The organism is Bacillus sp. JJ1562, from assembly GCF_036962705.1.
Taxonomy (GTDB): Bacteria; Bacillota; Bacilli; order Bacillales; family Bacillaceae_L; genus Ferdinandcohnia.
The window spans coordinates 1-57,671 of sequence record NZ_JBALOQ010000004.1; the positions used below are offsets into that span (position 1 = coordinate 1).

The following is a 57,671-nucleotide window of genomic DNA, read 5'->3' on the forward strand; positions in this document are numbered from 1 at the left end:
CGGACTCAGTTCACTGAAAACATAAATTGTCAGTACGAATGAATACATTTTTTCGAACTAAAAAAAAAGGAGGCTGCCCTCCCCTTAGTTTTGACGTGTGTTTTTCGAGCATCCATCACGCGAGCGGTATTGCTGCGGTGCTCTTGTTGGGTAGCGTAATGGAAAACTGAACATATGTACGAGCTTTGTAAATGGAATCGATGCAAATAACAGAAACGACAGGATAACATGCATTTTAAACAGGGTTGGAACCCCGAGCATTAATTCAGGCTGTGGATTAAGTGTGAATAAGCTTCGAAACCATGGCCCAATTGAAATCCTGTATTCATAGGCTGCAACGGTCGTGTTGTAGACAATTGTCATATGTACCTAAACCAGCTACTAGGAGTAATAGGATAATCGTAAAATAACTACCCGCTGACGTATGGACATGGACACGTTCAATTACAAACTTTCGGATCAAAAATAAAATTAAACCGAGGACAACCATCAGTCCGGCAACCCCACCGCCAACTATTGCAAATAAGTGATACGTGTGGTCGTTAACTCCGATTGCATTGTAAAACTCAAGCGGAATCAACATCCCCATCACATGACCGAAAAAGGCAAAAATGATCCCGTAATGGAAGATGACCGATGCATAGCGCAGCCACTTTTTTTCAAAGATTTCCGTTGATGGTGCTGTCCAGCTTTTCCCCCGGAACACAAACCGATAAAATGTCCCTACAACAAGGATTGCTATACATATATAAGGGTATGCTGTCCACCAGAAATGTAATTCCATCCATTTACCTCCTTTCAAATTGATGACGCAAACATTACACTTATCCACATAAGAACATTTGTTTTCCACAACCTGTGGATGCTTTTGTGGATAGTGTTGAAAGTTTACTGAATATTTTTTTCCACAATATCCACGTTATCCACAGATAACCATCGCTTTTATCCACATTGCCCACATTATCCACAAAGTTATGAACATTTTATTTATAAAGCATCGGATATGGTAGCTCCTCTAAATCTGCTTCCTCACGCTGATTTTCTAGCAATGTGATTTCTTCTGCTTCTGGTGCTTCAAAGACAAACATCATTAATAAGTCTAAAATCCCGTTGTATGGATTCGAATCGATAAGGTTCTTATGAATTCGATCGACCGCAAAGGCTAAGCGCCGGTATAACCGTTCAAAGTTTTCGCCCTCTGGTGCATGTGCTAAAAGCTCGAACAGCATTGGGATATAATCCACAATTTCCTTGCCGTTGTAAGTTAAAACAGCCCTTGCGACAACGGCACCGATGCGGTTATATAATTCAATCCAGTCATTATCTTTAATTCCGATTTCAGCAGCATCATCTTCATATAACCAGACAACCTGCCAGCCTCTAAAAAGCTGAACCATGTTTTTAGTATCTGTGAACATTGTGTGGAAAAATGATAGTCGGAGCCAGATGCTGCTACCTAGATGACAATTGTCATTTAAGTTAATGACATTATCCACTAATCGAGATTGTTGCGTCGTTTTACAATGATGGTGGAGGTGTTTTTATGGAACCGATTATTGAGTTAAGACAGGTTAGTAAGTTATTTAAAAACAAAACTGCTGTGAATCAGATTTCTTTTTCAATTGAAAAGGGCGAGGTTGTTGCCATTTTGGGACCAAATGGTGCTGGAAAGACGACAACAATGATGATGATGTTGGGGCTATTAGATCCAACAGATGGAAGTGTAAAGTTATTCGGACAATCACCAAAGGAAAAATCAACCCGTGAAAAAATCGGTGCTTTGCTACAAGAGGTTAGTGTAATTGACGCCTTGAAGGTGCGAGAAATTATTCAGCTTTTCAGGAGCTATTATCCCCATCCTTTATCCTACGAGGAGCTAGTTGCATTCACTGGATTTACGAAGGATGAATTACAAAAACGTGCAAATAAACTTTCAGGTGGTCAAAAACGACGCCTTGGCTTTGCGCTCGCAATGGCAGGTAATCCCGATGTCCTTTTCTTTGATGAGCCGACAGTTGGCATGGACGTGACCGCAAGAAAACTTTTCTGGAATACGATTAACGAATTAAAAAATCGTGGGAAAACGATCATTTTTACAACCCATTATTTACAGGAAGCTGATGATGTTGCGGGAAGAGTGATCCTTTTTCATGAAGGAAAAATTATTAGTGACGGAACCCCTAAAAATATTAAAGCTAGATTGTTAAAGCAATCTGTTTCTTTTACTTTAATTTCCGCTCTAAACTTTGAAGAAATAAAAACCATTCCTTCTGTGACCGATGTCTATGAAAAGGATGGACGAATTTTTGTATTAACGGACAATACTGATGAAGTTTTAGCATCCTTATATAACCTAAAGCTTCCTGTCCAAAATATCGAAATTGAACGAGGTCGCCTCGAGGATGCATTTGAACAATTAGTAGAAAATAGGGAGGCTATGTAAATTGAATAGTTTTTTCATGCAGTGTAAGTTCGAGACTTTGAGGATTTTCAGAAATCCCTATTATGTATTTTGGTCATTGTTCATGCCAATTGCTTTTTACTTTGTTTTTACGAGAATTTTTAATTCAGGAATGGACGATCAACAATTGTGGAAAGCACATTATTTAATGTCAATGACAACGTTTAGCGTGATGGGCTCTGCGATTATGACACTTGGCATCCGACTAGTTGAGGAACGAAAACAAGGTTGGTCCATGTTTATGAGAATTACTCCATTGTCTGATCAAGCGTATTTTGCTGCAAAAATGATTGGTCAGACTGTGATTCATATTTTTTCAATCATCGTTATTTTTGTAGCTGGTGCACTTATTAATGGAGTTTCCCTCTCTGCATTTGAGTGGATCATGTCTGGTTTATGGATTTTATTTGGTTCATTGCCATTTCTTGCATTAGGAACACTTGTTGGAACAATGAAAAGAGTGGATACAGCTGCAGGTGTTTCTAATATGATTTATATGGTTCTCGCCATCAGTGGTGGTATGTGGATGCCGATAGAAATAATGCCAAACTTCATACAATCTATTGGAAAATGGCTACCCTCTTACCATTTCGGCAGCGGTGCATGGGAAATTGTACGGGGTGGTTATCCAGATTGGCTTAATTTTACACTTTTGATTGGGTATCTCTTCTTATTCATGGTAATATCAGGGTATACAAGAAGAAAACAGGAAGCGGCGGTGGTAAGCTGAATGCTGCAAAAGTTAAAGGAGTTTAGGGTCTTTCCTGCAAGGTATGGATTTTTTCCCTATGTTTTTTTGATTTATCTTGCCATGCCAGCATACTACGTTACAATTGAGCATGGATGGAAACAAATTGCTGGGATCGGGCTGCTACTATTGTTTCTCGTAACCTATCGGCAACTCTATAACTCATTTGATAAAAATTCCTACACATTTTGGTTTGTTGTGCAAATTATTATAGTTTTAATTCTTGCAATCTCTTATAATCTTTATAATATATTTTTAGGATTTTTTTCAGCCCATTTTATTGGGTGGTATAGGAGTAAGCTGTCATTTTATCGTGCGTTGGGATTGTTTGGACTTGCGATTATCATTCCACTGCTTGTTAAGTGGGATACTTTGATTATGGAGACGATTTACTTTTATGCAATTTTTATGATAATTATGCTCGTTTCCCCATTTGGTATTCGCTCAATGAATAGCCGAATGGAGTTAGAAAAAAAGCTTGAAGAAGCGAACGAACAAATTGAGGAGCTCGTGAAGCGAGAAGAACGAATGAGGATTGCGAGAGACCTTCATGATACGTTAGGACACACACTATCTATGATTACTTTAAAAAGTCAGCTGGTTCATAAACTGATTAGTAAGGATCTTGAAAAAGCAAAGTTTGAAACAAAAGAAATTGAACGAACCTCCCGCTCTGCGCTGAGACAAGTAAGAGAATTAGTATCTGACATGAGGGCTGTTACGATCGCGGAAGAACTCATAGAAACGGAGACCATTTTACGGGCTGCGGGTATTTCGTTTACATTCGACGGAGACTCAAAGCTTGAGGATATTCCATTGCTTACTCAAAATATCCTTAGCTTATGCCTTAAGGAAGGCATTACAAATGTCATCAAACATAGTGAAGCAAAAGACTGTGCCGTCCTGCTCTTGAATAATCCTGGTGAAATCGAACTATCCATCTATGACAACGGTAAAGGACTTGATGAAAAGGATGGAGACGGTAACGGGTTAAAAGGAATCAATGAAAGGTTACGTTTAATCGACGGTTTTGTCAAAGTCATTTCGGAAAATGGAACAAAACTAATTATTACGATTCCAATTATCGCTAAAGAGAAAAAGGCTGGTGTTGGCTCTTGATTAGAGTAATGATTGCCGAGGATCAAGGGATGCTTAGAGGAGCTTTGGGCTCTTTACTAGATTTTGAAGAGGATATTGAAATTGTAGGGGAGGCATCGAATGGCAAAGAAGCATTGAAGTTGATCCTCACCCTTAAGCCAGATGTTTGTTTAATGGATATCGAAATGCCTTATATGAGTGGTCTTGAAGTAGCCGCAGAAGCAAAAAAACGTTTTTCTACTTGTAAAATCATCATTTTAACTACCTTTGCTCGCCCTGGTTATTTTGAACAAGCAGTTAAAATTGGCGTACATGGGTATATGTTAAAAGATGGCTCAGTGGATGAGCTTGCCGAGTCGATTCGTAGTGTCATGAAAGGAAAACGTGAATTTGCACCAGAACTGATTTTCGGAAGCATGAAAGAAGACAATCCGTTAACGGAGCGTGAACAGGACGTACTTCGATTGGCTTCAGAAGGAAAAACCTCAAAAGAAATTTCTTCACAATTATTTTTATCACCTGGAACTGTCCGAAATTATATTTCTGAGATCATTAATAAACTTGGCGTAAAAAACCGCACTGAAGCAGTTACCGTCGCCAAAGAAAAAAGGTGGATCTAGGTTCTTTAAAATGGAGGATCGGCAATGAAAACAATGCAGTCTAAATGGCTATTCGTATTACTGGTCATTTTTCTTATCACATTGATAGGTCAAACCGTTATACATTGGGGAACAAATATGAAGCTCGTGTGGTTTAACGGAGTTTGCGCATTTATACTCGGATTTATGATGATCATGATTCGCAAAAAATTCCACAACCATTAATGGACAGTGGGACGCGGAACCTGTAACCCACAAAAAGGGACTCTTCCCTACTTTTTAAATGTCTTTTTAAAAAGAGAGAAGAGTCCTTTTTTTTCTGCCTTTTTTTGTTGTGGCAGAACTTGTTTTACTTTATTACTAATATAGATGTCTTCCTTATCAATCGCATGATCAAATGCGAGTACGAGTCCAAGGTCTGAATTATAGTCTTTGTTCGTGACAATGGTGTACTCAATGTGATTTGCACCCGCTAGCTTTACATATTTAGATAAAGAGGAATAATCCAGATGGCCATTCAAGTACATATGTACTTTGTTGCTCTTTTTACAAGCATCTTGTATCTCCTGATATACCTTATTCTCTCTGACCTGCGTCTGCGTAAGTGCAAATTCGACCCGTTCTCTAATGGTTCCGAGAAATTTTTTACGCTCTTCTGGCTTTATTTCCTTCGTTCCATGTATCCCCTGTTGAAGATATTCATCTACATTCGACTTCGTCATACCCGTCCTCTCCTTCATCGTTCATCTTAGTTATTCCCATTATAACAATATCTTGCTCCTTTTATGAGTATTCCTGCCTGCACGTCTATGTTCCCAGGCTTTACGAAAAGAAATAGAGCATCCCACAGGATGCTCCATCTCTTTAAAACCATATTAGATAATAGACTAACCCGAAAAGAATCGCCACCACTATTCCCGCAGCCCCTCTTTTCTTATTTTTCTCCAATAATACGATGCTTCCTAATAGCCAACCCGCTACTAATAAATAGGCACCGATATGCTTAACTACAGAAATACCCGCAATCATTCCAGTAATAAAAAGAAGTATTCCTATATTTCTCAAACCATCTACCCAAAAATCGAAGTCCTTAAGTTGTTCCAAAAGCCGATTCCTGTTATCTTTTTTAGACTTTTTGTATTTCTTAATTAGGTTGAATCCAAATATTCCCCATATAAAAACTAATACCGCAACTTCAACAAAATCCATAAAAACTCCCTTCAACCACTATATTTCCGATTGACGCAACTCTTTTATTAAATGTTCTTCTATTAATTTTGTATCGTCTGGATGAAAAGCATGGGCTGATTTCTCTAACCAAATCATGCGTTTCCCTTTTGGTGCTTCAAGCCGATTAACAAACTCCTCTACTAAACTTCCATTCACATGAAAATCATGTCTTCCATGGATAAAAGTAACTGGTAAAGGAAGCTTAGGTACTGATTCCATAAAATTATTCGTTGCCAGCTCCTCTATGAAACTTTGTGAGTAAATAAGCTTGAAACCTTTATAATATGTATGATACACATCCTTAAGCGAATACTCATCGGATCTCACCATATCCATTGTGAGCCCAATAAGCCCAGGTGCATTTTCAGTTTGATAGACCAATGTATTAAAAATACGCTGCCACTTTCGAATTAGACTCCATTGGTCAAAACTTTCTATGTAAGGGGGTTCGCCTACATTTTCTAATTCAACAATTGCTTTCTTTTTTCCACGCCTTTTCGCTTCTTTTTTTAGCCAATTCAAAGCTAGTCGATCATTTTCCGTCCAGCTAATTATTTGGGAAAATCCAATATACGAATAAAATTTTTCAGAATACATGGATGCGAGATTTAAACCAATGGTTGTACCCCAAGAATGAGCGGCTAAGAAAATTTTATCTTGCTTAAATCGTTCTCGCAAGTAGTCTGTTAATTCATTGGCGTCCGAAATAAATTGTTCAATCGTCATAGAATCTTGTGGAATTTCCTTATGATAAGATTTACCTGTCCCCCTCTGGTCCCAGAATACTACAACAAAGTTTTTCACCAGTTCCTTCGTATTTGTCACAATCGTATAGTCGCGACCCTTGGAAGAAACACCTGGCAGTGGCATAGAAGGGCCGCCATGAATAAACAAGAGAACTGGTTTTGAGACATCAACTGCTTGAATTAAAATAGTTTGCTTAATGCCCCCAAGAATAATCGTTTCAACGGATTGTAACCCACTAGAAGGAATCTCATAATCAGGCTTCTTCGAAAATATACCCACACAATCCACCCTCTCTAAAAATGGAATTTCTTAAATATCTAATTCTACAAATACTGGAAAATTCCTGTTTGCGGGTCAGAGGGTCAGGTACACTGTCCCATCAACAAAACTAAGTGGGACGCGGAATCTCCATCCTATCTAGCAATATGCACTTTTAGCTGTTTGCCTTTTACGGTTGTATGTTTCATCGCTGCTAAAACAAGCTGGCCTTTTCCGTTTAGGATATCTATATATGTTGCGTTCTCCTGGATAGTGATGATTCCAATATCCTCTGCCGTTACCCCGGGTATTTTCGCAATCGTACCAACAAAGTCGACCACTCGCAGCTTCTTTTTCTTTCCGCCATTAAAGTAAAGCTTTAAAATATTTTTGTTTACTTGCTCTGCTTTATCATGTTTAGGACGTGGCATAGTGTTCATTTTTTCTACAAATGCCATTTTTGCACGAGCAACCTCGTCATTACTAGGAGATTCGACCATCCTAATTTCCTCTCCAATGTAGTCTTCAATTTCTTTTATTAAATCCTCTTCTCTCGATGTTGCAAGTGTAATTGCTTTCCCTGTTTTACCTGCGCGACCTGTTCTACCGATTCGGTGAACATACCGCTCTTTGTCCTGAGGTATGTCGAAACTGATGACAAGAGAGATATCTTCAACATCTATCCCCCGTGCCGCAATATCGGTAGCCACTAGATAACGGAATTTTCCTTTTTTAAAATCATCCATAACGGCGAATCGATCTTCCTGAACCATACTGCCATGGAGCTTGTCACAGGAATAATTAGCTTTTTCCAGCTTTCGATACAAATCGTCCACACCCTGCTGTGTCCTGCAGAAAATGATACAACTATCCGGATTTTCAACAATCGTAATAGCCTTTAAAAGGGAGAGCTTGTCTTCTTCTTCCGTATGTAACAAAAAATGATTAATGTTTGCTTTAGAAACATTTTCTACATCAATATACGTTGCTGACTTCATATATTTTACCGAAAGATTTTCGATATCCTCCGGTAAGGTTGCCGAAAATAACATTGTAACTCGATCATCCGGCAGTGCTTTGATAATAGCCTCTACCTGCTCGATAAAACCCATATTCAACATTTCATCCGCTTCATCGATCACTAAAAATTTTAGATTATCCACATAAAGGGTACCTTTTTGAATATGGTCCAGTACCCTCCCTGGTGTTCCGACAACAACATGCGTCTTTTGCTTCAGCTCTAGCTTTTGTCGTTCATAAGATTGCTTCCCAAATATGGCGGTCGCTTTTATTCGCTTAAAGCGACCGATACTGATAACATCATCCTTCACCTGTGCAGCAAGTTCTCTCGTCGGAGTTAAAATCAAAGCTTGTGGCTTGTTTTCCTCCCATTCAACCAATTCACAAATTGGAATCGCAAACGCTGCAGTCTTACCACTTCCAGTTTGCGATTTTCCAACAATGTCTTCTTGCTTTAGTGCAACAGGAATGACCTTCGCTTGAATCTCAGTTGGGGTTGTATAACGCAGACCAGAAAGTGCTTTTACAATTTCATCACTTAAATTATATTTATTAAAACTATTCATCAGAACTACCTCGTTTTTTCTTAATATTATAACCCATTTCCCCAATATGCTTGTTTCTCAAAATTTTGTCGAATGATTGGTACTAATTCTCTTTGACAAATGCTTTAAGATGTAATAACTTAGTATAGTTCTTGAATAATAGGATTGAAGTTTAATGAATTAACTAATAGATAAAAAGAGGTGCATCGATGACGGCAGACCAACGAAAAAAAATGATCATTTTGATGATCAATATGTTTATTGCAATCGGGAGTTTTGGAATTATTATTCCCATTTTACCTGCTTATCTTGAATCGATTAATGAGGGTGGAAAAGCCGCCGGTCTCATGATCGCCATTTTTGCAGGAGCACAATTTATTTTTTCACCAATAGCTGGAAAGTGGACGGATCAATTTGGTCGTAGAAAAATGATTATCTACGGACTAACAGGTTTGACACTTTCCATGTTTATTTTTTATTTTGTGGATTCAATTTGGTTGCTGTATGCTTCTCGAATCGTAGGTGGGATAGGTGCTGCGCTTCTCATTCCAGCAATATTTGCCTATGTAGCAGATATCACAACGATCGAACAACGTGCAAAAGGCAATAGTTATATATCAGCTGCTATGTCTCTTGGAATTGTTGTGGGACCTGGGATTGGTGGATTTTTAGCTGACTATGGGTTGAAAGTTCCCTTTTTAATTTCAGCATTGGTTTCCCTTGTATCGGTGATTTTCTCCTTTGCAGTTCTCAAGGAAAGTCAACAAAAAGTAGAAGGCTTCATGCCTGTTGATGATGAATCAATGGCGAAAAAGCTAGTACGCTCAGTACGAATGCCATTTTTCATTCCATTGGTTATTACACTTGTAATGAGCTTCGGTTTAATGAATTTTGAATCGGTCATTGGTCTTTTTGTTGATAACCAATACAATGCAACACCGCAACAAATCGCAATGATGATCACATCAACTGGACTTGTAAGTGTGATTGTTCAATTATTTGTTGTCGATCGTATGGTAACACGCTTTGGAGAAGGAAAAATCTTAAACATTTTTATTTCAGTTGCTGCACTCGGATTCCTTCTTTCATTATTTGCGAACAGTTTCGAACTATTTTTTGGAATTTCACTACTCATCTTCCTTGCAACTTCCATCCTACGTCCGGTGTTAAACACATTGATTTCGAAGCTTGCAGGTAATGAACAAGGATTTGCAATGGGGATGAACAACGCATACATGAGCATTGGTAATATATTAGGACCAACACTTGCTGGTTTATTATATGACGTCCAGATCGTCTATCCATTTGTGTTAGGACTTTTACTTCTAATGGTCACTTTATTCATAACAATTCTTTGGCAAAAAAACGCAAAGACGAAAACTCGTGTAAAAGCAATGATATAAATAAAATATGCGCATGGATTCAGGGATTGGTTACTGAAGCCATGCGCTTATTTATTATTTATGGACTTTTGATCTGAGATTTTCTTTATAAGAGTGTATGATTGAATGTATTGTGTGTTGAAGGTCATCAGGATCAGATTCAAGGAATAACACCTCATGCTTTCCCGCTTGACTCGGATCAAATCCCTCTTCAGAGTTGAAGACTAACACGACCTTACCTTCAGGGAGATGATTTGATATAAACGAACCCACTTGATAAATATTGTACACATAGGATTGAGGCAAAAAGACAAGTGACTCCTTGTACATTCGAAGCTTTTCGTAAAGCTTTGCCTCGTGTGCAAGCCACTCAACCTGAAACTCGCTATCCTCCAAACTTAATTCAAATATTTCTATCATTTTATCGTTTTCTACTATTGAAAATATTCGCATCCTAATTCACACACCCTTTTTAATTAAAAATCGGCACAATACATTTTGAATCAGGTAAATTATTAATGGTCCCATGAGTACGGATGGATAATAAATTCCTAGTACCGCAAAGACACCCGCCAGTAAAATCCTCGAAAATAGAGTCGACTCGCCATTTTCTTATCAACAGCTGATTTTAGCTTGTCATTATACCGTTAATTAGACGTAACTGAGGTTCCTTGTGTTCCTTTTCCGGTAGCTCATTTTCAAAATCGGGACCAAAATAATGTTTGGTCCGCATCTCTATTATCTTCCTACTAGGTTTTAATCACTTCTTTTCCTCCAAAAAGTTGTTTTGGTTCGTTTCGTTCTTAATATTGAAATCAACTATATTTTATATCGAACGACCTGTATTAAAAACAAATAAAATTGGTCATTTTTTCTATATTATGACCATCATTCTCTATTTATCTCTCTTTTTCTCACTCTATCTCATTATCTTTTATTAAGAACAAAATAATGCTAAATAATGAACAATAAAAAACATCTAAAAAGAACAACTTAAAAATTAACGATCAAAAAGTTCTGTAAAAAGCACAAAAAACATTTGATCTCTTATAAAATAGAAAAGAAGATGACCACATTTTGGTCACCTTCTTCTATGAGTGAGACAGAGGGACAGGTTCACTGCCCCAGAAAAATTTGGTAGAACAAAAGATCTGTCCCACTAAATTTACAAAGTTTTATTTTTCTCGATAAAAAGTAAAAACTTAACTCTTATTCTTTCTCTTGGGAGCTACAACACAATCTTGAACAAGAATGTCGAGTGTTCTCATTCTTGGTATTTATTTTACTTAATTTTCCTTTTAGTGCATTTCTTTTTCTCACCAATTAGCTCAACACTACGATGTAAAAAATCTCTCTATTATTCATAATAAGAATAAAATGTATTCCAATTATGAATTTTACATATATTCAAACAAAATGTAAACTCTTACATAATAAACAGCATGTGGAGGTTATGATGTGAGCAAGGTATTGAATTTCAATTTGGAAGCGATTTCATGTATTCGTAATAGTATTTGGTGGCATGGTAGTCTTTGAAAATGGTGATCTAGCAAACTGGATGTTTCCGGGAAAAATGTTGAAATTGCATTCATACTATGAAAATTATTATCTAGTTTATAAAAAAATAATCATCTTTTATGGAAGGCGTGTGTCATATGGAGATAAAAAAAGTAAATGAAGAAAAAAAGTTAGTAAATAAAGAACAAGAAGGACTGTTAGCCCGCATGGGTTATTCTCTAGCAAATTGGAGTGAAAAGTGGTTCCCAGATGCCTATATTTTTGCTGCGGTTGCTGTTGTTATAATTGCTATTATTGCTTTATTCATGGGAAGGACACCTGTTGAAATCGGCGTCGACTTCGGAACTCACTATTGGGATCTTATTCCTTTCACAATGCAAATGGCCTTTATCATTATTACAGGTTACGTTGTAGCTTCTTCTAAACCGGTTCATAAACTAATTGCAAAGCTTGCAGAGATACCTAAAACAGGAAAAAGCGCAGTAGCTTTTGTAGCCTTTTTTTCCATGTTTACCTCTCTCATAAGCTGGGGTTTTAGCTTGGTGTTTAGTGGAATCCTAATTAAGGAAATTAGCAGTCGAGTAAAAGGGGTAGACTACCGGGCAATGGGCGCTGCAGGGTTTCTTGGACTTGGAAGTGTTTGGGCATTGGGATTATCATCCTCAGCAGCCTTGTTAATGGCAACGAAAGCTTCCATCCCTCCCGATTTGTATGAAATTAGTGGTACGATTCCTATGTCAGAAACTATTTTCACATGGCAAAATTTAGTGATGATTGTTGTACTTATCGCTTTGTCTGTTTGGATAGCTTTTGTGTCTGCACCGAATAAAGAAAAAGCGAAGACTGCTGAAATGGCTGGGATTGATTATGGTAGAATCGGAACTCTCGAGGAAAAGAAGAAAGCTCAAAGACCAGGAGAATGGTTAGAATATAGCCCAATCTTAAATCTCTTATTAGTTGCTATCGGATTAATTTATATTATTAATGTAATTTCAAATACAGGACCAATCGCTGCACTTAATCTTAATAATTATAATTTTATGCTATTAATGATCGGATTACTATTACATTGGACACCTAGAAATTTCTTGAACTCCGTCTCTAATTCAGTACCAGCTATTGGTGGCGTGCTCATTCAATTCCCTCTTTATGCAGGGATCTTCGGAATCTTAATGAATTCCGGACTGAATGATGTATTAGTAAAATTCTTTCTTTCAATTTCAACTGAAAATACATTTCCACTTGTCTCGGGAGTCTATTCAGCAATTCTAGGACTCTTCCTTCCTTCAGGCGGTGGAAAGTGGATCGTGGAAGCACCATACTTGCTCGTAGCTGCAAAAGAATTAAATGTGAGTATGGCCTGGATTGTCCAAGTTTACAATGCATCCGAAGCGCTTCCTAACATGATCAATCCGTTCTTTATGTTACCTTTATTGGGTGTCTTAGGCGTCAAAGCAAAAGATCTCGCTGGGTATTCTATGTTGCAATTGATTTTCCATGCTCCTGTTGTACTATTCTTAGTTTGGATATTAGCCAAAACAATGCCTTATGTGGCTCCAATATTTCAGTAATTAAAATGGGGTTGTTCCATAAGTTTCAAAAACTTATAGAGCAACCCCATAAATTAAGTTTATTCCAATTCGATTTGTTTAGTCTCTTTTTCCTAAATAGCATCCTACAAATTGACGACCAAATCGCTCTTTAAAAAGCATTATACTGATTGTTCTCCAATAAAAAACAAAGAAGGTGACCACATTTTGGTCACCTTCTTCTATGATGGAACACGAAAACCGTGTCTCTAATGCACACCACCCGAAAATTCGCTAATCTCATATAAACGTTCAATTCGGTAAATTACAATTTTATGGTCATACATTTCGACGATTCCTTCGCGTTTCCAGCCGTTTAAAAGGCGATTGACGCTTTCACGAGTGGTGCCGATGAAATCACCTAAATCCTTGTTCGTTAACTCGATTGTGATGAGGATTCCATCCTTACATTTGACACCATGTGTTGTTGTTAGTTTGATCAATGTCGATGCAAGTGCACCTTGTTTATTAAGGAACAAGAAATCGTATAATTTGTTTTGCATGATGCGTTGTGTCCAGCCAATCCAACCCATGAACTCTACTGCAAAATTGCCGAATTGGTATAATAATTTTTTTAAATCATTGATATGGATAATACCGACCTCAGTATCTTCTTCCACATCTGCACGATAATTATAGTATAGTTTTTCAGCGAAGCCGCCAAATTCTCCAATTAAACTTCCTTTTTCTTTAATAGATAACAAGAAGTCCTTCCCACTTCCTGATGACGCACGGAGCTTCACTCTTCCGGAGATCATATAGTACATTTTTTCTGCTTCCTCACCATCCCAAAAAAGGTGAGTTCCTGCTTCTACTTTTCGAATACGCATAATGCTTTTAAATTTATTTGAATTTTCTTCAGATAAAAATTGATCGATGCTTTCATTAACTGACTCTATGTGAGGAATCTCGTTATTTAGTTCCTGTATAATTATTGCCATTTTGTATCCCCCCGCCATGACTTTATACTATAATCATACGGCTAATAATGAAAACAAGGTATCGGGGGAATACCTGAACTTTCCTTCCAAATTCCCCTATTTAATCCCCAGTGATTTTCCCCTAGACAAGCACACTCCCTAGCAAATCCCCCTAAAACAAGTCTAATTATCATCCTTTTAAGCAATAAAGTTAAGGGAATTCCCTGACATACAATCACGTTAAAAAGATTTACAATAGATAGGAAGAATAAAAAATACGTTATTCATTTATATAAAGAGATCACCATCAGTGGTCGAGGAGAGATACTCATGGAAGCGATACAAGTAGAAATAGAACAAAAACTACATGATTTGTGTACGAACACCTCAAGTGATTTCTCTGCGATTGCACATGTTGATCAAGGAAATCAGACAATCCGCTGGGAGTATGCACATGGTTTTACAAATAATCGTTTTAAGAATATGGTGATTCGACCTGGCAAAGGGTTATCGGGCTCTGTTGTCCGTTTTGGTACAACAATGATTTTGGACATTGATACACCAGATCGACAGCGCACTCGACTTCAATACCCAATTATGCTTGCCGAGAACCTAGTTTCAGCTGTTGCAGTCCCTATTCATATGAATGGCAAGGTTGGTGGAGTCCTTCTGATCGGCTCGCGCTCTGAAATAAAATACACACCAGAACAAGTGGAGCACCTAAAAAAGGTTGCAGATGAGTTAGCAGCATTAAAAAAATGAATCCCTAGATTAGGATTCATTTTTTCTTTTAGCCCTCTTTTATTTGTTTACCTGTCATATCGCTAAACATACCAGCGTATTGCACGATATCTCCAGACTCATTTTTAATCGCACTAATTGTTAGCCATTGTAAGTAGTTTGACCCGTCCTTACGTTTGTTCCAGATTTGCCCTTGCCAGAAGCCTTCTGTCACTATTTTTCTCCAGAGCTCCCCATAAAATTCCTTTGATTGTTTACCGGATTTGAGGACGTTTGGCGTCTTTCCGATAATTTCTTCCTCGTTAAAACCTGTAATAGTTGTAAAAGCCGGATTCACAGAAATAATTTTTCCATGCAAATCCGTTACCATAATTCCTTCAGCTGTATGGTCAATGACCTGTTTTGCAAGCTCCATTCTTCCATGAAAATACATCCATACCACTAGAATTAAGCTTGCTAATGCTACCTGTGATAAAGCCATAAACCCAATTGCGTAGTGTCCGGTCACATGGTATAGAATTCCTAACAGAATAGGCGGGAAAAATCCTCCTAGCCCACCGATTGCAGATACAATACCATTCACAATCCCGGCTTGCTTTTGAAAATACATCGGTACTAATTTAAAAATAACGCCATTTCCAAGCCCCGCACAGAAAGCAATCGTTAGGCAACCGATTGTGTACCAGCCAATCGATGGAGCAAAGGATAGAATCATCGCAGACACGGTATAGCACCCAAACACAAACATTAATAGTTTTAGAGAATGGAATCGGTCTGCTAGCCACCCACCAACTGGTCGCATCACAGTCGCAAGCACGATAAAGCCTGCCGTTCTTAAACCAGCATCTATCTTATCTAGACTGAAATTCTCGACTAAAAAGTTTGGTAAATAAACTGTAAAAGCCACGAAAGACCCAAATGTAAGAAAATAGAATAAGCTTAGAAGCCATAGTTTTTCATTTTTATAGACACCCTTGATTTGTTCCATCAATGGGGTTTGAACCTTCACTTCCTTTTTATCTCCTAATAAAAAGTTTGCCAAAATAAAGATCGCAAGAACAATTAAATATAGTTGTACAGTTGAAGACCAGCCAATTTTTGTTGCGATCACAGGTGCTGCAAACGTAGAAATCGCTGTTCCAAGGTTCCCAGCACCATAGATTCCGTTGACAAATCCGTGTTTTTCTTTTGGATAATATTTTGGTAGTGATGTTACCCCGACTGAGAAAACCGCTCCCCCGATCCCAAGGAAGAGTCCTCCAACTAAGAGGTCTGTCACTGAATTTGCTATACTAATATAGTAAACAGGAAACAATAATAATATAAAACTTAGTAAAAATATTTTTCTTGCACCAAATTGGTTTGCGTAATATCCAAGTGGAATCCTTAAAATTGAGCCAAGGATAACGGGTATGGCAGTGACCAATGCTAATTGGTTTGCTGGGATTGCAATATCCTCTTTCATAAACGGTAAAAGAGAGGAAATTAGCACCCAGATCATAAAACCAGCGATAAGGTTTAACGTTTGTAAGGGAAGCTGGATTTTTCTAACCACTTAGACCACTCCTTTTTTTACGACATAGGTTAAACCCGTTTGCTGGTCAAAGGCTGACCAAACATCATCGCTTATGGCAATCTCTGCTGTTAAGGGTACAGCAAAAAACTGATGATAATCAAAATATATGCGTAGGTGGGTTCCATCTGGACAAAGCTCCGTCTTAATGATCTCTTTTTTCACACATGGGGCTTTATCTTCCCCATCTTCATCCAGTATCGACACTTCCACATCTCCCTGAATAAACGGTTCTAAGCTTTTAATTTCAGTTAACTCCACAGCTGCTGCACCCTTTCTTTACAGGATAGATGAACATTTTATAGCCTTGAAGATAGGACCAAAAAGCTTCGTCAGCATGCGTTTCGATATACTCGGTCGCATCATCCTCTGACTTCCATCTGCTCATGCCCTTCACCTCAGCAATGACAATTTCAATGCCTACTTCCGTCTTTTCTTCCAAATACCAATTCAATCGTATTCCCTTAAAAAGCTTTGTTAAGAGTTCATTGATTTCATCAGTAAAATTTCCGGTTTCCTCTCTTATAAAACAAAAATCAAGATAGGTTTCGCTATTCATGTATGTCACGCCTTTTTCAACTTTTTATAGACAATCCATGCGACCGGAAACAACAAAATGTTTAGGCCGCAAAATATGAGCGTATTTACATAGTTTTCATAAAAATATTGGTGAACCATTTTTTGTGTAAAAATGATATTCAAAAACAAGATAGCAGATAGGATAAAGACACCTAGGTAACTACGCTTCATAACGCTTCACCCTTACCGCATAAACTGCACCGTTCTCAACCTTTACCTGGATTTCTGGCAATGGACGTCGAGGAGGACCTGCAGTGGGGGCACCTGTTTCCGCATCAAAGAACCCGTGGTGGCAAGGACAAACCATTTGCCCTTCTTCCTTCACCCAAAAAACAGGGCAGCGAAGATGTGTGCATGCATTTTGATAGGCGACATATTTGTTTTCGGCTAATCTAATTAAAATCGCATCATCATGTTCACCCGGGAAAGTAAAATTCGTTGAATCCCCCACAGCCAACTTACTTACATCGATAATTTTTTTATGGGCGTATTCTTTTTCACCAAGCCCCATCAATTCCTTTGCGGCCACTGCACCCCATGGTAAAGACGAAATCGCAAATACACCAGCTGCTCCAACCAATGTCTTCATGAAGCCACGGCGGTCAAGGCTTCGTTCATTATTGCGGTTAATATTATGTGTGTAATTATCCTCATTAAAAGGGATGTTATTATTTTTTTCAGACGGCATTCCCATCACTCCTTAGCGGATGTTACTAAAATAACTTCTCAATGCCCTGTAAAATACCAGGTAAATTAATTTTTACGTTTGTTTCGCCTTCAAGCGGCATGCTTGTAACCCATTTTCCGTTGTCGAGATTATATCGCTTCTTCTTATTTTCAATTTCTTCATCTGTCAGCCATTGAATGGTGTTAGATGGGCAAACACTTGCGCACATTGGTGGAATACCATCCTTTGAGCGATCGATACAGAGGTCACATTTGTACATTAAGTTTTGCTCTTCATCGAATTTTGGAATTCCATATGGACAAGCAATCGTACAGTTTTGACAGCCAATACATTTTTCAACAAGCGCAGATAGCACTGCACCTGACTCATGAATTTGAATCGCTTGTGCCGGACAGCTTCTTGCACATGCTGGGTTTACACAGTGAAGGCACATAAGGGGCATAGTCTGCCTATTCACAAGTGGGTTGACGTCGTACACATAGTTTCTGTTACGCTCTTCATGCCCTCCACATTGTGTACAAGCCGCAAGACAAGAGCGGCAACCGATACAGTTTTCAAGTTCTAAGTAAAGCCTCTTTTGCATTTACTGCACCTTCTTTACAACTAATTTTTCAATCTGTGCGGCACACACTTTAAATTCTGGCATTCTTGAAATTGGATCAAGAGCACCAATTGTCAATAGATTAATAGATTTTTCATGACCCCAGTGGTAAGGAACAAACACTGTGTCCTTCCGAATGGCCTCTGTAATTTTCACTTTATACGTTGCTTCTCCTCTACGAGTATAGAGACGGACAGATTCATCGTGTTCAATATTGTATTTTGCAGCTGTCTCCGGATGAATTTCTACATATGGTTCTGGACACATATCATGTAGGAATTGAATTCTCCTCGTTTGATTCCCTGATAAATAATGATAGACGACCCTACCGTTTGTTAAGCGTAATGGGTACTCTTCATCAGGTTCTTCTGCAGATGGTCTGTATGGTAAGGCGAATATTTTTGCCTTTCCATCCGGATGATTGAACTTCTTATCCAAAAATAAACGTGGTGTTCCGGGATCATCTTCATCTTTACATGGCCAGAACACACCGTCTTGCTTGTCTATCTTTTCCCATGTTACTCCGTAGTAATCAGCCGTTCCGCCTTTTGAGGCGACACGCAGCTCATTAAAGATATCTTTAGCAGTTTTTAAATGAGAGAAATATTTACCTCGCCCCATTCGCTTAGCAATTTCTACTTGAATCTCCCAATCTGGCTTCGATTCCCCTAGAGGCATTTGTGCACGATTAATCTTTATAATCCGCCCTTCAACATTCGTTGTTGTCCCTTCATCCTCTGCCCAAGTTGTTGTAGGAAGCACAACATCAGCAAATTCAGCGGATTCAGAAAGATAAAAGTCAACACAGACCATGAAGTCTAAGTTTTTCAACTGCTCACGAACATAATTTTGATCTGGAGCAGAAACGGCGGGATTTGAACATAATAGATATAAAGCACGAATCGTCTTTTGCTCCATTAAACCAAACATTTCAAAAGCGGATACACCTTCTTTTGGCATTTCTTCCGGTTTAATCCCCCACACCTTTGAAACATATTTCACGTGATCTGGATTAGCAATTTTCCGATATCCAGGTAACGCATCGGCTTTTTGCCCATGTTCTCGGCCACCTTGACCATTTCCTTGCCCAGTAATTGTCGCAACACCTGATTTCGCACGACCAATTTTCCCTGTTACAAGTGCCATATTCGTATAGGCGGAAACATTATCTACCCCTTTAATTTGTTGCTCGATTCCTCGGGCAAACATGACAATGGCATTTGGAGCTTTTCCGTACAATTCTGCCGCCCGAATAATTTTCTCAGGTGCCACACCTGTGATCGCACTCGTATACTCTGGTGTGAACTCTTTTACTAGTTCCTTTGTTTCTTCAAAGCCATTTGTATGATTTTTAATAAATTCTTCATCCGTATAGCCATTCTGGATTAGTAAATTTAAAATCCCATTCGCAAGTGCAAGGTCAGTACCAGCTTTTAAATCAAGATGGAGATCCGCTCTTCTAGCAACAGGTGTTTCTCTTGGATCAGCAACAATCACATAACCGCCCCGTTCTTGAATCGCCCAAACGCGAAACATCATCGTCGGATGGCATTCAGCAGTATTACTCCCAGCAAGAAAAATACAATCGGTTTCATGGATATCCGTCCAGGGTATTGTTGAACCTCTATCTATACCCAATGAGCGATTTAAGCCACCTGCTGCACTAGCCATACAGAATCGGCCATTGTAATCAATGTAGCGTGTTTGTAGTCCGACACGAGCAAATTTCCCGGTTAAATAACACTTTTCATTTGTCATTGAAACCCCGCTATACACTGAGAGTGAATCTTTTCCATAATTCTCTTGAAGCTCTGTGAATTTCTTCACGATTAGATCGTAAGCCTCATCCCAGCTTGCTTCCCTGAAGCCGTTTTTCGTACCTTTAAGCGATTGATCATCACGAATTAATGGTTTTAGCAATCGATCATTATTGTTTACCTGCTGGTAAGCAGTAACTCCTTTCGGGCACATCTTTCCTAATGTTACCGGCCAATCATATCGAGGCTCAACTCCAATGATCTTGTTTGTTTTTGTATTTACCCTTAAGTTCATCCCACACTGCATCGCACAGTAGCTACAGTGTGTTTTAATTAATTTTTCATTCGGATGATTTAGGTTTTCAATTTCTTTAAAAAATTGATCTCTCTCGTTCCTATAATTAACCTTTTGCATTCTGATTTGCCTCCTTGACTTTTACCTCATGGGTTGGGAAGCCGGAAAATTGTGCAATCCGGTATTTTCTACGACATGGAAGACACATTTCTGCTAAATGATGGCCTTCACTTGTTTTAAAATGAATATCGTTTACATCGAGTACATCGATGACATCTTTAGATTGTTCAACGGAAACAAAGCCATTTCCACAAACCTTACATTGCTTCGTTTCTTTTTCTGCATAATGCTCACGATAGTTTCTCGCCAATACACTCATTGGACGGAACGGAATATGAGCGAGTTTTCCAAATGGTAAATATATCAATGTGATAATCACTGACCATTGGTGAATCAATGACATCACAGGTTGACCTGCTCCATGCAAGAAAATGTTCATGAAGGTTAAAAGTAAACCGGTAATGCTAACGAGCAAAAGCAAATAAAGTGGCAACAAGTCATATATAAATTTTTGTTCCGCTTTAGCTTGAAAGTTTTTCACTCGACGGTAAAGCGCCATACAAACCCCGGTGATTACCATCACAGCTGTAATATTTAACGCATTATAGGAAAGGTTTGCAATGATACCATCTGCTGGTACCGTCATGATTTGCATCCCCATCGCGATAATGTTGTAATAGCCGCTGTCATCCATTGTGAAGTACATCCAACCGAAGACTAGCGGAAATGTAACCATACAGGCGAGGATGCAGCCCCAGCCAATTAAAATATGTTGGGTCCATCGGTAAATTCCCCTATTCCAGATGAAATTGTATGTACCCAAATGCTCAACTGATGTTTTCGGTGTTGATTTTCGAAATAATAGTTTTAAGCCTTTTTTAATAATGATCTTTGTTGGTGGTCTCTCTCCCCACGCAATGAAGCGATAAAAGAAACCTCCAATAAAAACAATGGTTCCAACCATATAGCCATAAAGATTTAAATCGACATGTGTAAACATTCTTGTTCCGATAAATGATAAAATGGCCAGCCCTAGCACAGATAAAAACATAGACTTGGCAAACTTTGAAGCAAATGCATTGTTATAAGCCGGTGACTGCTTCTTTTGAACGGCAGCAGCTCTTGCCTGCATATGAACTCCTCCTCAATCGATTAACTTACATTAATTGTAGAAGAACTGTGATTTAAAACATATCAGGGAACCTCCCTATCTTTGAAAGAAAAATCCCTTATTTGTAACAATTTCTTGAACTCAAAAACGTTTCGCGAACGTGTTATAATAAGAATATTGTGGATATGGGGAGGATTATTGTGGTTAAACTACTGATTGTTGACGACCATGCCGTTGTCCGTTCAGGACTGATGATGCTGTTGAACGGTAAAAATAATATAGAGGTCATCGGAGAAGCATCTGAAGGTGACGAGGCAATAAAAATGGCTAAGGAATTAAACCCTGATGTGGTGCTCATGGATTTAAGCATGCCCCACGGAAAAGATGGGTTGACCGCTACACAAGAGCTGCATGAGCTTATGCCAAATATAGCAATTTTGATTTTAACGATGCATGATGATGAGGAATACCTATTTAGAGCGATTCAAGCCGGAGCTTCAGGTTACATTTTAAAAAATGCTCCACACGAGGATTTGCTTGGGGCGATCGAGTCTGTTTCTTCAGGCAGTGCATACTTAACACCTTCCGCAACAAAGGTGTTAATGAGTGGCTATTTAGATCGTGTCAAAAATGGGGATAACGCAGATTCTTTTGCTTTGCTGTCTGAACGTGAAAGGGAAGTACTTGAATGGATTGCAAAGGGATATTCCAATAAAGAGATCGCTGAAAATCTTGTGATTAGTGTGAAAACCGTGGAATCTCATAAAAGCAATTTGATGGAAAAACTCGGTTTGAAAACGCGACCTGAACTGGTGAAATATGCAATGAAGAAAGGATTGCTACAATTTGAATAAAATTGATCGACTCAAACACCAATCAGAAATTGGTGGTCCAAGCGTCGTAACACTTCTTGCTGAGCTAGAAAAGCATATTGAGGATTCGAATTTTCGCGAAGACGTTGAAAAGTCATTACGGCATCTTGCAGATTTAACATTTGCGCTGGATGAATCCTCGATCGTGGCAATCACTGATCGTCAAGGAAAAATTCAATACGTTAATAATAAGTTTTGTGAAATCTCGAAGTATTCAAAAGCAGAGTTAATCGGACAAGACCACCGAATCATTAATTCTGGTCACCATAACAAGGAATTTTGGAAGGAAATGTGGCGAACAATTGGGTCTGGACATGTCTGGACGGGTGAGATTAAAAACAAAGCAAAAGATGATTCCTATTATTGGGTCGACACGACAATTGTACCGATATTATCTGAGAATGGACGTCCTTATCAATATTTAGCTGTTCGTCACGAGGTCACTGCTTTAAAAGAAACCCAGGAAGAATTAAAAAATATGATGACGCGGGTGATCAGTATCCAGGAAGAAGAGCGAAAACGTTTTTCACGTGAGCTCCATGATGGAATTGGGCAAAGTATGTTTGCATTATTGATACAACTCGATCAACTGCTTAGTGAAAAACCGGATGATCGTCTTGGGCGCTTACGACAGGATGTTTCTTTTGTGATGGAGGATATTCGCGGTCTTGCCTGGGAACTCCGCCCTTCTGTTTTGGACGATCTTGGCGTTGTTCCGGCTCTTCGCAAGTACATCGAAAATTACTCACAGCATTACGGAATTCATGTTGAGTTTGAATGTACATTAAAGTCGCGCCTTGATATCCATAAGGAAACAACCATTTATCGCATTGTCCAAGAGGCGTTAACAAATATCGCGAAGTACGCAAATGTGTCTGATGCAGTTGTTAAGATTCATGAAGGAGAGTCTGGCGTTGACGTAGAAGTAATGGACAATGGACAAGGCTTTTCTAACGATGAAAAAGGAAGCGGCGTCGGTTTGTTTAGTATGGAAGAACGCGCCCGAGGCATCGGTGGAAGCATTATGCTACACTCCGAACCCGGCCAAGGTACCACATTGAAATTAGAAGTACCGAAATAAACTTTATTACCAGTTGTCACTCCCATATAAAACCAAGGGTAACGAATTACTTTATGATAATAAAGCGAAACTCAATCAGTGGGGTTTTACTTATTGCCCACTGATGTTAGTTGAGGCCCACATGATGTGGGTCACAAAGACGTTGCCACAGGAAGTGGCGATCTAAGTCTTTGTTCATATAATCGGGGTTTTACGGGCAGTTATCCCCCACCTAAACTTCTTCTTTTTCAAATTTGAGGTGGGGGTTTTACTACCCGTTAATGAGGGATAAATATTAAGGAGTATTCCAATGAATTATCAAGAAGCTTTAAAACAATATATAGATGCCACTAATTCACATGATTTTAGCAATGTTAGAAAAGTTCTTCATCCAAATGCCATCTATTGGTTTACTAATAAAACTTGTACTACCATTAGTGAAATTCAAAATCACTTCGAAACAACTTGGAATACAATTAAAGAGGAAATTTATACAGCCAAAGATGTGCAGTGGATTACTACAGACCTGAACACAGCAACTTGTGTATATACATACCATTATCAAGGATATCACAATGGAAAGTTTGTATCTGGAAGTGGAAGAGCAACAAATATCTTTACAAAAAAAAACGATAACGAATGGCAGTTAATCCATGAACATCTGAGTAGTCTCTAACTAGGCTAAATGGTGCATAAACACAATAATTACCAAAAACAAAGCCTGAGAGAAGACTGTCATACAGTTTCTCCCAGGCTTTAATCCTTTGATACACAACAAAGCTATAAGTTTCTCTCGGACTTGGCCAACAATAATAGTTCGAGACACTAGACAACAATTAACTTAAGTTCTACACCTCAAGATAGTCAGAGATTTTTTTATTGTTGTTCTATCCCCTATTTCTGGAAGATACCCCTTCATTTTGAAATTTCCTCTGATAAGTAGATAATATGACACCCCCTACAATAAATAGTGAGCCCACTATTTCCGCACCAGTTATTGGTTTAGATAATATGAGTAATCCCACTATCATCGCTACAAACGGTTCCAAATTAGATAATACGGAAGCCTTCGAGGCATCAACATATCGAATATAGTTATTCCAGATTAGATTCGCAATACCATGCACAACAATGGCAGTTATGATTAACAATGCCCAATCAGAAAAAGTAGAGCTTATGCGAATTGGAGAGTCTAGTAAAAATGCGAATGGGATCGCCACAATAAGACCCACTATGTTTGAATATAACGTAAAAGTAAGTGGATCTATTCGATTCGATAGTTGCCTTGTCATTATAATCATAATTGCAAATGTGATCATTGTTAAAACGATCCATGATAGTCCTTCATCAATTTGAATGGATGTAAACGTTCCTTTTGTTACCACAAAGTAAATCCCTATAATAGCTACAATAGACCCGATTAACATACGAATATTCAATTTTTCTTTTAAAAAAATAGCCGCTAAAATACTTGTTAAAATCGGAGTCATAGCTAAAATGAGTGCAGATGTCGTTGGATCGGCTGTTTGCAATCCTTTAAAAAATGACCACTGATTTATGAAAACACCAACTACCCCTAGTATAAAAACTGCTACTAGGTCATATTTATTAAGTGGTTTGTGGTGCTTTTTGAATGAGGATAATCCAATTAATAAAAGTACTATAAACAAAAGTCTTAACATGGTTAGCATGGTTGGGGAAAAATTCAAAACTAAAATTTTCCCAAATACAAAATTACTGCCCCATACCACTACACAAAACGTGAGCCAAGAATAGGCTTTTAACATCTATAACACCATCCACTGAGATAAATTCTCATATTATATTGCCTCGATATGATTGATTTCAACCATTGATTGTAATGATTTTATTTGAATCTATTGAATTTTAAAATATAATGAACTTAAATACTAGAAAAGGATGTGGCCTATGATTTTTAAACAGCGTACGAAGTCTGATGAATTAATTATTTTTGAGTTTTTAAACAAGCGAACAGAGTTATCAAGCAAGGACAAGCAGTACTATACTAATCTGAAAAAAGGGTTCGAAGGAGAACTATTATTCGATTCTTTAACAGCAAAACTTCAGTGTGACTGCTTAATTTTAAATGATTTATTACTGGAAGTGAATAACACAACCTTCCAAATAGATACCTCTATTTTTATCGATGGGAAACTTCACTTTTATGAGGTAAAAAATTTTGAAGGTGACTACTATTATGAGTCGAATAAATTATTTAAGAAACCTAAACATGAAATTAGTAATCCATTACTCCAATTGAGTCGAAGTGAATCTTTATTAAGTCAATTACTTCGCACCCACGGATGTTACCTCCCGATCGACGGTTCTGTTGTTTTTATCAATCCTACTTTCACTCTTTACCAAGCACCCCTAAATTTACAAACCCTATTTCCGTCCCAAATCAATAATTACATGAGGACATTGGATGCAACCCCATCAAAGATAAATGAAAAACAAAAAAGGGTTGCTGATCTGCTAGTATCTTTACATATCACCAAATCTCCATATACTAAGGTTCCTAGTTATCGTTACGAAGGTTTACGAAAAGGAATTTCTTGTGCAATGTGCGATTCATTTTCCGTTGTAATTGAGGGTAGGAAATGTAAATGTGAAAAGTGCGGGCACAAAGAATTGGTTTCAGATGCTGTAATAAGAGCCGTTAGGGAATTCATGATACTATTCCCAGACCAAAAGATTACGACCAATATTATTTATGAGTGGTGTCAGGTAGTCCCTACAAAAAAATGGATTCGGCAAATACTGGCGAGAAATTTTAAAATTGAAGGGATTCACCAGTGGGCTTACTTTGAAATAAATAATTAGGTACTAAACTAAATGATACTTCTTGAATTGATATTCCTTCATCCAAATGGATGAAGGACTTTCCGCGCGGGCCCAAGCTGCGTTCGAGACTTCATCACATCGATGAAGGACTTTCCGCGCAGGCTCAAGCTGCGTTCGGGACTTCATTGCACCCATGAAGGACTTTCCGCGCAGGCCCAAGCTGCGTTCGGGACTTCATCACACCGATGAAGGACTTTCCGCGAGGACTCCTGCTTCGTTCGGGACTTCATCATAACGATGAAGGACTTTCCGCCTGATCTCCAGCTACGCCCGGGACTTCATCACACCGATGAAGGACTTTCCGCGTGGTTTCTGGCTACGTTCGAGACTTCATCACATCGATGAAGGACTTTCCGCGAGGACCCTGGCCGCGTTCGGGACTTCATACCACCGATGAAGAACCTTCCGCGCGGGTTCCAGCTTCGTTCGAGACTTCATCACATCGATGAAGGACTTTCCGCGCGGGCCCAAGCCGCACTCGAGACTTCATCACACCATTCCCAACCATCAAACAGCAAAAAACCCCCGATTCGCACCTGTGTGAATCGGGGGTTTTCATATCTAAAAAATCCTATTATTTTACTGCTTTTACCCAGTCAGCTGCGAATTTTTCTAAGCCTTGGTCTGTAAGTGGGTGCTTAGTAAGCTGCTCAATTACAGAGTATGGAATAGTTGAAATATGAGCTCCAGCTAGCGCTACACGAGTAACGTGGTCTGGGTGTCTTACAGATGCAGCGATGATTTGTGCATCCAGATTGTGAACACGGAATAGCTCAGCGATTTTTTGAACAAGAAGTACACCATCTTCAGAAATGTCGTCAAGACGACCTAAGAATGGAGATACATATGTTGCACCAGCGCGAGCTGCTAATAGAGCTTGGTTCACTGTGAAGATTAAAGTAACGTTAGTTTTAACGCCTTTTTTAGATAGGTAACGAGTAGCTTCTAATCCAGCCACAGTCATTGGAACTTTGATTGTGATGTTTTTGTCGCCACCGTTGATTTTTAGAAGCTCTTCTGCTTCTGCGATCATGTCTTCAGCAGTTTCAGCGCTTGGAGATACTTCTGCAGATACGCTTTCTACTTCTGGTACAGATTGAAGGATTTCAGCGATTCGGTCTTCGAATTTAACGCCTTCTTTTACAACAAGTGATGGGTTCGTTGTAACACCTGATAGTACACCCATTTTATACGCTTTTTTAATATCATCTAGGTTAGCTGTATCGATAAAAAATTTCATTTCTTTTTCCCTCCAGTAACTTTATTTATCACAGATATTTTTAGCACATTTGGCTCGCCTATTCGCGTAGGCGGGCCAAATGCAGTTAGTAAAAACTACTATATTAAAGAACTTCTTTAAAGTTCTTAACAACGTTCTCTACTGTAAAGCCATATTCAGCTAGAAGTTTGTCTGCTGGTGCAGATGCTCCGAATGTGTTTACAGCAAGGACTTTACCTTGGTCGCCAACAAATTCCTTCCAACCTAGTGGAGATGCCATTTCGATTCCAAGACGAGCCTTCACAGCTTTTGGAAGAACACTTTCTTTGTACTCAGCAGATTGCTTCTCGAAGCGATCCCAGCTTGGCATACTTACTACTGATACGAAGATGCCTTCTTTTTCAAGCTCTTGTTGTGCTGCAATTGCTAATGAAACTTCAGAACCTGTTGCAAGTAATAGTCCCGCAACTTCTCCTTTTGCTTCAGAAACAACGTAAGCACCTTTTTTAACACCTTCATATACTGCTTCTTGATCAAGATCTAAAGTTGGTAGGCCTTGACGAGTTAGTACAAGAGCAGTTGGTGTGTCAGTGCTTTCGATTGCTAAGCGCCATGCTGCAGCAGTTTCTTTTGCTTCAGCTGGACGTAGAATAGAAAGACCTGGCATTGCACGTAATGCGGCTAATTGCTCAACAGGCTCATGTGTTGGGCCGTCTTCACCCACTGCAATAGAATCATGTGTAAATACATATGTTACAGGTAGCTTCATTAAAGCTGCAAGACGAATAGCTGGACGTAGGTAATCAGAGAATACGAAGAATGTTGCTCCGAATACTTTTACTCCGCCATGAAGTGCCATACCGTTGATTGCAGCACCCATTGCAAATTCTCTTACACCGAACCAGATGTTACGTGCAGCAAAGCTGTCGATCGCAAAGTTCTTTTCAGAAGTGATTAGCGTTTTATTTGATCCTGCTAAGTCTGCTGAACCACCGATTAACTGTGGGATTGCAGTAGCAGCAGCATTTAATGATTTACCTGATGCATCACGAGTTGCAATTGAAGTTCCAGCTTCGAAGCTTGGAAGTGAAGCTTCCCAGTTTTCAGGTAGCTCGCCATTTAATGCCATTTCAAATTGCTTCGCTAATTCAGGGTATTCTTTTTTATATTCTGCAAATACTTCATTCCATACACTTTCTTTTTGCTTGCCAGCTTCTACAAATTGACTGTAGTGCTCTCTTACTTCTTCTGGAACGAAGAATGGCTCTTCATTAGTCCAGCCGTAAGCTGCTTTTGTTAATGAAGTTTCATCTTTACCTAGTGGAGCACCGTGTGATGCAGATTTTCCTCCTTTATTTGGAGAACCGAAACCGATTGTTGTTTTAATTTCAATTAAAGTTGGACGGTTTAAATCTGCTTTTGCTTCTTTTAAAGCATTTTGAATTTCATCCATATCATTTCCGTCTTCAACACGGATTACTTGCCATCCGTATGCTTTAAAACGATCTTCAACACTTTCAGAGAAAGAAAGGTTTAAATCACCATCTAGTGAGATGTCGTTTGAATCGTACATCACGATAAGACGACCTAATTTTAAATGACCAGCAAGTGAAGCTGCTTCTGCAGAAACACCTTCCATTAAGTCTCCATCTCCACAAATTGCATAAGTGAAGTGGTTAACTAATTCGTATTTATCTTTGTTGTATGTTTCAGCAAGATGTCTTTCAGCCATTGCCATTCCAACAGACATAGCAATACCTTGACCTAGTGGACCTGTAGTTGCTTCAACACCAGGAGTATGTCCAAACTCAGGATGTCCTGGAGTTCTGCTTCCCCATTGGCGGAAACCTTTCAAGTCTTCCATTGTTACATCATAACCAAATAAATGTAATAAGCTATATAAAAGCATGGAACCATGTCCAGCTGATAAAACAAAGCGATCGCGGTTGAACCAGTTTGGATTAGCAGGGTTGTGATTCATTTCTTTTGCCCATAGTGTGTAAGCCATTGGAGCAGCACCCATTGGCATACCTGGGTGTCCAGAATTTGCTTTTTCTATAGCATCAATAGAAAGTGTTCGAATTGTGTTAATTGCTAACAAATCAAGTTCTTTATCATTTAAAGCCGTTTTCATTTTTTGCCACACTCCTAAACTATTAAAATAGTAAGTCTATATTGTTTTACACTACCTAAAAAATCCAATCTTTTCAATCTTAAAAATAAGATGTATAATTAATTCGTTCACTAAACAAATTATATCATTAATAATGTACCACCCTTATCTTTATTCGTCAATTATCTAATTCTAGACAATTATTTTTTGATTTTTTTGAAAGCGTCGTCAAAAAACTAATGCATATATTGCTTATAATTATGTGTAACTTAAGGATGAAATCTTCTTTTTAAAAATGGGGAATAATTGTAATTACTAGCAAATGGGGGATTTATATGATTACCGGAGATGCAGCATATATAAAAAAAATAAATCGCTCGCTGATTTTAGAAAAAATAGTAGAAGAAGGTATGATTTCAAGGGCTGACATTTCCAAAGCTACTGCACTTACAAGAGCAACGGTCTCTGCTCAGGTTGCCGATTTATTAGATGAAGACTTAATCATCGAAACTCAGCTTGAGCATAATAGTGTTGGGAGAAAGCCTATTATGCTTTCATTAAACGCGAATGCAGGCTATGCGCTTGGCATAGATGTGGACTACGGACAAATCTCTTTTACCATATCAGACCTGCTCGGGAAACCAGTTTCCGAAAAAACAGTTGATTGTAAAAGTCTAGACTATGACTACATTCTGCAAATTTTAATTGAACAAATTAATTTATTTGATAAAGAATTCAACGATAACCGTTATGGCATTATCGGAGTCGTGATTGCCATTCACGGACTTGTTGGGAAGGATGAAAAAATTCATTTCGTGCCCCGCTTCCTATGGCGGTCCGTCGATTTGAAGGGCGATCTTGAAAAAGCGTGCAGGCTCAATATTCAAATTGAAAATAACGCGAATATGTCTGCTTTTGCTGAGAGAGTCTTTCACCATCATGAAACGAATAGCCTTCTATGTAGCACGATTTATTCTGGAATTGGACTAGGAATGATTGTTGATAATCATTTTTTCAGGGGGAATGATGGCTTCGCAGGAGAAATCGGACATATGATTGTCGTTCCGCATGGTAGACCTTGTCCATGTGGCAATGAAGGCTGCTGGGAGCAATATGCATCAGAATCTGTTTTCCTTGAAAATCTAAAAGCTGAGAAAGACCTTCCATCTTTTACATATGATGATTTGCAAAAACTTGTAGAGGAAGGCGACCAGCTCATAAGTGAACGACTTGAGCAATTTATTTACTACCTTTCAATTGGTTTAAATAACATGATTAATATGTATAACCCGGATACAGTCGTTCTCGACGGTGAAATCCTTCGCCTTTACCCGGACACCATAAAAAAAATAGAAGATCATCTAACTTCTTCTATTAATCATTATCGCCAATTATCGGTCTCAACCTTTGGAAAGAAAGCTGTTCAAATGGGTGCCTGCGCTTTAGGTATTAAGCGCTTTTTAGGCGTACCGATGATCAATCTTACTTATAACAATTCGTAAAAGGAGCTTAACGGCTCCTTTTTCCTTTCTAACGAAACAATCTATCAACTTCCTTTTTAAGCTCCTCCAATAATGGAATGGTTGTGGCATGACCTAGGCTTTCGATCACGCTTCGGTAATACCACTCTTGTTTTTCTTTGCCGCGGCTGAATCTACGCCATACTTCCTCACCCTGGTCCTCGTAATCATGGATAATCGACCGGATATTATGTAGTTTATCAGCACATACGACTGTACGTGTGTCCTCTGATGCCGTTCGTAGGAATGATATGGTATGCTCTTTTCTTGCTTCCCACGGAAGAGATTTATCAGGCTCTGAACAACCGTTCACGAGCGCTGCTACTTCATCACCAAAGCCGTCCTTAATATCTTCTATCGAAAGCTCAGTATCCTCCACTGTATCATGTAAGATTCCAGCAGCCACAAGCTCCTTACGTGAATTTATCTTCATTAAAATCAGACCGACACTAAGTGGATGTGTGATATATGGAATTTTGGTTAGCTTTCGATATTGTCCGTCATGTGCTCTGCTTGCAACTATTATAGCTTTTTCAATCATGTCCATTTTTCAGCCTCCATTTTATCAAATGCGCCTTGGCGTATTTGCGCCCGATTTTTTTAGGCTCACACGAGGTGGGTCACATAGACGTTGCCACAGGATGTGGCGTTCTTAGTCTTTGAACCTATGACTCGAAAAATTTCCTTTGAAAAATCGTGGCATCCGCCGGAGGCTTTAACTTTAAACAGCAAAAATATGGATTTCTGCTGTTTAAAGTTAACCTGACACACCTCGTGCCAGGTTAAAGTACTTTACTTAAAAATGCTTTTGTACGATCATGCTGAGGGTTTTCGAACAGTTCTTTTGGCTTGTTTTCCTCAACGATATAGCCGTCGTCCATAAATAGAACACGGTCACCAACTTCACGAGCAAAGCCCATTTCATGAGTCACGACAACCATGGTCATCCCCTCTCGCGCCAACTGCTTCATAACCTCTAAAACCTCTCCAACCATTTCAGGGTCAAGTGCAGAGGTTGGTTCATCAAACAGCATAATTTTCGGTTCCATCGCGAGTGCTCTTGCAATCGCCACCCGCTGTTTTTGACCGCCTGACAATGAATCCGGATAGGCATCCGCTTTTTCAGCAAGTCCTACCTTTTTCAAAAGCTCCATCCCTTTATTATACGCTTTTTCTTTGGAAAACTTTTTAACCTTTAAGGGAGAAAGCATAATGTTTTCCATCACGGTTTTGTGTGGGAAAAGATTGAACTGCTGAAAAACCATTCCTACATCTGTTCTGATTTGGTTAATATTTGTCTTTTTATCAGTAATATCGATTCCTTTAATATAAACATGCCCTTCATTAATCGTCTCTAATAAATTGATGCAGCGTAAAAATGTTGATTTTCCTGAGCCTGAAGGTCCAATTACCACAACAACCTCCTGGGGTTTGATATCGACTGAGATCCCTTTGAGGACCATATTTTTCCCAAACGATTTCTTAATATTGTCTACTTTAATCATTCCGTTTTCAACCTCTTTTCTAGATAGTTAAGTAGGAGAGTTAAGGTAAGTGTAAGAATTAAATAGATGAAGGCAGCTGTTAGATATGGCTCCCATACTCTGGCATACTGCCCCATCATCATCCGACCCCAATGCATTAATTCCGGAGTGGCTACTATTGATAAAAGGGATGAGTCTTTTATTAAAATAACGAATTCGTTTCCTAATGGAGGAATCATCCGTTTGAAGGCCTGTGGGATAATGATGTATCTCATGGCTTGTATATGTGTCATACCCAAAGAGCGTGCAGCTTCCATTTGTCCCCGGTCTAGGGACTGGATACCCGCTCTAAAAATCTCAGCAATGTATGCCGCTGCATTTAAGGTAAGTGCGATCACACCAGCTACAATACCATTTGTAGTTCCTAGAAACAGCGGAACGACCCCAAAGTGAACTAGGAAGATTTGGACAAGTAATGGCGTTCCTCGAAAGAAGGTAATGTAGCATACAAATGGAAACGCTAACCATTTGTTTCGAATCATTTTTCCTAGACCAATGAATAAACCTAGGATTGTCCCAAGTAGAATACCAGCTATTGATAATCCAATGGTAAGTAATGTCCCCTGCCAAAAAAAAGGAAGATAGTCAATGACAATCTCAAAATTAAAATTCATGCTGTGTCCCCCTGTTTTATTAATCAAATGCGCATTGGCGTACTTGCGCCCAGATTTTTTAGGCCCACACGAGGTGGGTCACAAAGACGAAGACATTAGGACGTGGCGTTCTTAGTCTTTAATCCTACGAACGAAAAATTTCCTTTGAAAATCGCATGTCTCCGCCAGAGGCTTTAGTTTATTCAGTTGTGGTTCAAACCCCAACTGAATAAGTAAAAGGCAAAAATTGCGTAACACGTTGTTGTCGTTACGCAATTTTGCTTTTCTTATTTTGAAGCCTCTTGTTCTGCTTTAAGTGCTTCTAAATCTGGCTCCGCACCAAACCATTCTTTATAAATTTCTGTGTATTTTCCACTTTCAATAATGGCTTCAATCGCCGTATCAAAGTCGGCTATTAAGTCTTCGCTGCCTTTAGGGAACATCATTCCATAGAACTCTGCGTCAAACGTATCTTTGTCTCCAACAACCTTAAGCTTTTTGTCTGGATTTTGCGCTGCATAGTATTCAATAACACCGTTATCCGCTACAACTGCTTCCGCACCACCGCTCACAAGTTCAAGGATTGCTAGGTTGTTATTTTCAAACGCTTTAATATCTGGATGCTTTTCGCCAAGCACCTTCTCAACCGCAAAATGTCCCGTTGTGGAAGCTTGAACCGCTACTTTTTTCCCTTTTAAGTCATCTGCAGTTTGAATATTGCTGTCTTCTGGCATCATAATTTTGTTAATAGATAGAAAGAATGGAATGGTGAATAGATATTCCTTCAGACGGTCCTCCGTAATCGAAATAGATGAAATCGCCAAATCATAAGATCCTTTGTTTAATTCAACGAAAATTGGATCCCAACCAGTATGTTTAATATCCAGTTCGTAGCCTGCTTCCTCAGCTACAGCATTAATGACATCAATTTCAAATCCAACGATTTTGTCACCCTCCGTGAATTCGAATGGTGCATATGCTGCATCTGTCATGACCTTAAGTGTCTTTTTGCCTGCTTCTCCCTCTTTTCCGTCGCCTGTCCCGCTCGTATCGCTAGTTCCACAGGCTGCTAAGAATAGAAAAACAAGAAGGATTGAAAAAACAGTTAATTTCCTCACATATGTAACCCCTTTCTATTTTTATAAAATTTGAACAATTCATTTTTTACTATATTAGCACATTGATAGGCTAAAAGAAACATTGAATTGACAATTCCCAACTATATGTGCATTACTCCTTACATTTTATGAAACCTAAATAGAACAATAGAACCAAACCATTCGACAAGAATCGGGTGATGACAGGGAATAAAATTTCGAATATATTTAGAATAGTGGGTATTTTCGGGAAGGAAGGTGTTTTTGTGGGGGTTGTGAAGGAGTTTGGAAAGATCTTAGCCATCTATTTGTGTGTGTTCTTGTGTGTGATTTTATTTGTTCTTTTCCCTCGCGAACCTAGTATTGATTTTGAAGGTAGGGCGATGACAGTTGAGTATTCCTATCATTTTAATTTGAAAGAATATGCTACAAATGTTGTTACTTTTTTAAAGAATGCATATGAGAATAAAAGTCTTGGAGGCACCAAGTTTGCCACTTTATCAGCAGAAGATGAAATCGCAAAATTCTTTCCAAGAAGTCTCAAGATTATCTTGATCGGATATATTTTTAGCATTGTGTTCGGGGTATTAAAGGGGATACTTGATTACCGGTTTACGAATACGAAAAAGAGCATTTTTGGAAGCGGCGCTACCTGGTTCTTCTCAGGAGTACCTGACTTTTTTATTATCATCTGTTTAAGCTACTTTCTACTACTATATGTTCCTGATTTTAGCATCATGGGCACTGAAGCCTGGTGGAAGTTTATCGCTCCTAGTATTCTTGTATCGATTGCGCCGATGCTGTATGTCGCGAGGATTACCTCGGTTTCCCTGCTCACTCAGGATCGCGAACCATATATTCAGGTAGCATTCGCTAAAGGGTTTACAAAAAACAAAGTCCTACTCAACCACATGATGAGATCATGCTTTATCACGGTTTCAAGCCATCTACAATCGATTATGGTGTTTGTCCTATCAAATTTATTGGTTGTCGAATATTTACTAGGTTACCAGGGAGCTGCTTATCGATTGTTTTCAGCAATTGGATATACAAATTTTATCCCCCCAGGTGGCGGGGCCGATGAACGGGGGTTAATCATTGGGATTTGTATAAGCTTTCTAATGCTAGTAATGGTGGCTCATATTATTAGTCAAGTCATCAAACTGAGATTAGATCCAAAATAAGGGGGTGTCTGTAGGTTGAATCGAAATTGGTTTTTAATCATTGGCCTAATTATGCTAGGTATCCTAGTTCTTTTAACGTTTGTAGGGCCACATTTACCATATGTAAAAGAAGGTATTGAAGAGGGTAGAATTCGTTTCATCGATGGTGGGAAGGATTTACTTAAAGCACCATTTACCCCTGGGCAGCAGCCTCCTTTTGGATCAGACCATGAAGGAAGAGACTTGTTGAGTGTTTTAATTGTCGGCGCAAAGGACACACTGAAAGTCATTTTAGGGATTGTCGTCCTCCGCTATTCTGTTGCGATACCGCTTGGATTACTCGCTACAAGAAAAAACAATCCGTTTTCCTGGATTGTTACAACCTGGAATAATGTCTTTTCTAGTATTCCAATAATTTTTTCTGCATTGCTTTTGTTGGCCATCCCAGCACTTGTTATGAACGAAAATCGATTATGGTGGTCGATTTTACTTTTAGCATTAATTGAGGTTGGAAAAGTAAGTCATATCATTCGTGAGGAAACCCAAAGAATTGTGAGGAAGCCCTATATTGAGGCCGGAATCACAGTTGGAATCTCCCCACTCCGTCTTGCTTTAGGCAATATTTTACCGAATACATATCCAGCAATTATGGTCAATTTCTTTATTGATATCGGAAGAACCTGTCTCCTAATTGCACAGCTTGGCATTTTTGGCGTATTCCTTTCTCAAGTGTTTGTTCAAACAAATTATGGAGTTGGGGAAATGATTAACACAAGTCTAAATTGGCCAACATTGCTCGGGCAAGCGAGAAAAGATATGGTCAGTTCGATTTGGATCCCATTTTGGACATGTATTGCAATCTCTTTTACGATGTTTACTTTTACGATTTTAGGGGAAGGCTTGAGAAGGTATTTTGACCGAAAGACAGCCTGAGTTGAGTTGAGTGTTAATCCCTGTTAAAGTGTATAGTAAATGTTTGAACATTTGTTTATATAGAAAGGAGCTTGTAAATGACTACATCAAATAATGAATTACCAGCTAAAACATGTTCGATTGACCGTCTTATTACAATGGAGTCGGACATAAAGAAGGTTCTCGAAGGTAAAAAAACGGCGACACGCAGAAATGGTAGATATGCCGATGTTGGAGAAATTATGACGCTTGAAGGTCAATCATATAAAATTGACCGTGTATATGAGCAGTCCCTTGGCGAACTTACAGATGAAGATGCGAAAAGAGAAGGCTTCAATTCAGTTGATGAATATAAAGAGTCGATTCTTTCTTACCATCCAGGAATGCCTTGGCTCCCTCAAATGAAAGTATGGGTCCATGAATTTAGTAAAGTAGACGAATAACATAAAAGCCCTTGTCATGAATGAGAATGACAAGGGCTTTTTCGTCTATTTATGGCTTGTTTTTTCAACAAGTGCCTGCTCATTAATCGCTCGCGTTTCTGGTGCTACGGTCTTTATTTTTGTGATGAAGTAGTAGTATTTATAAATAACTACCACGACTAAAAGTAGTTTTACGGCGATGCTGTCTAAAATAATAAATGGGACTGCTATCATCGCATCTGCGGTTAGTAGAATCGTTAGCTTTTGTCTTAGCGTCATTTCACGACGCTTCACGAAGCCTTCTAAATGCTTTTTATATAAACTTGTACTTCTAAACCAACGATCAAAACGGGCTGATCCTTTTACAAAAAAGAAGGAAGCAAGCAGTAATAGGGGCGTAGTTGGGATGATCGGCAGCACAATTCCTACGACTCCAAGCCCTAAGAAAAGGAAACCTAAGACAATATATAAAAATTTCGTGATCCTTTTCACAAAATTGCCCCCTTTCAATAACATTCTAAATCCCTTTTACTATTATATCACTAATTTCTCACTGGAAAACTAATGTCACAAAATAGTAAGATAATGAAGAAGTAATTGTGAGGTACATCACTTATTTTTTTTATTATAGTGCTATCATAATAGTAGAGTATGTTGTGAATGGGGGTTTCCATCAAGTGGATTTTGTTTATCAAGTACTTGTTTTCATACATATTTTTTCAGCCATCCTTGGCTTGGGACCTGGCTTTATTTTAACAACAGTAGGGAAGTCAGCAGATACGATGACAGAGCTACGGCATTCGTACGCAATCAGACAAAGACTTCATTTATTTGTCATGATTGGTGGTATCCTTCTGCTAGTGACCGGCCTTTTAATGGGAGCGATTAATCCGTATTTATTTAAAATGGGCTGGTATGTTACAAGCTTGCTGCTTTTTCTTGTTTCGTTAGCGATGGGACCATTTGCTCTTAAACCTAAATCAAAGCCTGTAAAAGCATTATTAGAATCACATCAAGGTGATGACATTCCTGAAGAATACTATCCTTTGGCGAAGGCTCTTTTTAGAGTTGAGCATATCGAGAATACAATCTTTTTGATTGTCATTACGTTAATGATTTTGAAGCCATTTTAATACCATTTTATTAACAAGATCCCCATCCATTCATTGGTGGGGATTTTCTTCGATTGTTTGTTTCTTTTTGAATGGGAATACGATTTCTTGTGTGAGTAGGCTTACTAAGATAACAATTCCGACAAGTAAGGATGAGAAGATCCAAAAGTTGATGCCGAATCCGACGATCTTGTAGGCACCTTCATAGTAATTTACTTCCGGGCGATTGATATTGGATGATACGATTGCTGCTGTGATGTGTTTTGTAGCATACAAAAAAGCAGATACCGCGATGAAAAAGCAACCAACAAATGCCTTGATTTGCTGCATTTTACCCCTCTTCTCTATTTACACTTTTGTTCATCGTATCATGATTCCAAATGATGGGACATATTACTTTTTACCTAGATTATTGGGACAAAGAAGGTTTATAAAGTTTAGGACCTGGTCCGAATCATGGGATTACTTAAACTCGACTTAAGGTGCGAGGAAACTGCTCCAAATCCTCTTCATTATGTTAATGAAGTGGAAATGATGCGTAGAAACGGTTCCAAACCCTCTTCATCGTGTCAATGAAGGGGAATTGATACGTGGAAAACTTTCCAAATCCTCTTCATCGCGTCAATGAAGGAGAATTGATGTGTGGAAACCATTCCAAATCCTCTTCATCGTGTAAATGAAGAAGAAATGATGCGCGGAATCTATTCCAAATCCTCTTCATCGCGTCAATGAAGGAGAAATGATGCGCGGAATCTATTCCAAATCCTCTTCATCTCGTCAATGAAGGGGAATTAATGCGTGGAAAACGTTCCAAATCCTCTTCAATGAAAGGAAAAAGAACCGAGTTTGATTCATGTCAAAATCAAGTTCTCATTTGGACTCGACTATGACGAAAAGTATGCCCAGTGTCCGAATCAACATATTTTTACCCCGAACCCAAAAACGCCGCATAAAGAATTTCTTCTTTATACGGCTATTATTTTTATGCTTCTACTAATTCTTTTTGTAGCATTGTTCCTGTTTGGACGAAGTTTGTATGCCAAGAGAATGCTTTTTCTAATACATGCGGTGTTTGGCCGCCTCTTGTTAGTGCTTCTTGGTAGTAGTCACGAAGCTGCTGTTTGTACATTGGATGTGCGCAATTCTCGATTAGTAATTCTACACGTTCTCTTGGTGCAAGTCCTCGTAGATCTGCATATCCTTGCTCTGTTACGATGACATCCACATCATGCTCTGTGTGATCCACATGGGATACGAATGGAACGATACTTGAAATGTTTCCACCTTTTGCAATGGATTTTGTAACGAAAATCGCAAGGCGTGCGTTTCGAGCAAAGTCTCCGGATCCACCAATTCCATTCATCATTTTTGTACCTGACACATGCGTTGAATTTACGTTCCCATATATATCTAACTCTAATGCTGTGTTAATTGAAATAAGTCCGAGACGACGAATGATTTCAGGGTGATTTGAAATCTCTTGTGGTCTCATGATCAAACGATCACGATACTGGTCAAAGTTCGTAAACACTTTTTTCATTTTTTCTTCTGATAGAGTGATTGAACAACAAGAAGCAAAGTTTACTTTTCCTGCGTCGATTAAGTCAAATACCGCATCCTGTAGTACCTCAGAGTAAACCTCTAAATCTGTAAACTCAGAATCAAGCATACCGTGAAGAACTGCGTTAGCTACAGAGCCGATACCCGATTGTAATGGTGCAAGCTTCTTAGATAAACGGCCAGCTTCAACTTCTTTACGTAAAAATGTTAGTAGATGCTGTGCCATGATTTCGGTTTCTTCATCAGGTGATACGATTGTTGATGGAGAATCTGTTTGGTCTGTAAACACGATTCCCTTGATTTTTTCAACATCTACTTTAATTCCAGGTAGGCCAATTCTGTCATCTGCTTTTGTTAAAGGAATTGGCTCTCTTTCTCCCTGCTTTCCAGGTGCATATAAATCGTGAACTCCCTCAAGCTCTGCTGTTTGGGCGAGGTTGATTTCAACAATGATTGATTTTGCATGCTGAGCAAACGTTAAAGAATTCCCAATTGAAGTGGTCGGTATGATTAAACCATCCTCTTTAATCGCAATCGCTTCTAATATTGCAACATCGACATCCATTACATTCGAGCGAATTAATTCTGATGTATGTGATAAGTGTTGGTCTACAAATAAGAAGTCCCCTTCATTAATTCCCTTTCTCATTGTTGGATCAGCTTGGAATGGTAAACGCTTACCTAAAATTCCTGCTTCTGCAAATAATTTATCAACATCAGAGCCTAATGATGCTCCAGTATATACATTTACTTTTAAAGGTTCGTTCTCAGCGCGTTTTACAAGCGCAAATGGAACCGCTTTCACATCACCCGCACGTGTAAAGCCACTAAGACCTAACGTCATTCCGTCCCCGATCCATTCTGCTGCTTCTTCCGGTGTTACAACACGGTCATGTAGACGGGTATCCTTAATGCGATCTAGTTTACTATTCATTTCTCCCATCCCCTTTATGAAATTGAATATTAAGATAATTTTACCTATATTCTCCATATAAAAAGGGATTTCTAGAGCAAAGAACAAAAATATTAGATAAAAAAGAAGAACAAACCTCTAAAGCAGAAGAATTGTTCTTTTTCTATAAAATTAGAAACCCAACAGTTTTCGAAAATAACTGGAATAGTTTTGGCTGACTGGGACTCGTGCTCCATTTTTCATTTCTAACACGAACGTAGAATGTGTATCAGGGTGAATTTCTTTTATTTGATTGACGTTCACGATAAACGAACGGTGGCATCGGATAAAAAAGTCTTTGGGTAATGTATATTCGAATTCCTGCAGTGAATACTTATGTGTTCCCGAGAAATCTGTTGTGTACACATGCGTCTTTTTATCTTTTGCCTCTAGATATAAACAATCTGCAAACGGGATGGGAACCCAGCCATCTGGAGATTTCACGGTCACAACTGATTTTCCATCTGTTAATGCTGGATAGATTGCCGTTACACATCCCTCTAGCTCATTACCATGAAAAAAGGGTACCGCCATTCCATGATAAGGAATGCCAAACACATCCCGATTGATAAATTCGGAAGCTTTTTGTTTGGAGGTAATCGCTTTATAGGCAATGGTTCCCTCTTTTACCTCATCACCGGGTTTTATTTTTAGATCAATTCGTTTACTTGGTCGATAATAGATATATTCCTTTGTATTGGAAACCGCTATTGAAATTTCGTCGGAGAACAATTCCCCAATCACATCCAAGAGTGAGCCATTTGTTATATCCTTCACACGTCAACATCCTTTATTGTCTAAATCTAGTATCCTATTCTATTTTACAAGGAATCGAATGATAAAACATCACCTTCTAAAAATATCATTGAAAACGTTTAAAATGGTTTTTAATTGAGCATGAAGTATAATGGTAGTAATCACATTTTTTAGGAGGAATACATATGTACCATACACTTGATGAATTTTTGCAAGACTGGAATTATGAAAGCAGCGGAACCCAAAAAATTCTTGACGCTTTAACGGATGAATCATTATCACAATCAGTGGCACCTGGTCATCGTACATTAGGCGAACTTACATGGCATGTTGTGACTTCACTCCATCTATTTCTTTCACAGGCTGGATTAGAGTTTGAAGGTGCTCATGGCGAGGAAGTACCTACTAGTGCGAAAGAAATTGCAGATAGCTATCGTTCAACGAGCGAGAACTTAGTTTCTGCAATCAAAGCACAATGGAATGATGGAACATTGAAGGAAATCAAAGAGGTGTTTGGTCAACAAATGCCTGCTGCTGTGTTGCTTGGAATGATGAACACCCACCAAATTCACCATCGCGGACAAATGACAATCCTCATGCGTCAAGCTGGATTGCAGGTACCTGGTGTTTACGGTCCTTCAAAAGAGGAATGGGGAGCTTAATTTATCCCTAATAAGTTTTGCCACTGGGACACCCCTAGTGGCATTTTCATTTTTTCATTATTAGAATCCTTCCGAAGATACCCCCACCCATGTATTAGGATATTGACAGTGCTCGAACACTTTTCCGAGAAGCTAGAATACCAGTTTTTAGGATTTTAGTGACTCTCTACTTTTTCTGGAGAAACCTCATATTCCAATAATTAGGATTTTAATAGTGCTCGAAAACCGTTCGAAGATTCTCACATACCAGTTTTCAGGATATTGATTACTATCCAGGCCTTCTGGAGATACCCCACCAACCAGTTATTAGGAGAGTAAAGACACTAGTTCCCCGATAGTTTTTGATGAGTTCAAAAAACATCAATACTCTATTTTAGTTGACATAATATTTTTCAATCAAACGTTTGTTTAGCGGTCTATCCGTTGGCGCCCAAGGGTTTCAAATTTCAATCAAGCGTTTGTTCTAATTTTTGCTTACATAATAAACAGATTCATTTCGTCTTTCAATCAAACGTTTGTTTAAAGTGCAGCCCTTGATACTTAAGGGTTCTCAACTTCATTCAAATGTTTGTTTGAATCCCCCATTTCAACAGGCGGCTGCTTTTTCCTCTATAATCAAATGCGCCCTGGCGTATTTGCGCCCGATTTTTTTCGAGTTTGCTCGAAAAGCTTCCTTTAAAAAATCGTGGCATCCGCCGGAGGCTTTAACTTTATTCAGTAGAAGCATGGGACTTCTGCTGATTAAAGTTAAACATCCATTTTAAGAAGCTTGGTACGATTAATATGATGAATAAAAGACGTATGAGCTGTAGCGAACTTACCACGGCTGGATCTGCTCCGATGGCTGTAGCAGTTAAGACCATCTCTACTAGCCCACCTGGTGCCAAACTTAGGATGGCAGTCGGTAAATCTAAATCTGAGAACGCAGCAAAAATATATCCTAATCCAAACGAAATACCAACTAATAAAATTGTCAGTAAAAAGTATACCCCGCAATACTTTCCGCCAAGCTTTAAATCTCTTAAGTTGATATTATTTCCCATTCTCAATCCAACCGTAATTTGTGCAAGAATTAAAAACCATGGCGGAATACTTGGCAACCCTACTCCCACTACACCAAGAATTGCCGTAACTGCAAGTGGGCCGATGACAAAAGCAGCTGGCAGCTTATTTCGAAGGAGCCACCCCGCAAATAGAGCTAATCCAAACCATACATATGCGTAGATTGGCACATTGCTTAAATTTTTTGTTACTTCATATGCATATCCTGAACTCGCAATGAACCAATGGGTCACAATGAACGGAACCATAAATACAACCGTTAACAAACGAACCGTTTGAAAAATTGTAACCATTGCTGAATTTGCTTGTAATGAGTGGCTTGCCGCTACCATTTCAGAAAGTCCTCCAGGAATCGAGCCAAACACACTAGTCATCGGATCAATTTTTATAAATCTGGTCACAAAAATACTATTTACCACACTAACTGTTAGTAGCAAAATTGTCGTTATTAAAAACGGGATAATGTAAGGGTATACTGTAACAAAGGTTTCCTTTGTAAAAGATAATCCAAAGTAGATTCCTAGTGTTGCAAGTCCAACGTTATACAACCGTGATGACATAGTCATTGTTCGATGAGTTATCGCTTTGTAAAAAATCACAAATGTTATTGGTCCGAGTATCCAGGGAATCGGAAATTGCAAAAAATGGAACAACATGCCCCCAAGAGTCGCAATTGCATAAGACTCTATAATCCCCTTCAATTGTGAAAAATTCATTTTATGTACGACCTTTCTTTTTTTCAGTCTTCATATATTAATTATGCCAAAAAGTAACTTCTTTGCACAAAATACTTTTAATAAAGGATAGGCCAACTTGGAAAATATTAAAATATCAGCGCCTGTTTTTACAACCCTATTCCCCTATTAGGGCTAATATCCCCCTATCCTACTTTAGTAGGGAATTTCTTACTTAATTATTCCAAAAAATACCTCTTTTATTACAAATATATTTCGACATTATATGGTGGCTCCTTTATTGCAATCATTGATTTTATTAGGGTTTGAAACATTACAATATTAACAAAATGTAACAATTTCGCGACAAATGGAGAATTTTATAGAAATATATGATAATATAAGAAAATAAAATATTACAGTATAGACTAAATAGATTAGTAAGAAAGTAGGAATTTTCTTGAAAAAGACACTCGTAACTTTAAGTGCCACTTTAATGATAAGTGCCTTTTCTCCATATGTAATATCGACCAGTGCTGAATCGATGAGCTCCCTTCAAAGTGATCTTTCTGAAACACAAAATGCTTTGAAAGAAATAAATGCTCAAATTGCAAAAGTAGATAATGCGATCGAAGAAAATCGTAAATTGATCGCTCAAACAGAAGCTGACATCAAAAAGTCTGAGGAGCAAGTACATACTCTTCAAGCTGAGATTGACCAACTTGAAAAAGAAATTGAAGCTCGTAATGAGATTCTTAAAGAGCGTGCTCGCATGATGCAGGAATCTGGTGGAACAACAATCAGCTACTTGGATGTAATTTTTGGTGCACAAAGCTTTTCTGATTTTATCAACCGCGTAAGTGCAGTTTCTACAATTATGCAAGCTGATCAAAAAATTATCGACGATCAAGCAAATGCTATCAATCTAGTAAAAGAGAAACAAGACACGATTCAAGAAACATTGACTGCTTTACAAAGCAAAAAAGAAGAATTGGTAGCAATGCAGGGTCAAATTGAAGACCAAAAGGCTCAAAACGACGCTTTAAAGGCTGCCTTACAATCAAAAGAGCAAAAAACATTAGCAGATATTGAAGACCTTCGTGCTAGTATGCTTGCTGCTACACCGGTCGTTAACAATACAGCAGATACTGCCACTGCAACATCAGCTGCTACTGTAGCTGCAGTCCCAACCTCAACACCAAAGGTGTCAGGTTCAATTAGCACAGTTATTAATGCAGGATATAAATACATTGGGAATTCTGCATATAAATTCGGTGGCGGAAGAAACTCTTCTGATATTGCGAACGGATTATTTGACTGCTCTGGTTTCGTACACTGGGCATTTGCCCAAGCTGGTGTAAGTGTGGGAGCTAGCACTGATGCATTAAAAAACCAAGGTACAGCTGTTTCAGTTAGTGATATGAAACCTGGTGACCTAGTATTCTTTAATACGTATAAAACAGATGGACACGTTGGAATTTACATTGGTGGAGGTAAATTTATCGGCTCTCAATCCTCTACAGGTGTAGCGATTGCTGATATGACTTCTGGATATTGGAAGAATACATTTAACGGACGTGTAAAACGTATAATGTAATGGACAAGCCCTTTGGAAAAGCATCTTCACTCGAAGATGCTTTTTTTATGGCAATTATTTGATGCTTTTACAAGATGACTCGCAAATTGCTTTCATTTAATTTATTATAGGAAGGTAAGCTATCAAACTGGAGTGACACATTTTGGATACAAAAAAAGCGTTACCTATTTTATTTGCAGTTATGTTTTTGGTTTATGTCGGGTTCGGAATCATTATACCGGTTATACCCTTTTATGCAGAAGACTTAGGTGCTTCACCAACTGAATTAGGACTACTCATGGCTGTCTATTCATTGATGCAATTCTTATTTGCACCAATGTGGGGCAGAATTTCCGATCGGATTGGTCGTAAGCCTGTAATGATGATCGGGATATTTGGCCTTGCGGTTTCGTTCTTTTTAATGGCCCTATCTACAGAGCTATGGATGCTTTTTGGGGCTAGAATCATTGGGGGCTTCCTTTCAGCCGCAAATATGCCAACTGTTATGGCGTATGCTGCTGATATTACGTCTGAGGAAGATCGTGGCAAAGGAATGGGAGTTATTGGTGCATCGATTGGTCTCGGATTTGTTTTTGGACCAGCAATTGGCGGTATTTTTTCAAGAACTGACTTACAGATGCCTTTTTACATAGCTGGAATCTTATCCTTACTTACTTTTTTCTTGGTGATTTTAGTTCTTAAAGAATCATTACCAAAAGAGGAACGACACCAAACAGATAGAAGTAGAAAGGGCCTCTTAAAAGCGCTGAACGGTCCGGAATCTGTTCTGTTTTTCCTTTCTCTATTTATCACATTATCCCTCTCAGGTCTTGAGGCTACCTTTGCCTACTATGCCGCGGAAAAAGCTGGATTAGGGACAACTGATCTCGGATATATTTTTATGATTATGGGTCTTGCTGGAGCGATCGTTCAAGGTGGGCTAGTTGGAAGATTGACAAAACGCTTTGGTGAAGGCTTTGTAATCCAGATTGGAATTTTCGTATCAGCCTTAGGTTTCTTCCTTATTCTATATACGAAGGATTTCCTTACGGCTGCGATTTTCTTGACAGTTTTTGGAGTCGGTAATGGCGTCATTCGTCCTGCGGTTTCAGCTTTATTAACAAAGCGTACCAAAACTGGACATGGAGGTGTCACAGGGCTACTTTCTTCCTTCGATTCACTTGGAAGAATCCTAGGACCTATTTTAGGTGGCTTGCTCTACACAGTCTCAGTCGGATTACCTTATATTTCAGGTATATTCCTGTCAGCTGTCGCGTTTATTCTATTTAAATTCTATACGGTGAAAACACATAAAGGGTAGCGATTATGCTACCCTTTAATCTTGTATTTCTCATCATCTTAGAGACAAAAGGGACCGCAGGAACCGTCCCCGTGGTCCCTACAGTGCATTCCCAAGAAACTTTGCGAGTTCAAGCATTCCGTATTTGCCTGTTTTTGCTTCGGCATCGGAATTGTAGTTTGTGTTTGTGTTGACATCATAGGTGAAAACTTCACCAGCGGCATTTTTCACAAATTCTATGCCAGCTACATCGATTTTAACAGCTTTTAGAAAAGCTTCATATCGCGCTATCAATTCTGGATCAATATCTTCTATGATTTCGAATTTTGGACGCACTTCTACCTCTTCCCCAACAGGGCAAAATAGATCTCCAATCTGGCAAGCATCCGCAGGGCATAACTCAAACCCTTCTGACGTATCAACCCGTACAGAATACACATATTTACCGCCAACAAATTCAGCTCGTGTAATATAGGATTCTGGTGATTGGATATACTCTTGAATGAGCGTAATCCCGTCAACGGGCTCTTCGAATGCAGGACTATTCACGTATGTTTTCAACGATTCCACAGATTGAAATAATTGAACGCCAAGCCCTTTCCCTGCCCGATTATGTTTTGTGATAAAAGGTGTTGTCTCTAGTTTTTTGGCTGCTTCAATGATTTGCTCGCGCCCAACTGCCCCAATCGTTTTCGGAGTGCGAATCCCATTTGCCTCAAGTGCAGTGTATTGTTTTACTTTACTAAGCTCTAATCGCAATGCATTACTCCCATTAAAAACAGTTCTATTATGGAACTCAAGCCAGTCTAAAATCCCCCCCGTCAACTCGGGTGCAAAGCGGTGGTCCCTTGTATGTGAGGAGGCACTCATTCGATTGTAGAACACACCCTCGGGTGGCTCTGACGTTAAATCAATAATCCCCTTATCAAGATGCCAAGCCTCATATGGAAGTTGCAGTTCATCTAAACGTTTTGTTAAATGAACAGTCCACTCATCATTTTCATGGATAATATATATTTTTTTAGACATTTTACACCCCTCTAATTCCCCATTATTCTGATATGTATTATCATATTTGAATACATAAAGAAGTGCAAACAAAAAAGAGCCTTAAAAGTGGGTAATGAGGACATTGGTGGAACATGGAATATGGCCTCACCTCCCTCACCTAACTCTTCTTGCTGCCTGTTGAATAGGGTCCCAAACTCCATTGTATGGAGGTGCATACGCTAAGTCTAAGTCTAATAATTCCTTAATTGTCATCTTGTGAAAAAGAGAAGTTGACAGCACATCAATCCGTTTATCTACACCATTTTCACCAATGATCTGTCCACCAAGGAGCTTGTGAGTTTCTTTATGATAGACCAATTTCACAGTCATCTTTGTAGCATCCGGATAATAGCCCGCAATGTCTCTTGCACGGATTGTTACAGAAGCAGCTGGTATATTCAACCTTTGCGCTTCTTTTTCTGAAAGTCCGGTGCGACCAAGCGTTAAATCAAAAAATTTAATTATCGATGCCCCTACAATCCCTTTAAAGGTTTTATGTAAATTGATCATATTTAATCCCGCAATTTGTCCCTGTTTGTTAGCGTGAGTACCGAGGGGAATATAATCATCCCGCTCCTTAATTCTGTGAAACTGTGTCGCACAGTCACCGGCAGCAAAAATATCCTCCACATTTGTTTGCATATATGAATTTACTTGGATTGCTCCCTTTACACCGGATACAATTCCAGTATCCTTAGTAAAGGCTGTATTTGGTTTAACTCCAACAGCAACCAATACTAAATCCGTCTTTATTTCACCTTTATCTGTTTTTACATACTCAACAAATGTACCCCCGCCAAACCCTTCAACAGACTCTTCAAACCTTAGCTGGACCTTTTGCTTTTTTGCTTCATCGTGAATGAGTTCAGCAAGCTCTCGATCAAAAATTCCAGCTAGCTGATTATTTCTTTCAATGATTGTGACCGTTTTACCTAATTCCGCAAAGCTTTCAGCCATTTCAAGCCCGATATAACCACCACCGATGATTGTTACATCTTTGACATCACGGAAACCTTTGTATAAATAATCTAAAATTTCTTCTGTATCAGGTATTGTCTTCAATGTGAATATCCCTTGTAAAGAGCTTCCTTCCCAGTTTGGCACTACCGGACTTGCGCCTGTTGCAATAAGCAATCGGTCATAGGCTAGTTCGAAGGTTTCCCCGGTAGAAAGGTTATTTCCCCTTACAACCTTTTGTTTCGCATCAATGCTTTTCACTTCATGAAAAACTCTTGCATCAATTCCATACTTCTCTTGAAATTCCTTTTTTGTTCTTGCAATCACTTGATCTGTTGACTCAATTTTCCCTCCTATTACATATGGCAAACCGCATTGACCATATGAATAGATACCTCCTTTTTCAAGGACTGTAATCGAGTGTTCTGAACTATTCCGTACAATTTGCATAGCAGCACTCATACCCGCTGCATCTCCACCAATAATAATAAAATTCACCTAAATCCCTCCATTTCGTTATTTTCCTTTATTTTGTAAGTTTTAAACCATGAGCTTTTAAATAATTGCAATTTAAGCTTTAGCAATCCTTGCTCCCCGCAAATTACCATCCAATATGTTACAATTAATAATAACAACGCTTTCAACAAGGAGGAATAGAATTGAATAAAACAAAGCAGATTGTTGAAAAATCATTAGACGCATTAATGAAAGACGACACATTTATTCCGGAATTAACAGGGGAAACCCGGGAGCAAGCATTTACCTCATTAGCCTCCATACTATCAACCCCAAATCATGTCCATAAGTCTTTTTTAAGAATCCCGTTAGAAAATGGTCAGGTGGTTCGAATTCCAGCCTACCGCGTTCAGCATAATAATGCATTAGGCCCTTATAAGGGTGGGATCCGTTTCCACGAAACAGTTAATGAGGATGAAGTAATTAATCTTGCATCCTTGATGACGTTAAAAAATGCCCTTCATGACGTTCCCTTTGGTGGTGGAAAAGGTGGTCTCGTTATCAATCCTAGAACACTATCTGAAAAAGAACTTCATCTCATTTGTAAAAAATATGTTCGGTACTTTGCCGATAGTCTTGGTCCAGATAAGGATATCCCAGCACCAGATGTGGGTTCAGGCGAACGTGAGATGGACTGGATGATGGCTGAATATAAAAGCATCCGACCTGGTACGCCATATCGTGGGAGTTTTACCGGAAAGAGTGTGGTCAATGGCGGTTCATTAGGAAGACGTGAAGCAACTGGGAAAGGTGTATATTTTACCTTCCGTTATCTGTTTCATGATTTTCTTCAGAATCAAAAAGGCTTTCTTAATTCATCCGCTAACAACTTAGCAAAAATAGTTGCAGAATTTGAAAATAAACCAATGAAGCTTGCAGTTCAGGGCTTTGGAAACGTTGGTTCGGTTACGGCTTTAGAAGCGTATCAGTGTTCTTATCTGCAAAATAAGGTTGTGGCGGTTAGCGACCGGAATGTTACATTATTTAATATGGACGGTTTAAATATTCCATCCCTTGTAAAATTCACAAAAGGAAACAAAGGAGATCTCCCTGTATCAGACGAGGAGTTGACTATCGCGGGAGTAAAGGCAGAAGTTCTAGATAGAGAGGCAATTCTTTACCTCGATGTGGATGGTCTCATCCTTGCTGCTTTAGAGGATCAAATTCGTACAGACAATATGGATAAAATTAAAGCACGGATTATTGTCGAAGGTGCGAATGCCCCTATTACAAAGGACGCAGACGATTTCTTAAGTAAGAAAGGTATCCTCGTTATCCCGGACATTCTCGCAAATGCTGGTGGGGTTATCGTGTCCTACTTAGAGTGGCTGCAGGGTCGAGAAACTCAATTTTATACCGAGGAAGAGGTTTTTAGTCAGTTGTTTAAGAAAATGAAAGGAACACTAGATTCAATTTTACCAGCATTTTTCGGTGATTCATTCACATTGAGACAAAATTGTTATATTCACTCAGTGATGAGACTTTCGACCGTCTTGCACCGCCAGGGGAAACTGTATTAAGGATAGTTAAAGCGACAGCCTGAACTGCCGCTTTTTTTATGAAGGACTTTTCGACTCTATTATTATTGCTAAACATCTTTCATTTGGCTTATGAAAGACTTTTCGAAGCCATTATTCTTGCTAAAAGTCCTTCATCCAGCTTATGAAAGACTTTTCGAAGCCATTATTCTTGCTAAAAGTCCTTCATCCAGCTTATGAAGGACTTTTCGATGCTATTATTCTTGCTAAACGTCCTTCATCCAGCTTATGAAGGACTTTTCGATGCTATTATTCTTGCTAAACGTCCTTCATCCGGCTTATGAAGAACTTTTCGGAGCTATTATTCTTACTAAGCGTCCTTCATCCAATTTATGAAAGACTTTTCAGAGCTATTTTTATCTCTAAAAACCCTTCAGACGCATACTTACACCAATTTCAACCAACTAAAAAGCCCCTGATCCGCCTCCGCCGCCACCAGTTCCACCGCCACTGCTGCTACTAGAACTGGTGCTGCCGCTGCCAATCGACTCATTCGCAGATTCAAATTGGGCAGATGCGTTTGGTCCAACATACCCAAAAGAATACACGGAATACGGGTAAAAACCAGCGCTTTCGTACCGATAAGGTTTGTTAAGGGCAAATATCAGATCCTCATTTTGCCTCATCATTCCTTTGTCTCCTATGCCTAGCCCGTAAATGTAGGCACGCATCTGGTCATCCTCAGACCAGTTTTTCCACTCATCGAGTGACAATGTTTTATAACTATCTTTAAACAATAACCACTCATGGTAAATCCGCAAGCCTTCTATATTTTTCGGACGGTAGGCAATCAAATAAACAATGATTCCGCCAAACAAAATCAACGTTAATATAAACCATACAAATAAATCATACATTGGGAACAAGAATGAAAATGGAACTAGCACGATGCTTGATAATCCGAGAAATAATTTGAATTTGGACTTATCCTCAAAGAGATGGTGTTCCTTCACCTCATTCCGGACAGCCTCTCCCCATTTCATTTGAAAGCCTGAGTATTTTTCAGAGTTTTTCTTATCCGTCGAATAGGTTGTTAGGTCTGAAAAACTAAACTCGCCATTTTGGCCGATTTTTTCAAATAACCACTCAATCAAAATCCTTTCATGTGGCAACGCTCTTGCCTGGTCGACGAGCTGAAACTCTTCATCAGAAACCTGTCTCACTAACTTCTTTCTCACTAAATCTAATAAAGCCGCTGCCATCCCCTGTCCTTGAGGAAGATAGTTATGATTTGTAAAGACTATGGTTGCCGGCAAGCTCAACACCTGTTTTGGGAGTGCACCTGGATTTGCCATTTCCCCTTTTATCGCTGCAAGTTTCGCTCTGCCCTCCATCCGATTTCGAATAATCAAAATGAAAAAGACTAACGTAAAAATCGGAACTAAGAATATCGCTACTTTCGAAAGAACTTCTTTCGTTTCAGCTCTTTCCTGCGCTTTTGCCAATAACTCATTCTTGTCATTTAAAATTTCCTCTTTCATCTGCTTACCGGCTGTGACATAGTTTGCTCCTGAAAATAATTCAACAGGATACGCAACTCGAATATCACCATTTGTTTCACTTGGGACCTCTCCAAAATGAAAGACAACCGAGCCATCAGATTGAACTGTTTCCTTTTGAAATGCCTCATCATATCCAAATGCAATCGTATCACTCGTTGATTGAGGTGGGTGAACTGTAATGACTAGATTTTCATAGGTTGATTCATTCCTGTTATCAAAAAACGGCCAATAAAATTGGGCTACATCCTCATAGATCTCTATCCCATTAATAATCGTGTAGGTGAGTGTGACAGTAATGATCTCGTCCTTCCCCTTACGATGGATTTTATAGAGGTCATCTTCCTTTTCCACTTGCAATTCGGTTCCATTTTCAGTAGCAGAAAAGTCCTTTATCGAACTACCCTCTTTCGGTATAACTGTCCGGGTTATCCCGTTAAACTCACCGTCAAATTCGTATATCTGGGTCTCGGTTACGTTGACAGTCCCATCCCCCTGCAAGTACGCATCCATTTTTACATCATTGATCCAATAATCAACCGCAAATCCTTGAATCGGAAAAACAAATAAAAATACTAGTAAAAAAATAAGACTACCAAATTTCGTTCGCATGTCCGCTCCCTCCTTCATACTTACATATACGAATAAACACGCAATCAGGTTTCACTAACATGGTATACTAATATAAAAAGGAGAAAATAAATGCCTGATATAAAAATTGTCTTTCTTGATATAGATGGAACGATTTTACGACCGGACGATACAATCGAGCCATCGACTAAAAACGCGGTTGCCCAGCTTAAGGAAAAAGGGATTGAGGTGTTTCTAGCAACTGGTAGACCGCTTCATGAAATTACGGATATTGGCGATGACCTTACGATTACATCCTATATCGCATACAATGGGGCGTTTGCCATTCATCGCGGCGAAACCCTCTTTAACGAACCTCTTCCACCTAGTTTAGTCGACAGCCTATTAAAAACAACACAAGAAAATAATTTTGATATTGTTCTGTACTCGCAAAACAAAAATATCTTCACTAGCATGGAATCAGAGATTGTAAAAGATTTCATTAAGACCTTTCATTTGAGAAAAAATGCACTGTACAAAGAAACGCAAAAAGATGAAATTTTGGGTTCAACAATCATTACAACCCAAGAACACGCAGAGAAGAAATTTGAACATATTAATGAAATTCATCTTTCTTCTGTAAATGTGGAAGGCATGAAAAACTGTCGCGATGTGATTCGTGAAAAAGTCAACAAAGGGGTTGCTGTTAAATCGGTATTGGCTGTGCTCCAACTTTCGCCTGAACAAGCAGCAGCATTCGGGGATGGCATGAATGATAAAGAAATGCTGTCATCGGTTGGCCATGGATTTGCAATGGGGAATGCTAATCCCGATTTATTTTCCTATGCGAAATACAAAACGACTGATGTAGAGAATTCCGGAGTGTTCAACGGATTAAAATCAATTGGTTTAGTGGAATAAGAAAAAGAGCTTGGATTTCAAGCTCTTTTTCATTTAGTAATTGTATGAGATGAAATGATTTCTTCATCGTCAATTGCATCAAATATTTCAAAGATTCGATAAGTAGGCTTTTCATCTGTATACTTCTCTAACACTTTTTCTAATTTTGGAGAGATTACCCTTTGGGCTGCCTCGGCATCTTGCTTCGTATCCCAATAGTTTACTACTCTATATTCACCAGAGGAATCATCAAAAAAATAGACATTCCCTCTAAATCCCATTAGGCCTCTACTTACTCTGTCAAATTCTTTTGTTAGCTTCTCTGCGATTAACCTCTGTCCATTTCCTAATGTATATTGAACCAACCTTGCATGAAACATCTGTAACCCTCCTGTTGCTTATTTTGATTCTAAATTTCTGGGCTTACATAGCAGAATATGTTTGTTGGGTTATTTTTGTTCCATTAAAGGTTGAAAATCATTCTTCAAGTATACCTTTTCACATTATTCTTTATGTACCGCAATCTTTTCGGTAGTCTCTTCAATCTCCCAGCCTTTGCATACATCGACCCATTCCTTTGCATCGGAATATTGGAAAAGCTCATCACAGGTTAATTCAATTGCAGAGTTAACGCTGCCACACGCAGGAAACACCGTTGAAAAACGCTTCAGGGACTCGTCCAAGTAAACATCAAGTTTGTTTGCCAGTCCGAACGGACAAACACCGCCAATCACGTGCCCCGTTTGCTCAACTACTTCTTCAGCAGACAGCATTCTTGCCTTAAATCCAAAGGTATGACGGAATTTTTTATTATCGATCTTCGCATCACCCGCTGCCACCACTAAAATGGCTGCATCCCCTTCTCCACGGAAAGAAAGTGTCTTTGCAATTCGCTCGGGAGCAACACCGATTGTTTCAGCAGCCTGATCAACGGTTGCACTCACTGTATCAAACTCCATAACATCCCTTTCACGATTCCATTTTTTAAAATGCTCTTTTACACTCTCAAGTGACATTTAGTTCATCCTCTCATCGAAGTTTTATTATCTTAATTTAACATACAATTTTAAAAAATCATAAAAATGTACTTATCCCTCTTAATGAAGATAAGTCAGCACAAACTTTATTTTTATTGACAAAAAATTAATAATTAATGCTTTATTTACAAAACATTAACGTTGTTACATTAAATTATTAATAGGAGACTGATAATCTATTTATAGGTAATTGGTATTATTTCTCTATTCCTATTTAGGAGTTGCATCTAGAAAAAATAATAGTATAGGAGATGGACTGTTAATGGACATTGTGATAGGAGAAATAGCAAAAGAGAGTCTCATTGTGTCTCCTTCTACAAAATGCGAGGAAGTATATTCGATATTTGAAAAAGAGACTGCCATTGAGGGAATCGTTGTTTGCTCGGACCGACAACCAGTAGGGTTGGTAATGAAAACACACTTTTTTCAAAGGCTTTCCATCAAATATGGATTTGACCTTTTTATGAAACGAACAATTGATCTAGTCATGGACCAGGAAATTTTAATTGTGGATTATAGTTTATCTTTAACGGAAGTAAGTTCTCTTGCAATGAATCGAAAATTAGAGCATTTATATGATGTCGTAATTGTCACAAAGGAAAATGCTTTATTTGGAACAGTTAGTATTCGGGAACTAATTATGAAACTCGCGGAAATTCAGATAAGAAATGCACGCTACTCTAACCCATTAACCGGATTACCCGGTAACAATGTAATCAAAGAAACATTGCAAGAAATACTTACATATAAAAGATTCAGTGTGTTATATATTGATATTGATTCCTTTAAAGCCTTTAATGATACATACGGATTTTCAAAGGGTGACGAATTAATTAAAGAAACAGCCATGATCCTTACTGATGCCATCATGACCACCGAGAATGAGCCCTCCTTCATTGGACATATTGGTGGAGACGATTTTATTGCAACTATACCGCACCATCACTATCAATCCTTATGCGAAAGCATTATTGCAGGGTTTACTGACTCACTAAAGATTTTCTATTCACAGGAGGATCTTGTAAAAGGATATGTATCTGGAGTGAGTAGGCAGGGTGTCTTCGAACAATTACCTTTGGCAAGTATCTCAATTGCAGTCATTCAAAATAGAAAAAGACCCATTACATCCCTCGAACAATTGAGCTTGGAATCAGCAAAAGTAAAAAGCTACTGCAAGACTATAAAACATAGCATCTATCTTACCTTAGACGATTTTGAAGAGGAAACAAAAGAGAAGACTCTTGATTAAAACAAGGGTCTTCTCTTTTATAAAGTTAATGCTAATTGTGGATGTAGATTTACTTTAGGCATGCTTCCTTGTTGGAGTTCGGGCATTGGTCTTCCAAGTGCAAACCCCTGCCCCATGTGTACACCTATATTTTTCAAAAACTCAAGCTCATCATCTGTTTCAATGCCTTCAGCGATAATTTTCGTTCCTACCTGCATCGCATATTTTACTAAAAGCTTAACTAGGTGCTGGTTTTCTCGATGACAGTGAATATTACGTATAAGTGACTTATCAAGCTTAATAAATTCAGGCTTAAGGTATACAAGTGTCTGTAAGCTATTATATCCAGTCCCCGCATCATCAACCGCTATTCGAAAGCCCTGCTGTCGATAATGCCCGATCAATTCTTTAAATTGATTATAGTTTTTGACAGACTGTTTTTCTGTTAACTCTAATACAATTTGGTTTGGGGATAGATTATGTTTTTCAAGCAATTCCATCGTGATCCCACTCCGCCAATAGGGGTCTGCCAATACCTGTGTTTGGATGTTAAGAAACACAAGCGGATTTCTACACTCATTTTGTTTTTTTACCTGCTCTGCAAATCGTTCAATCGAAATATTTCGTAAGAACTGTTCTACCATCACTACATAAGAGCTCTCCCCTACATAGTCATAAAAGGTTTCAGTTGTTGGAAAATGCACTGTGCTTTCTGGTCTATTCAATATTTCAAAGCCCTCAGTAGCGCCTTCCTCAAGTGAGAGTATTGGTTGAAACATTGTTTTTACTTTTGATTTATGCATGAGTATCTTTATTTCTTCATCCCGTTTGTATTCTTGGTATAATGCGGCCCTTTTCTTTTTTAAAAAAGCAATAAATTGTATTAAATTACGTAAATGGTTTGTCTTCATGGGCTCCTACCTTTTGTATAAAATCAAATGCGCCTTTAACATGGTGTCTATTTATATTATAAAGTGTGGACTTTCTTTGGAACGATAAGATTATGTAAAGTTTTTGTAAATAAAAATAGACGGCTTGGAGATTCTCCAAGCCGTCTATTTTTAGTATTCTGTTGTAATAATTGGTGTTCCAATCGTCACATCAATTTCATCTTTCTCTACGCTAGCTCTTAAACCAACCTGCAGATTCATTTTTTCCTGCTTAGCCGTCATTAACTCAGATTCAAAAGCTTTCGAGTAAGCTGAAATTGAAACAAAACCTTTTTCCTGAAGCTGTTCCACCACTTCTGCTTGTGCATCTTCAACAATTTTTTTCGCAACCTCATCTAATTGGTTTTGCTTAGACTTCATTACACCTGATATTGAATAAAATGTTTTGCTATCCTTGAAGGATTCGCCAGTCCATTTAATCTGCTCTGCGGTAAGCTTTGTGCCTTTTGCTTCATTGGTAATTGCGATTTCGTACTTTTCACCTGATTTATATGCTTTTAGCTTAATCGATTCTGTAATGCCGTGTTCGTTCTCTTTTTTCCCTTGCCATACATAATGGCTATTTTCTTCTTCCAGAACCTTTTTCCAGCTATATGAATCATGATTACTCATGAATTGTTCCATTTGATTTTTCATATCATTTACATCATTTGCTTGTCCAACCTTGCCTCGTGATAAAGCCATCCATGCTGAAATTTCAATGTTATTCTTATCCGCAAGAACTTTTATCTCTTCAAGATCATTCCCTTGAGTGGCTTCATTATTTGAAAAAAATCCAGCTAGTATTCCAAACGATAGAATTAGTGCAATTGTCATCTTCATCCGTCTCTCACCTCTTTAACAAGGATAGCCACGGTTTTTGTTATCTATAC

The 57,671-nt window shown here is 38.6% G+C and carries 56 protein-coding genes and 1 pseudogene; 23 read left to right on the forward strand and 34 right to left on the reverse strand.

From position 1 onward, the window contains the following. Window positions 1–84: 84 nt before the first annotated feature. Window positions 85–784: pseudogene (narI, locus tag V7097_RS02685) on the reverse strand (respiratory nitrate reductase subunit gamma). A 199-nt stretch (window positions 785–983) separates the two neighbouring features. Then, window positions 984–1,496 (reverse strand): molybdopterin dinucleotide binding domain-containing protein, encoded by a 513-nt coding sequence (locus V7097_RS02690; protein WP_335702049.1) that lies wholly within the window; start codon window positions 1,494–1,496, stop codon window positions 984–986. A 47-nt stretch (window positions 1,497–1,543) separates the two neighbouring features. Here V7097_RS02690 and V7097_RS02695 point away from each other — a divergent pair, with 47 nt between their 5' ends. From V7097_RS02695 to V7097_RS02715, 5 genes are read left to right on the forward strand one after another with little or no spacing between them, the layout of a single operon-like run. Then, entirely contained in the window at window positions 1,544–2,443 is a 900-nt protein-coding gene (locus V7097_RS02695) for an ABC transporter ATP-binding protein (RefSeq protein ID WP_335702050.1), read from the forward strand. A gap of 1 nt (window position 2,444) precedes the next feature. Continuing rightward, entirely contained in the window at window positions 2,445–3,191 is a 747-nt protein-coding gene (locus tag V7097_RS02700) for an ABC transporter permease (RefSeq protein ID WP_438824185.1), read from the forward strand. Then, window positions 3,192–4,328: a sensor histidine kinase gene (locus tag V7097_RS02705; RefSeq protein ID WP_335702051.1), complete on the forward strand. Its 1,137-nt coding sequence runs from the start codon at window positions 3,192–3,194 to the stop codon at window positions 4,326–4,328. After that, window positions 4,325–4,927, forward strand: a complete 603-nt coding sequence (locus tag V7097_RS02710; protein WP_335702052.1) for a response regulator transcription factor — start codon at window positions 4,325–4,327, stop codon at window positions 4,925–4,927. Before V7097_RS02705 ends, V7097_RS02710 begins: the two co-directional genes overlap by 4 nt. Window positions 4,928–4,951: 24 nt before the next feature. Next, window positions 4,952–5,131 (forward strand): hypothetical protein, encoded by a 180-nt coding sequence (locus V7097_RS02715; RefSeq protein ID WP_335702053.1) that lies wholly within the window; start codon window positions 4,952–4,954, stop codon window positions 5,129–5,131. A 47-nt stretch (window positions 5,132–5,178) separates the two neighbouring features. On the opposite strand, the gene V7097_RS02720 is transcribed toward V7097_RS02715, so the two are convergent. The 4 genes from V7097_RS02720 to V7097_RS02735 all read right to left on the reverse strand — a co-directional run bounded on the left by V7097_RS02720 (window position 5,179) and on the right by V7097_RS02735 (window position 8,727). Next, window positions 5,179–5,628: a YueI family protein gene (locus V7097_RS02720; RefSeq protein ID WP_335702054.1), complete on the reverse strand. Its 450-nt coding sequence runs from the start codon at window positions 5,626–5,628 to the stop codon at window positions 5,179–5,181. 142 nt (window positions 5,629–5,770) lie between these two features. Further along, window positions 5,771–6,115 carry a hypothetical protein gene (locus V7097_RS02725; RefSeq protein ID WP_335702055.1) on the reverse strand — a complete coding sequence of 115 codons (345 nt, stop codon included), beginning with the start codon at window positions 6,113–6,115 and terminating at the stop codon, window positions 5,771–5,773. Between the two features lie 18 nt (window positions 6,116–6,133). Continuing rightward, window positions 6,134–7,162, reverse strand: a complete 1,029-nt coding sequence (locus tag V7097_RS02730) for an alpha/beta hydrolase (protein WP_335702056.1) — start codon at window positions 7,160–7,162, stop codon at window positions 6,134–6,136. 134 nt (window positions 7,163–7,296) lie between these two features. Next, window positions 7,297–8,727 carry a DEAD/DEAH box helicase gene (locus V7097_RS02735; protein WP_335702057.1) on the reverse strand — a complete coding sequence of 477 codons (1,431 nt, stop codon included), beginning with the start codon at window positions 8,725–8,727 and terminating at the stop codon, window positions 7,297–7,299. Between the two features lie 188 nt (window positions 8,728–8,915). On the opposite strand from V7097_RS02735, the gene V7097_RS02740 reads away from it, so the two are divergent. Next, window positions 8,916–10,109: an MFS transporter gene (locus tag V7097_RS02740; RefSeq protein WP_335702058.1), complete on the forward strand. Its 1,194-nt coding sequence runs from the start codon at window positions 8,916–8,918 to the stop codon at window positions 10,107–10,109. A 54-nt stretch (window positions 10,110–10,163) separates the two neighbouring features. Here the strand turns inward: V7097_RS02740 and V7097_RS02745 are convergent, their stop codons facing one another. Beyond that, window positions 10,164–10,541 (reverse strand): hypothetical protein, encoded by a 378-nt coding sequence (locus V7097_RS02745; protein WP_335702059.1) that lies wholly within the window; start codon window positions 10,539–10,541, stop codon window positions 10,164–10,166. Window positions 10,542–11,743: 1,202 nt separating this feature from the next. Here V7097_RS02745 and V7097_RS02750 point away from each other — a divergent pair. Beyond that, window positions 11,744–13,177, forward strand: a complete 1,434-nt coding sequence (locus tag V7097_RS02750) for a short-chain fatty acid transporter (protein WP_335702060.1) — start codon at window positions 11,744–11,746, stop codon at window positions 13,175–13,177. A gap of 227 nt (window positions 13,178–13,404) precedes the next feature. Here the strand turns inward: V7097_RS02750 and V7097_RS02755 are convergent, their stop codons facing one another. Continuing rightward, entirely contained in the window at window positions 13,405–14,136 is a 732-nt protein-coding gene (locus V7097_RS02755; RefSeq protein ID WP_335702061.1) for a Crp/Fnr family transcriptional regulator, read from the reverse strand. Between the two features lie 309 nt (window positions 14,137–14,445). On the opposite strand from V7097_RS02755, the gene V7097_RS02760 reads away from it, so the two are divergent. Next, entirely contained in the window at window positions 14,446–14,877 is a 432-nt protein-coding gene (locus tag V7097_RS02760) for a GAF domain-containing protein (RefSeq protein WP_335702062.1), read from the forward strand. Between the two features lie 28 nt (window positions 14,878–14,905). On the opposite strand, the gene V7097_RS02765 is transcribed toward V7097_RS02760, so the two are convergent. The 7 genes from V7097_RS02765 to V7097_RS02795 all read right to left on the reverse strand — a co-directional run bounded on the left by V7097_RS02765 (window position 14,906) and on the right by V7097_RS02795 (window position 21,541). After that, window positions 14,906–16,411, reverse strand: coding sequence for a nitrate/nitrite transporter (locus V7097_RS02765; RefSeq protein WP_335702063.1), 1,506 nt, complete (start codon window positions 16,409–16,411; stop codon window positions 14,906–14,908). Next, window positions 16,412–16,690 (reverse strand): hypothetical protein, encoded by a 279-nt coding sequence (locus V7097_RS02770; protein WP_335702064.1) that lies wholly within the window; start codon window positions 16,688–16,690, stop codon window positions 16,412–16,414. It lies immediately after the preceding gene. Then, window positions 16,677–16,988 carry a hypothetical protein gene (locus tag V7097_RS02775; RefSeq protein WP_335702065.1) on the reverse strand — a complete coding sequence of 104 codons (312 nt, stop codon included), beginning with the start codon at window positions 16,986–16,988 and terminating at the stop codon, window positions 16,677–16,679. The genes V7097_RS02770 and V7097_RS02775 overlap by 14 nt, the downstream gene beginning before the upstream one ends. 180 nt (window positions 16,989–17,168) lie before the next feature. After that, a complete protein-coding gene (locus V7097_RS02780; RefSeq protein ID WP_335702066.1) occupies window positions 17,169–17,696 on the reverse strand; it encodes a ubiquinol-cytochrome c reductase iron-sulfur subunit in 528 nt (175 codons plus the stop codon). Between the two features lie 25 nt (window positions 17,697–17,721). Continuing rightward, window positions 17,722–18,279 (reverse strand): 4Fe-4S dicluster domain-containing protein, encoded by a 558-nt coding sequence (locus V7097_RS02785; RefSeq protein WP_335368165.1) that lies wholly within the window; start codon window positions 18,277–18,279, stop codon window positions 17,722–17,724. Next, complete coding sequence (locus V7097_RS02790) at window positions 18,280–20,469, reverse strand: molybdopterin oxidoreductase family protein (RefSeq protein WP_335702067.1); 2,190 nt, start codon at window positions 20,467–20,469, stop codon at window positions 18,280–18,282. It lies immediately after the preceding gene. Further along, window positions 20,456–21,541 carry a hypothetical protein gene (locus tag V7097_RS02795; RefSeq protein WP_335702068.1) on the reverse strand — a complete coding sequence of 362 codons (1,086 nt, stop codon included), beginning with the start codon at window positions 21,539–21,541 and terminating at the stop codon, window positions 20,456–20,458. Before V7097_RS02795 ends, V7097_RS02790 begins: the two co-directional genes overlap by 14 nt. A gap of 164 nt (window positions 21,542–21,705) precedes the next feature. On the opposite strand from V7097_RS02795, the gene V7097_RS02800 reads away from it, so the two are divergent. The 3 genes from V7097_RS02800 to V7097_RS02810 all read left to right on the forward strand — a co-directional run bounded on the left by V7097_RS02800 (window position 21,706) and on the right by V7097_RS02810 (window position 24,128). Further along, the gene (locus V7097_RS02800) at window positions 21,706–22,374 is read left to right on the forward strand and encodes a response regulator (RefSeq protein ID WP_438824186.1); all 669 of its coding nucleotides are present in this window, start codon (window positions 21,706–21,708) and stop codon (window positions 22,372–22,374) included. Beyond that, window positions 22,367–23,473, forward strand: coding sequence for a PAS domain-containing sensor histidine kinase (locus V7097_RS02805; protein ID WP_335702070.1), 1,107 nt, complete (start codon window positions 22,367–22,369; stop codon window positions 23,471–23,473). The genes V7097_RS02800 and V7097_RS02805 overlap by 8 nt, the downstream gene beginning before the upstream one ends. A gap of 289 nt (window positions 23,474–23,762) precedes the next feature. Further along, window positions 23,763–24,128, forward strand: coding sequence for a YybH family protein (locus V7097_RS02810; protein ID WP_335702071.1), 366 nt, complete (start codon window positions 23,763–23,765; stop codon window positions 24,126–24,128). 211 nt (window positions 24,129–24,339) lie between these two features. Here the strand turns inward: V7097_RS02810 and V7097_RS02815 are convergent, their stop codons facing one another. Beyond that, entirely contained in the window at window positions 24,340–25,239 is a 900-nt protein-coding gene (locus V7097_RS02815; protein WP_335702072.1) for a DMT family transporter, read from the reverse strand. 142 nt (window positions 25,240–25,381) lie between these two features. Between V7097_RS02815 and V7097_RS02820 the strand changes: the two genes are divergently transcribed. Continuing rightward, a complete protein-coding gene (locus V7097_RS02820; protein WP_335702073.1) occupies window positions 25,382–26,296 on the forward strand; it encodes a nuclease-related domain-containing protein in 915 nt (304 codons plus the stop codon). Between the two features lie 595 nt (window positions 26,297–26,891). Here the strand turns inward: V7097_RS02820 and fsa are convergent. Both fsa and tkt read right to left on the reverse strand, forming a co-directional pair. Then, window positions 26,892–27,557: a fructose-6-phosphate aldolase gene (gene fsa / locus V7097_RS02825; RefSeq protein WP_335702074.1), complete on the reverse strand. Its 666-nt coding sequence runs from the start codon at window positions 27,555–27,557 to the stop codon at window positions 26,892–26,894. Between the two features lie 103 nt (window positions 27,558–27,660). Next, window positions 27,661–29,670, reverse strand: a complete 2,010-nt coding sequence (tkt, locus tag V7097_RS02830; RefSeq protein ID WP_335702075.1) for a transketolase — start codon at window positions 29,668–29,670, stop codon at window positions 27,661–27,663. Between the two features lie 314 nt (window positions 29,671–29,984). Here tkt and V7097_RS02835 point away from each other — a divergent pair, with 314 nt between their 5' ends. Beyond that, window positions 29,985–31,151, forward strand: a complete 1,167-nt coding sequence (locus V7097_RS02835; protein WP_335702076.1) for an ROK family protein — start codon at window positions 29,985–29,987, stop codon at window positions 31,149–31,151. A gap of 28 nt (window positions 31,152–31,179) precedes the next feature. Here V7097_RS02835 and V7097_RS02840 read toward each other — a convergent pair whose 3' ends face one another. The 4 genes from V7097_RS02840 to V7097_RS02855 form a co-directional block, all read right to left on the reverse strand. Beyond that, complete coding sequence (locus V7097_RS02840) at window positions 31,180–31,716, reverse strand: HD domain-containing protein (RefSeq protein ID WP_335702077.1); 537 nt, start codon at window positions 31,714–31,716, stop codon at window positions 31,180–31,182. Window positions 31,717–31,951: 235 nt separating this feature from the next. Further along, complete coding sequence (locus V7097_RS02845) at window positions 31,952–32,674, reverse strand: amino acid ABC transporter ATP-binding protein (protein ID WP_335702078.1); 723 nt, start codon at window positions 32,672–32,674, stop codon at window positions 31,952–31,954. After that, on the reverse strand, window positions 32,671–33,327 hold the full coding sequence (locus V7097_RS02850) for an amino acid ABC transporter permease (RefSeq protein ID WP_335702079.1): 657 nt from the start codon (window positions 33,325–33,327) through the stop codon (window positions 32,671–32,673). The genes V7097_RS02845 and V7097_RS02850 overlap by 4 nt, the downstream gene beginning before the upstream one ends. A gap of 266 nt (window positions 33,328–33,593) precedes the next feature. After that, window positions 33,594–34,424, reverse strand: coding sequence for a basic amino acid ABC transporter substrate-binding protein (locus V7097_RS02855; RefSeq protein ID WP_335702080.1), 831 nt, complete (start codon window positions 34,422–34,424; stop codon window positions 33,594–33,596). A gap of 245 nt (window positions 34,425–34,669) precedes the next feature. Between V7097_RS02855 and V7097_RS02860 the strand changes: the two genes are divergently transcribed. The 3 genes from V7097_RS02860 to V7097_RS02870 all read left to right on the forward strand — a co-directional run bounded on the left by V7097_RS02860 (window position 34,670) and on the right by V7097_RS02870 (window position 36,921). Then, a complete protein-coding gene (locus V7097_RS02860) occupies window positions 34,670–35,587 on the forward strand; it encodes an ABC transporter permease subunit (RefSeq protein ID WP_335702081.1) in 918 nt (305 codons plus the stop codon). Window positions 35,588–35,602: 15 nt separating this feature from the next. Next, entirely contained in the window at window positions 35,603–36,499 is an 897-nt protein-coding gene (locus tag V7097_RS02865) for an ABC transporter permease (protein ID WP_335702082.1), read from the forward strand. A gap of 77 nt (window positions 36,500–36,576) precedes the next feature. Further along, window positions 36,577–36,921, forward strand: coding sequence for an ASCH domain-containing protein (locus tag V7097_RS02870; RefSeq protein ID WP_335702083.1), 345 nt, complete (start codon window positions 36,577–36,579; stop codon window positions 36,919–36,921). Between the two features lie 45 nt (window positions 36,922–36,966). Here V7097_RS02870 and V7097_RS02875 read toward each other — a convergent pair whose 3' ends face one another. Beyond that, entirely contained in the window at window positions 36,967–37,392 is a 426-nt protein-coding gene (locus V7097_RS02875) for a YbaN family protein (RefSeq protein WP_335702084.1), read from the reverse strand. 185 nt (window positions 37,393–37,577) lie between these two features. Here V7097_RS02875 and V7097_RS02880 point away from each other — a divergent pair, with 185 nt between their 5' ends. Further along, complete coding sequence (locus V7097_RS02880; protein ID WP_335702085.1) at window positions 37,578–38,033, forward strand: DUF2269 family protein; 456 nt, start codon at window positions 37,578–37,580, stop codon at window positions 38,031–38,033. A 30-nt stretch (window positions 38,034–38,063) separates the two neighbouring features. Here V7097_RS02880 and V7097_RS02885 read toward each other — a convergent pair whose 3' ends face one another. From V7097_RS02885 to V7097_RS02895, 3 genes are all read right to left on the reverse strand, one after another. Then, on the reverse strand, window positions 38,064–38,342 hold the full coding sequence (locus tag V7097_RS02885; protein ID WP_335702086.1) for a hypothetical protein: 279 nt from the start codon (window positions 38,340–38,342) through the stop codon (window positions 38,064–38,066). Window positions 38,343–38,994: 652 nt separating this feature from the next. Further along, window positions 38,995–40,506: an acetyl-CoA hydrolase/transferase family protein gene (locus V7097_RS02890; protein WP_335702087.1), complete on the reverse strand. Its 1,512-nt coding sequence runs from the start codon at window positions 40,504–40,506 to the stop codon at window positions 38,995–38,997. Between the two features lie 150 nt (window positions 40,507–40,656). Next, a complete protein-coding gene (locus V7097_RS02895) occupies window positions 40,657–41,301 on the reverse strand; it encodes a LytTR family DNA-binding domain-containing protein (RefSeq protein WP_335702088.1) in 645 nt (214 codons plus the stop codon). Between the two features lie 164 nt (window positions 41,302–41,465). Between V7097_RS02895 and V7097_RS02900 the strand changes: the two genes are divergently transcribed. Further along, complete coding sequence (locus tag V7097_RS02900) at window positions 41,466–41,942, forward strand: DinB family protein (RefSeq protein ID WP_335702089.1); 477 nt, start codon at window positions 41,466–41,468, stop codon at window positions 41,940–41,942. Window positions 41,943–42,652: 710 nt separating this feature from the next. On the opposite strand, the gene V7097_RS02905 is transcribed toward V7097_RS02900, so the two are convergent. Continuing rightward, on the reverse strand, window positions 42,653–43,720 hold the full coding sequence (locus tag V7097_RS02905; RefSeq protein WP_335702090.1) for an AbrB family transcriptional regulator: 1,068 nt from the start codon (window positions 43,718–43,720) through the stop codon (window positions 42,653–42,655). 418 nt (window positions 43,721–44,138) lie between these two features. Between V7097_RS02905 and V7097_RS02910 the strand changes: the two genes are divergently transcribed. After that, complete coding sequence (locus tag V7097_RS02910) at window positions 44,139–45,275, forward strand: coiled-coil domain-containing protein (RefSeq protein ID WP_335702091.1); 1,137 nt, start codon at window positions 44,139–44,141, stop codon at window positions 45,273–45,275. A 142-nt stretch (window positions 45,276–45,417) separates the two neighbouring features. After that, window positions 45,418–46,575, forward strand: coding sequence for an MFS transporter (locus tag V7097_RS02915; RefSeq protein ID WP_335702092.1), 1,158 nt, complete (start codon window positions 45,418–45,420; stop codon window positions 46,573–46,575). A 78-nt stretch (window positions 46,576–46,653) separates the two neighbouring features. Here the strand turns inward: V7097_RS02915 and V7097_RS02920 are convergent, their stop codons facing one another. After that, window positions 46,654–47,583: an ATP-grasp domain-containing protein gene (locus V7097_RS02920; RefSeq protein WP_335702093.1), complete on the reverse strand. Its 930-nt coding sequence runs from the start codon at window positions 47,581–47,583 to the stop codon at window positions 46,654–46,656. 135 nt (window positions 47,584–47,718) lie between these two features. Continuing rightward, a complete protein-coding gene (locus V7097_RS02925; RefSeq protein WP_335702094.1) occupies window positions 47,719–49,059 on the reverse strand; it encodes a CoA-disulfide reductase in 1,341 nt (446 codons plus the stop codon). Between the two features lie 161 nt (window positions 49,060–49,220). Between V7097_RS02925 and V7097_RS02930 the strand changes: the two genes are divergently transcribed. After that, window positions 49,221–50,597 carry a Glu/Leu/Phe/Val family dehydrogenase gene (locus tag V7097_RS02930; RefSeq protein WP_335702095.1) on the forward strand — a complete coding sequence of 459 codons (1,377 nt, stop codon included), beginning with the start codon at window positions 49,221–49,223 and terminating at the stop codon, window positions 50,595–50,597. Window positions 50,598–51,019: 422 nt separating this feature from the next. Here the strand turns inward: V7097_RS02930 and V7097_RS02935 are convergent, their stop codons facing one another. After that, complete coding sequence (locus V7097_RS02935; protein ID WP_335702096.1) at window positions 51,020–52,726, reverse strand: DUF2207 domain-containing protein; 1,707 nt, start codon at window positions 52,724–52,726, stop codon at window positions 51,020–51,022. 90 nt (window positions 52,727–52,816) lie between these two features. On the opposite strand from V7097_RS02935, the gene V7097_RS02940 reads away from it, so the two are divergent. Beyond that, window positions 52,817–53,605, forward strand: coding sequence for an HAD family hydrolase (locus V7097_RS02940; protein WP_335702097.1), 789 nt, complete (start codon window positions 52,817–52,819; stop codon window positions 53,603–53,605). A gap of 29 nt (window positions 53,606–53,634) precedes the next feature. Here V7097_RS02940 and V7097_RS02945 read toward each other — a convergent pair whose 3' ends face one another. Continuing rightward, the gene (locus V7097_RS02945) at window positions 53,635–53,964 is read right to left on the reverse strand and encodes a hypothetical protein (RefSeq protein ID WP_335702098.1); all 330 of its coding nucleotides are present in this window, start codon (window positions 53,962–53,964) and stop codon (window positions 53,635–53,637) included. Between the two features lie 123 nt (window positions 53,965–54,087). Continuing rightward, a complete protein-coding gene (locus V7097_RS02950) occupies window positions 54,088–54,600 on the reverse strand; it encodes a YbaK/EbsC family protein (protein WP_335702099.1) in 513 nt (170 codons plus the stop codon). Between the two features lie 283 nt (window positions 54,601–54,883). On the opposite strand from V7097_RS02950, the gene V7097_RS02955 reads away from it, so the two are divergent. Then, complete coding sequence (locus V7097_RS02955) at window positions 54,884–55,870, forward strand: GGDEF domain-containing protein (RefSeq protein WP_335702100.1); 987 nt, start codon at window positions 54,884–54,886, stop codon at window positions 55,868–55,870. 17 nt (window positions 55,871–55,887) lie between these two features. On the opposite strand, the gene V7097_RS02960 is transcribed toward V7097_RS02955, so the two are convergent. Both V7097_RS02960 and V7097_RS02965 read right to left on the reverse strand, forming a co-directional pair. Further along, entirely contained in the window at window positions 55,888–56,760 is an 873-nt protein-coding gene (locus tag V7097_RS02960; RefSeq protein WP_335702101.1) for an EAL domain-containing protein, read from the reverse strand. Window positions 56,761–56,910: 150 nt separating this feature from the next. Continuing rightward, window positions 56,911–57,621: a YwmB family TATA-box binding protein gene (locus V7097_RS02965; RefSeq protein WP_335702102.1), complete on the reverse strand. Its 711-nt coding sequence runs from the start codon at window positions 57,619–57,621 to the stop codon at window positions 56,911–56,913. Window positions 57,622–57,671: the final 50 nt, after the last annotated feature.

Bases quoted from the DNA above. Each gene is read 5' to 3' on its own strand.
- V7097_RS02760 (WP_335702062.1), top strand. From the start codon at position 14,446: ATGGAAGCGATACAAGTAGAAATAGAACAAAAACTACATGATTTGTGT.
- V7097_RS02835 (WP_335702076.1), top strand. From the start codon at position 29,985: ATGATTACCGGAGATGCAGCATATATAAAAAAAATAAATCGCTCGCTG.
- V7097_RS02750 (WP_335702060.1), top strand. From the start codon at position 11,744: ATGGAGATAAAAAAAGTAAATGAAGAAAAAAAGTTAGTAAATAAAGAA.
- V7097_RS02905 (WP_335702090.1), bottom strand. From the start codon at position 43,720: ATGAATTTTTCACAATTGAAGGGGATTATAGAGTCTTATGCAATTGCG.
- V7097_RS02945 (WP_335702098.1), bottom strand. From the start codon at position 53,964: ATGTTTCATGCAAGGTTGGTTCAATATACATTAGGAAATGGACAGAGG.
- V7097_RS02840 (WP_335702077.1), bottom strand. From the start codon at position 31,716: ATGGACATGATTGAAAAAGCTATAATAGTTGCAAGCAGAGCACATGAC.
- V7097_RS02940 (WP_335702097.1), top strand. From the start codon at position 52,817: ATGCCTGATATAAAAATTGTCTTTCTTGATATAGATGGAACGATTTTA.
- V7097_RS02735 (WP_335702057.1), bottom strand. From the start codon at position 8,727: ATGAATAGTTTTAATAAATATAATTTAAGTGATGAAATTGTAAAAGCA.
- V7097_RS02960 (WP_335702101.1), bottom strand. From the start codon at position 56,760: ATGAAGACAAACCATTTACGTAATTTAATACAATTTATTGCTTTTTTA.
- V7097_RS02965 (WP_335702102.1), bottom strand. From the start codon at position 57,621: ATGAAGATGACAATTGCACTAATTCTATCGTTTGGAATACTAGCTGGA.
- V7097_RS02870 (WP_335702083.1), top strand. From the start codon at position 36,577: ATGACTACATCAAATAATGAATTACCAGCTAAAACATGTTCGATTGAC.
- V7097_RS02740 (WP_335702058.1), top strand. From the start codon at position 8,916: ATGACGGCAGACCAACGAAAAAAAATGATCATTTTGATGATCAATATG.
- V7097_RS02715 (WP_335702053.1), top strand. From the start codon at position 4,952: ATGAAAACAATGCAGTCTAAATGGCTATTCGTATTACTGGTCATTTTT.
- tkt (WP_335702075.1), bottom strand. From the start codon at position 29,670: ATGAAAACGGCTTTAAATGATAAAGAACTTGATTTGTTAGCAATTAAC.
- V7097_RS02845 (WP_335702078.1), bottom strand. From the start codon at position 32,674: ATGATTAAAGTAGACAATATTAAGAAATCGTTTGGGAAAAATATGGTC.
- V7097_RS02695 (WP_335702050.1), top strand. From the start codon at position 1,544: ATGGAACCGATTATTGAGTTAAGACAGGTTAGTAAGTTATTTAAAAAC.
- V7097_RS02755 (WP_335702061.1), bottom strand. From the start codon at position 14,136: ATGGCAATAATTATACAGGAACTAAATAACGAGATTCCTCACATAGAG.
- V7097_RS02745 (WP_335702059.1), bottom strand. From the start codon at position 10,541: ATGCGAATATTTTCAATAGTAGAAAACGATAAAATGATAGAAATATTT.
- V7097_RS02705 (WP_335702051.1), top strand. From the start codon at position 3,192: ATGCTGCAAAAGTTAAAGGAGTTTAGGGTCTTTCCTGCAAGGTATGGA.
- V7097_RS02800 (WP_438824186.1), top strand. From the start codon at position 21,706: ATGGGGAGGATTATTGTGGTTAAACTACTGATTGTTGACGACCATGCC.
- V7097_RS02955 (WP_335702100.1), top strand. From the start codon at position 54,884: ATGGACATTGTGATAGGAGAAATAGCAAAAGAGAGTCTCATTGTGTCT.
- V7097_RS02850 (WP_335702079.1), bottom strand. From the start codon at position 33,327: ATGAATTTTAATTTTGAGATTGTCATTGACTATCTTCCTTTTTTTTGG.
- V7097_RS02810 (WP_335702071.1), top strand. From the start codon at position 23,763: ATGAATTATCAAGAAGCTTTAAAACAATATATAGATGCCACTAATTCA.
- V7097_RS02815 (WP_335702072.1), bottom strand. From the start codon at position 25,239: ATGTTAAAAGCCTATTCTTGGCTCACGTTTTGTGTAGTGGTATGGGGC.
- V7097_RS02950 (WP_335702099.1), bottom strand. From the start codon at position 54,600: ATGTCACTTGAGAGTGTAAAAGAGCATTTTAAAAAATGGAATCGTGAA.
- fsa (WP_335702074.1), bottom strand. From the start codon at position 27,557: ATGAAATTTTTTATCGATACAGCTAACCTAGATGATATTAAAAAAGCG.
- V7097_RS02725 (WP_335702055.1), bottom strand. From the start codon at position 6,115: ATGGATTTTGTTGAAGTTGCGGTATTAGTTTTTATATGGGGAATATTT.
- V7097_RS02900 (WP_335702089.1), top strand. From the start codon at position 41,466: ATGTACCATACACTTGATGAATTTTTGCAAGACTGGAATTATGAAAGC.
- V7097_RS02785 (WP_335368165.1), bottom strand. From the start codon at position 18,279: ATGCAAAAGAGGCTTTACTTAGAACTTGAAAACTGTATCGGTTGCCGC.
- V7097_RS02790 (WP_335702067.1), bottom strand. From the start codon at position 20,469: ATGCAAAAGGTTAATTATAGGAACGAGAGAGATCAATTTTTTAAAGAA.
- V7097_RS02820 (WP_335702073.1), top strand. From the start codon at position 25,382: ATGATTTTTAAACAGCGTACGAAGTCTGATGAATTAATTATTTTTGAG.
- V7097_RS02780 (WP_335702066.1), bottom strand. From the start codon at position 17,696: ATGCCGTCTGAAAAAAATAATAACATCCCTTTTAATGAGGATAATTAC.
- V7097_RS02885 (WP_335702086.1), bottom strand. From the start codon at position 38,342: ATGCAGCAAATCAAGGCATTTGTTGGTTGCTTTTTCATCGCGGTATCT.
- V7097_RS02795 (WP_335702068.1), bottom strand. From the start codon at position 21,541: ATGCAGGCAAGAGCTGCTGCCGTTCAAAAGAAGCAGTCACCGGCTTAT.
- V7097_RS02890 (WP_335702087.1), bottom strand. From the start codon at position 40,506: ATGAATAGTAAACTAGATCGCATTAAGGATACCCGTCTACATGACCGT.
- V7097_RS02720 (WP_335702054.1), bottom strand. From the start codon at position 5,628: ATGACGAAGTCGAATGTAGATGAATATCTTCAACAGGGGATACATGGA.
- V7097_RS02775 (WP_335702065.1), bottom strand. From the start codon at position 16,988: ATGAATAGCGAAACCTATCTTGATTTTTGTTTTATAAGAGAGGAAACC.
- V7097_RS02935 (WP_335702096.1), bottom strand. From the start codon at position 52,726: ATGCGAACGAAATTTGGTAGTCTTATTTTTTTACTAGTATTTTTATTT.
- V7097_RS02920 (WP_335702093.1), bottom strand. From the start codon at position 47,583: ATGTCTAAAAAAATATATATTATCCATGAAAATGATGAGTGGACTGTT.